58 protein-coding genes, 1 tRNA gene and 1 pseudogene (2 of these 60 only partly in view) are annotated in these 55,908 nt (G+C 65.5%); 25 read left to right on the forward strand and 35 right to left on the reverse strand.

The genetic code is table 11. The annotated features are described in order from the left end of the window. From FDA38_RS12200 to FDA38_RS12220, 5 genes are all read right to left on the reverse strand, one after another. On the reverse strand, positions 1-214 hold the beginning of the coding sequence (locus FDA38_RS12200; RefSeq protein WP_137253940.1) for a hypothetical protein. 449 nt of this gene lie to the left of the window's left edge; only the first 214 of its 663 coding nucleotides appear in the window; it begins with the start codon at positions 212-214; its stop codon lies off the left edge, out of view. A gap of 95 nt (positions 215-309) precedes the next feature. Then, on the reverse strand, positions 310-837 hold the full coding sequence (locus tag FDA38_RS12205) for a DUF4232 domain-containing protein (RefSeq protein ID WP_170989664.1): 528 nt from the start codon (positions 835-837) through the stop codon (positions 310-312). 149 nt (positions 838-986) lie between these two features. Continuing rightward, positions 987-1,059 (reverse strand) — tRNA-Asn (locus FDA38_RS12210). A gap of 93 nt (positions 1,060-1,152) precedes the next feature. Beyond that, the gene (locus FDA38_RS12215; protein WP_137253942.1) at positions 1,153-1,692 is read right to left on the reverse strand and encodes a hypothetical protein; all 540 of its coding nucleotides are present in this window, start codon (positions 1,690-1,692) and stop codon (positions 1,153-1,155) included. 42 nt (positions 1,693-1,734) lie between these two features. Next, positions 1,735-2,388, reverse strand: coding sequence for a sigma-70 family RNA polymerase sigma factor (locus FDA38_RS12220; protein ID WP_233714641.1), 654 nt, complete (start codon positions 2,386-2,388; stop codon positions 1,735-1,737). A 17-nt stretch (positions 2,389-2,405) separates the two neighbouring features. Between FDA38_RS12220 and FDA38_RS12225 the strand changes: the two genes are divergently transcribed. Continuing rightward, positions 2,406-3,902: a recombinase family protein gene (locus tag FDA38_RS12225; protein WP_137253944.1), complete on the forward strand. Its 1,497-nt coding sequence runs from the start codon at positions 2,406-2,408 to the stop codon at positions 3,900-3,902. 87 nt (positions 3,903-3,989) lie between these two features. Here the strand turns inward: FDA38_RS12225 and FDA38_RS12230 are convergent, their stop codons facing one another. The 15 genes from FDA38_RS12230 to FDA38_RS12295 all read right to left on the reverse strand — a co-directional run bounded on the left by FDA38_RS12230 (position 3,990) and on the right by FDA38_RS12295 (position 18,548). Next, on the reverse strand, positions 3,990-4,256 hold the full coding sequence (locus FDA38_RS12230) for a helix-turn-helix domain-containing protein (protein ID WP_170989665.1): 267 nt from the start codon (positions 4,254-4,256) through the stop codon (positions 3,990-3,992). Positions 4,257-4,776: 520 nt separating this feature from the next. After that, positions 4,777-4,950 (reverse strand): hypothetical protein, encoded by a 174-nt coding sequence (locus FDA38_RS42190; protein WP_170989666.1) that lies wholly within the window; start codon positions 4,948-4,950, stop codon positions 4,777-4,779. A gap of 16 nt (positions 4,951-4,966) precedes the next feature. Further along, positions 4,967-5,548: a hypothetical protein gene (locus FDA38_RS12235; RefSeq protein WP_137253946.1), complete on the reverse strand. Its 582-nt coding sequence runs from the start codon at positions 5,546-5,548 to the stop codon at positions 4,967-4,969. 1 nt (position 5,549) lies between these two features. After that, on the reverse strand, positions 5,550-5,822 hold the full coding sequence (locus FDA38_RS12240; RefSeq protein ID WP_137253947.1) for a hypothetical protein: 273 nt from the start codon (positions 5,820-5,822) through the stop codon (positions 5,550-5,552). A 12-nt stretch (positions 5,823-5,834) separates the two neighbouring features. Continuing rightward, positions 5,835-7,682, reverse strand: coding sequence for a hypothetical protein (locus tag FDA38_RS12245; RefSeq protein WP_137253948.1), 1,848 nt, complete (start codon positions 7,680-7,682; stop codon positions 5,835-5,837). After that, positions 7,679-8,827 carry a DUF5047 domain-containing protein gene (locus FDA38_RS12250; RefSeq protein ID WP_137253949.1) on the reverse strand — a complete coding sequence of 383 codons (1,149 nt, stop codon included), beginning with the start codon at positions 8,825-8,827 and terminating at the stop codon, positions 7,679-7,681. The genes FDA38_RS12245 and FDA38_RS12250 overlap by 4 nt, the downstream gene beginning before the upstream one ends. Next, positions 8,824-9,627, reverse strand: coding sequence for a hypothetical protein (locus tag FDA38_RS12255; protein WP_137253950.1), 804 nt, complete (start codon positions 9,625-9,627; stop codon positions 8,824-8,826). The genes FDA38_RS12250 and FDA38_RS12255 overlap by 4 nt, the downstream gene beginning before the upstream one ends. Continuing rightward, a complete protein-coding gene (locus FDA38_RS12260; protein WP_137253951.1) occupies positions 9,624-11,555 on the reverse strand; it encodes a hypothetical protein in 1,932 nt (643 codons plus the stop codon). The genes FDA38_RS12255 and FDA38_RS12260 overlap by 4 nt, the downstream gene beginning before the upstream one ends. Then, on the reverse strand, positions 11,548-12,006 hold the full coding sequence (locus FDA38_RS12265; protein ID WP_137253952.1) for a hypothetical protein: 459 nt from the start codon (positions 12,004-12,006) through the stop codon (positions 11,548-11,550). Before FDA38_RS12265 ends, FDA38_RS12260 begins: the two co-directional genes overlap by 8 nt. A gap of 159 nt (positions 12,007-12,165) precedes the next feature. Then, positions 12,166-12,471, reverse strand: coding sequence for a hypothetical protein (locus FDA38_RS12270; protein WP_137253953.1), 306 nt, complete (start codon positions 12,469-12,471; stop codon positions 12,166-12,168). A gap of 41 nt (positions 12,472-12,512) precedes the next feature. Continuing rightward, a complete protein-coding gene (locus FDA38_RS12275) occupies positions 12,513-12,920 on the reverse strand; it encodes a phage tail protein (protein WP_137253954.1) in 408 nt (135 codons plus the stop codon). After that, a complete protein-coding gene (locus tag FDA38_RS12280; RefSeq protein WP_137253955.1) occupies positions 12,917-13,249 on the reverse strand; it encodes a hypothetical protein in 333 nt (110 codons plus the stop codon). Before FDA38_RS12280 ends, FDA38_RS12275 begins: the two co-directional genes overlap by 4 nt. Beyond that, entirely contained in the window at positions 13,246-13,584 is a 339-nt protein-coding gene (locus tag FDA38_RS12285) for a hypothetical protein (protein WP_137253956.1), read from the reverse strand. Before FDA38_RS12285 ends, FDA38_RS12280 begins: the two co-directional genes overlap by 4 nt. Positions 13,585-13,768: 184 nt before the next feature. Continuing rightward, a complete protein-coding gene (locus tag FDA38_RS12290) occupies positions 13,769-16,567 on the reverse strand; it encodes a phage portal protein (protein WP_170989668.1) in 2,799 nt (932 codons plus the stop codon). A 307-nt stretch (positions 16,568-16,874) separates the two neighbouring features. After that, positions 16,875-18,548 carry an HNH endonuclease gene (locus FDA38_RS12295; protein WP_233714642.1) on the reverse strand — a complete coding sequence of 558 codons (1,674 nt, stop codon included), beginning with the start codon at positions 18,546-18,548 and terminating at the stop codon, positions 16,875-16,877. A 376-nt stretch (positions 18,549-18,924) separates the two neighbouring features. Between FDA38_RS12295 and FDA38_RS12300 the strand changes: the two genes are divergently transcribed. The 3 genes from FDA38_RS12300 (at position 18,925) to FDA38_RS12310 (ending at position 20,420) form a co-directional block, all read left to right on the forward strand. Continuing rightward, a complete protein-coding gene (locus tag FDA38_RS12300) occupies positions 18,925-19,185 on the forward strand; it encodes a CopG family ribbon-helix-helix protein (protein ID WP_137253959.1) in 261 nt (86 codons plus the stop codon). A 69-nt stretch (positions 19,186-19,254) separates the two neighbouring features. After that, positions 19,255-20,049 (forward strand): hypothetical protein, encoded by a 795-nt coding sequence (locus FDA38_RS12305; protein ID WP_137253960.1) that lies wholly within the window; start codon positions 19,255-19,257, stop codon positions 20,047-20,049. Next, positions 20,046-20,420: a hypothetical protein gene (locus FDA38_RS12310; protein ID WP_137253961.1), complete on the forward strand. Its 375-nt coding sequence runs from the start codon at positions 20,046-20,048 to the stop codon at positions 20,418-20,420. The genes FDA38_RS12305 and FDA38_RS12310 overlap by 4 nt, the downstream gene beginning before the upstream one ends. Before the next feature lie 145 nt (positions 20,421-20,565). On the opposite strand, the gene FDA38_RS12315 is transcribed toward FDA38_RS12310, so the two are convergent. Both FDA38_RS12315 and FDA38_RS12320 read right to left on the reverse strand, forming a co-directional pair. Further along, entirely contained in the window at positions 20,566-20,841 is a 276-nt protein-coding gene (locus FDA38_RS12315; RefSeq protein WP_137253962.1) for a hypothetical protein, read from the reverse strand. Between the two features lie 85 nt (positions 20,842-20,926). Continuing rightward, the gene (locus tag FDA38_RS12320; protein ID WP_233714675.1) at positions 20,927-22,435 is read right to left on the reverse strand and encodes an amidohydrolase family protein; all 1,509 of its coding nucleotides are present in this window, start codon (positions 22,433-22,435) and stop codon (positions 20,927-20,929) included. A gap of 112 nt (positions 22,436-22,547) precedes the next feature. Between FDA38_RS12320 and FDA38_RS12325 the strand changes: the two genes are divergently transcribed. The 3 genes from FDA38_RS12325 to FDA38_RS12335 are packed head-to-tail and all read left to right on the forward strand — an operon-like array spanning position 22,548 to position 25,341. Further along, the gene (locus FDA38_RS12325; RefSeq protein ID WP_170989670.1) at positions 22,548-23,324 is read left to right on the forward strand and encodes a uracil-DNA glycosylase family protein; all 777 of its coding nucleotides are present in this window, start codon (positions 22,548-22,550) and stop codon (positions 23,322-23,324) included. Positions 23,325-23,356: 32 nt separating this feature from the next. Then, positions 23,357-24,226 carry an exodeoxyribonuclease III gene (locus tag FDA38_RS12330; RefSeq protein ID WP_137253965.1) on the forward strand — a complete coding sequence of 290 codons (870 nt, stop codon included), beginning with the start codon at positions 23,357-23,359 and terminating at the stop codon, positions 24,224-24,226. After that, on the forward strand, positions 24,226-25,341 hold the full coding sequence (locus tag FDA38_RS12335; protein WP_137253966.1) for a hypothetical protein: 1,116 nt from the start codon (positions 24,226-24,228) through the stop codon (positions 25,339-25,341). Before FDA38_RS12330 ends, FDA38_RS12335 begins: the two co-directional genes overlap by 1 nt. Here the strand turns inward: FDA38_RS12335 and FDA38_RS12340 are convergent. Continuing rightward, positions 25,334-25,834: a mycothiol transferase gene (locus tag FDA38_RS12340; RefSeq protein WP_137253967.1), complete on the reverse strand. Its 501-nt coding sequence runs from the start codon at positions 25,832-25,834 to the stop codon at positions 25,334-25,336. The two genes, FDA38_RS12335 and FDA38_RS12340, sit on opposite strands and share 8 nt — an antisense overlap. Positions 25,835-25,884: 50 nt before the next feature. Here FDA38_RS12340 and FDA38_RS12345 point away from each other — a divergent pair, with 50 nt between their 5' ends. Then, complete coding sequence (locus FDA38_RS12345) at positions 25,885-26,916, forward strand: aldo/keto reductase (RefSeq protein ID WP_137253968.1); 1,032 nt, start codon at positions 25,885-25,887, stop codon at positions 26,914-26,916. On the opposite strand, the gene FDA38_RS12350 is transcribed toward FDA38_RS12345, so the two are convergent. Continuing rightward, positions 26,913-27,500 (reverse strand): hypothetical protein, encoded by a 588-nt coding sequence (locus tag FDA38_RS12350; protein WP_137253969.1) that lies wholly within the window; start codon positions 27,498-27,500, stop codon positions 26,913-26,915. The genes FDA38_RS12345 and FDA38_RS12350 overlap by 4 nt on opposite strands. A 24-nt stretch (positions 27,501-27,524) precedes the next feature. On the opposite strand from FDA38_RS12350, the gene FDA38_RS12355 reads away from it, so the two are divergent. Next, positions 27,525-28,250: a DUF5995 family protein gene (locus tag FDA38_RS12355; protein WP_137253970.1), complete on the forward strand. Its 726-nt coding sequence runs from the start codon at positions 27,525-27,527 to the stop codon at positions 28,248-28,250. Here FDA38_RS12355 and FDA38_RS12360 read toward each other — a convergent pair. Next, positions 28,247-28,951 (reverse strand): M50 family metallopeptidase, encoded by a 705-nt coding sequence (locus FDA38_RS12360; protein ID WP_137253971.1) that lies wholly within the window; start codon positions 28,949-28,951, stop codon positions 28,247-28,249. The two genes, FDA38_RS12355 and FDA38_RS12360, sit on opposite strands and share 4 nt — an antisense overlap. 129 nt (positions 28,952-29,080) lie before the next feature. On the opposite strand from FDA38_RS12360, the gene FDA38_RS12365 reads away from it, so the two are divergent. The 3 genes from FDA38_RS12365 to FDA38_RS12375 are packed head-to-tail and all read left to right on the forward strand — an operon-like array spanning position 29,081 to position 32,673. Continuing rightward, complete coding sequence (locus tag FDA38_RS12365; protein WP_233714643.1) at positions 29,081-31,048, forward strand: S41 family peptidase; 1,968 nt, start codon at positions 29,081-29,083, stop codon at positions 31,046-31,048. Positions 31,049-31,051: 3 nt separating this feature from the next. Continuing rightward, positions 31,052-32,266 (forward strand): aconitase X, encoded by a 1,215-nt coding sequence (locus FDA38_RS12370; RefSeq protein ID WP_137253973.1) that lies wholly within the window; start codon positions 31,052-31,054, stop codon positions 32,264-32,266. After that, positions 32,263-32,673, forward strand: coding sequence for an aconitase X swivel domain-containing protein (locus tag FDA38_RS12375; RefSeq protein ID WP_137253974.1), 411 nt, complete (start codon positions 32,263-32,265; stop codon positions 32,671-32,673). The genes FDA38_RS12370 and FDA38_RS12375 overlap by 4 nt, the downstream gene beginning before the upstream one ends. On the opposite strand, the gene FDA38_RS12380 is transcribed toward FDA38_RS12375, so the two are convergent. Further along, complete coding sequence (locus tag FDA38_RS12380) at positions 32,654-33,814, reverse strand: MFS transporter (protein WP_137253975.1); 1,161 nt, start codon at positions 33,812-33,814, stop codon at positions 32,654-32,656. The genes FDA38_RS12375 and FDA38_RS12380 overlap by 20 nt on opposite strands. Before the next feature lie 166 nt (positions 33,815-33,980). Here FDA38_RS12380 and FDA38_RS12385 point away from each other — a divergent pair, with 166 nt between their 5' ends. After that, positions 33,981-34,811, forward strand: a complete 831-nt coding sequence (locus FDA38_RS12385; RefSeq protein ID WP_233714644.1) for a phosphatase PAP2 family protein — start codon at positions 33,981-33,983, stop codon at positions 34,809-34,811. Positions 34,812-34,825: 14 nt separating this feature from the next. On the opposite strand, the pseudogene FDA38_RS12390 reads toward FDA38_RS12385, so the two are convergent. Both FDA38_RS12390 and FDA38_RS12395 read right to left on the reverse strand, forming a co-directional pair. Further along, positions 34,826-36,784 (reverse strand): annotated as a pseudogene (locus FDA38_RS12390) (bifunctional SulP family inorganic anion transporter/carbonic anhydrase); the annotation flags it as partial. 120 nt (positions 36,785-36,904) lie between these two features. Then, positions 36,905-38,218 (reverse strand): nuclear transport factor 2 family protein, encoded by a 1,314-nt coding sequence (locus tag FDA38_RS12395; RefSeq protein WP_137253977.1) that lies wholly within the window; start codon positions 38,216-38,218, stop codon positions 36,905-36,907. A 93-nt stretch (positions 38,219-38,311) separates the two neighbouring features. Here FDA38_RS12395 and FDA38_RS12400 point away from each other — a divergent pair, with 93 nt between their 5' ends. Both FDA38_RS12400 and FDA38_RS12405 read left to right on the forward strand, forming a co-directional pair. Beyond that, positions 38,312-38,692 (forward strand): winged helix-turn-helix transcriptional regulator, encoded by a 381-nt coding sequence (locus FDA38_RS12400; protein WP_137253978.1) that lies wholly within the window; start codon positions 38,312-38,314, stop codon positions 38,690-38,692. An 8-nt stretch (positions 38,693-38,700) separates the two neighbouring features. Further along, positions 38,701-39,468, forward strand: coding sequence for an SDR family NAD(P)-dependent oxidoreductase (locus FDA38_RS12405; protein ID WP_137253979.1), 768 nt, complete (start codon positions 38,701-38,703; stop codon positions 39,466-39,468). Here FDA38_RS12405 and FDA38_RS12410 read toward each other — a convergent pair whose 3' ends face one another. Next, positions 39,469-40,230 (reverse strand): DUF427 domain-containing protein, encoded by a 762-nt coding sequence (locus FDA38_RS12410; protein WP_137253980.1) that lies wholly within the window; start codon positions 40,228-40,230, stop codon positions 39,469-39,471. A gap of 61 nt (positions 40,231-40,291) precedes the next feature. Then, positions 40,292-42,310: a fibronectin type III domain-containing protein gene (locus FDA38_RS12415; RefSeq protein WP_137253981.1), complete on the reverse strand. Its 2,019-nt coding sequence runs from the start codon at positions 42,308-42,310 to the stop codon at positions 40,292-40,294. Between the two features lie 207 nt (positions 42,311-42,517). Here FDA38_RS12415 and FDA38_RS43040 point away from each other — a divergent pair, with 207 nt between their 5' ends. After that, on the forward strand, positions 42,518-43,159 hold the full coding sequence (locus tag FDA38_RS43040) for a hypothetical protein (RefSeq protein WP_233714645.1): 642 nt from the start codon (positions 42,518-42,520) through the stop codon (positions 43,157-43,159). Continuing rightward, a complete protein-coding gene (locus tag FDA38_RS43045) occupies positions 43,156-43,974 on the forward strand; it encodes a lysyl oxidase family protein (RefSeq protein ID WP_233714646.1) in 819 nt (272 codons plus the stop codon). The genes FDA38_RS43040 and FDA38_RS43045 overlap by 4 nt, the downstream gene beginning before the upstream one ends. 57 nt (positions 43,975-44,031) lie before the next feature. On the opposite strand, the gene FDA38_RS12425 is transcribed toward FDA38_RS43045, so the two are convergent. Beyond that, positions 44,032-45,561 (reverse strand): MFS transporter, encoded by a 1,530-nt coding sequence (locus FDA38_RS12425; protein ID WP_137253982.1) that lies wholly within the window; start codon positions 45,559-45,561, stop codon positions 44,032-44,034. A gap of 109 nt (positions 45,562-45,670) precedes the next feature. Here FDA38_RS12425 and FDA38_RS12430 point away from each other — a divergent pair, with 109 nt between their 5' ends. Then, the gene (locus FDA38_RS12430) at positions 45,671-46,609 is read left to right on the forward strand and encodes a LysR substrate-binding domain-containing protein (protein ID WP_233714647.1); all 939 of its coding nucleotides are present in this window, start codon (positions 45,671-45,673) and stop codon (positions 46,607-46,609) included. On the opposite strand, the gene FDA38_RS12435 is transcribed toward FDA38_RS12430, so the two are convergent. Further along, entirely contained in the window at positions 46,575-47,378 is an 804-nt protein-coding gene (locus tag FDA38_RS12435; protein WP_233714648.1) for a UbiA family prenyltransferase, read from the reverse strand. The genes FDA38_RS12430 and FDA38_RS12435 overlap by 35 nt on opposite strands. A gap of 18 nt (positions 47,379-47,396) precedes the next feature. Here FDA38_RS12435 and FDA38_RS12440 point away from each other — a divergent pair, with 18 nt between their 5' ends. The 3 genes from FDA38_RS12440 to FDA38_RS12450 are packed head-to-tail and all read left to right on the forward strand — an operon-like array spanning position 47,397 to position 50,031. Continuing rightward, positions 47,397-48,449 (forward strand): type III polyketide synthase, encoded by a 1,053-nt coding sequence (locus FDA38_RS12440; protein WP_137253983.1) that lies wholly within the window; start codon positions 47,397-47,399, stop codon positions 48,447-48,449. Next, positions 48,449-48,961 (forward strand): isoprenylcysteine carboxyl methyltransferase family protein, encoded by a 513-nt coding sequence (locus FDA38_RS12445; RefSeq protein WP_137253984.1) that lies wholly within the window; start codon positions 48,449-48,451, stop codon positions 48,959-48,961. The genes FDA38_RS12440 and FDA38_RS12445 overlap by 1 nt, the downstream gene beginning before the upstream one ends. Next, positions 48,958-50,031, forward strand: a complete 1,074-nt coding sequence (locus FDA38_RS12450; RefSeq protein WP_137253985.1) for an NAD(P)/FAD-dependent oxidoreductase — start codon at positions 48,958-48,960, stop codon at positions 50,029-50,031. Before FDA38_RS12445 ends, FDA38_RS12450 begins: the two co-directional genes overlap by 4 nt. Positions 50,032-50,251: 220 nt before the next feature. On the opposite strand, the gene FDA38_RS12455 is transcribed toward FDA38_RS12450, so the two are convergent. Continuing rightward, positions 50,252-51,790 (reverse strand): helix-turn-helix domain-containing protein, encoded by a 1,539-nt coding sequence (locus tag FDA38_RS12455; protein WP_137253986.1) that lies wholly within the window; start codon positions 51,788-51,790, stop codon positions 50,252-50,254. A gap of 102 nt (positions 51,791-51,892) precedes the next feature. On the opposite strand from FDA38_RS12455, the gene FDA38_RS12460 reads away from it, so the two are divergent. The 4 genes from FDA38_RS12460 (at position 51,893) to FDA38_RS12475 (ending at position 55,151) form a co-directional block, all read left to right on the forward strand. Then, positions 51,893-53,164 carry an NAD(P)/FAD-dependent oxidoreductase gene (locus tag FDA38_RS12460; RefSeq protein ID WP_137253987.1) on the forward strand — a complete coding sequence of 424 codons (1,272 nt, stop codon included), beginning with the start codon at positions 51,893-51,895 and terminating at the stop codon, positions 53,162-53,164. Positions 53,165-53,387: 223 nt separating this feature from the next. Continuing rightward, positions 53,388-53,789 (forward strand): VOC family protein, encoded by a 402-nt coding sequence (locus FDA38_RS12465; RefSeq protein ID WP_137253988.1) that lies wholly within the window; start codon positions 53,388-53,390, stop codon positions 53,787-53,789. Then, the gene (locus FDA38_RS12470; RefSeq protein WP_137253989.1) at positions 53,790-54,221 is read left to right on the forward strand and encodes a GNAT family N-acetyltransferase; all 432 of its coding nucleotides are present in this window, start codon (positions 53,790-53,792) and stop codon (positions 54,219-54,221) included. A 60-nt stretch (positions 54,222-54,281) separates the two neighbouring features. Beyond that, a complete protein-coding gene (locus tag FDA38_RS12475; RefSeq protein WP_137253990.1) occupies positions 54,282-55,151 on the forward strand; it encodes a hypothetical protein in 870 nt (289 codons plus the stop codon). A gap of 18 nt (positions 55,152-55,169) precedes the next feature. Here FDA38_RS12475 and trxA read toward each other — a convergent pair whose 3' ends face one another. Then, on the reverse strand, positions 55,170-55,559 hold the full coding sequence (gene trxA, locus FDA38_RS12480) for a thioredoxin (protein ID WP_137253991.1): 390 nt from the start codon (positions 55,557-55,559) through the stop codon (positions 55,170-55,172). Positions 55,560-55,714: 155 nt separating this feature from the next. Then, a protein-coding gene (locus tag FDA38_RS12485) for an aldo/keto reductase (RefSeq protein ID WP_137253992.1) crosses the window boundary here: on the reverse strand, positions 55,715-55,908 show its end. It continues 679 nt past the right edge of the window; only the last 194 of its 873 coding nucleotides appear in the window; the start codon falls outside the window, past its right edge — the gene reads right to left on this strand; its stop codon occupies positions 55,715-55,717.

A 55,908-nucleotide genomic window follows, 5' to 3' on the forward strand; every position in this document is an offset into this window, starting at 1 on the left:
GGTCGGCCGGCACGATCTTGCTCGCGGGCAGGCTGTTGTCCACGACCTGCGTAGCGGCGACCGAGCGCGGGCAGAGCGGGTACGAGAGGCTCTTGCAGTCCGGCTTCACGGCGCCGTTCGCAGCAACCGTGACACCGACCAGCACACCGGCCCCGAGCACGGCCGCGACCAGCAGCCGTCCGCTCTTGGTGTTCAGGAACTTCTTGACGTTCACAGGGTTTCCTTCCCCTCCATCCCCGAGGCCCCCTCGGGATCTGCAGAGGAACGTACCGGCAAAGTGTTGGTCTAGGCCACTATCAAACCCTTGTTTCAGGTGGGGAAGTTTCGGCACCACGCGGTGAGCGTGATTTTCGCGGTCGTGCCCAGGTCGGTGTCCACCGGCCAGACGACCGCGTGCTCGCCCTTGCCTCGGGCAACGGCGAGGTAGGTGCCGGATGCCTTGTCCGCACCGGCTTCGACCGTGCTGGACCAGGAGATCGCGGCCAGTGCCGTTTCACCCTTGCGAAGGACGAGTTTCTTCGGGCCTGGGTCGATCGCCATGTACGACGTGCCGTGGGTCGCGGTCACGTTCATCGCTCGGCGATCGGCGTCGAGCACCGCGATGTCGGGGTAGCCGTCGACGGTGATCGGTGTGGAGCGGCAGTTGGTCAGCTTGACCACCACGGCTCGGTGGCCGAGGGCGGCGTCGACCGGTCCGACGGTGATCGAGGCGCCGGAGTCCGGGCAGGTCGGCCGCGGCGGTGCGGGCGTCGGATCGGGGTGAACGGTGGTGAAGGGAGTGGGGCCGAGCGGCCGGGGCGTCAACTGCGTGAAGGACGGCTTGCTGTCAGTCGTCACAGCTGCGCTTTCGGTGCCGCAAGCGGTGAGGAGTAGCAGTCCGGCAAGAAGCCCCACCTGGGCGCGACGGTGCATTCGTCGAACCTACCTGCGGTCGCGGGCCACGAAAAAGCCGGGCTCCTGTGAAGAGGAGACCGGCTGGTTTGTTGCTCCCGCGACTGGACTCGAACCAGTAACCTGCCGGTTAACAGCCGGCTGCTCTGCCAATTGAGCTACGCGGGATCGTGGTAGTGCGTGACCCCGAAACCCTGAGGACCTGAGTAGGTTAGCAGGCGGGCAGCGAACTACAAAAACGGGATTCGGCTGCCTGCGGGGTCAGATTCCGAACTCGTCGCGGACCTGCCGGAGTGCTGCCTCCGCGGCATCCACGACGCCCGGCTGGTCGGGCTCCAATCCCTTGTCCAGAACGAGGTTCCAGCTGACCGGGGCGTCCGTGACGGACGGATTCCGGCGGCCAACGATGCGTACGCCGCGTTTGCCCGCCAGCGGCACGTGCCGCTGGACGATGATGCTCGCGTCGACGCGTTCGCGGAGCAGTTGGCCGAAGCGTCCGGGGTCCTCGACCTTGAGCTCGGTCGCACGCAGCGGAGTACCGAAGTCGGTGGTCTCGTAGATGTGCAGCACAGATGCTTCGGAGTCCCAGCCGGCGCGCTCGATCTGCTCCCAGCCGACCCGGCGGTCGGCGTCGGTAGAGTCCGACGGCAGGTAGACGGCTGTCCGCGTGCCGGCGGCCCAGCGGCCGTTGGTCAGCTGTACGGCGGCCAGGATGTCTTCCTTGCTCCCGGTCGACTCGCGGGCGGCTGCCGAGACGGCGTCAGCCAGCTCACGCGGCCAGGAGGTGCGGAGAAGTCTCACATGGTCATCATCCCAGTCGGCTCCAAGTCGGTGGGTCGAGGGTCAGGCGACATAGTCGCGGAGCTGGGGGAGGGCTCGACGGCGAAGGTGGCGGAGTGCTTCGCGTTCCAGGGTGCGAACTCGTTCGGTGGTCAGGTCCAGGCGGGTGGCCGTTTCTTCAGGAGTGCAAGGGATCCGGCCCTGCAGGCCGTACCGGTGCAGCAGGACGGATTGATGTAGGTCGTCGAGGAACTGCAGATGGTGAGCCAGGTCACGGCGAAGGGCGGCGCGCAGGACGATCGGGTCGTCGTCGATCACCGAATCGGAGTCGTCGAGGTCCAGCGTCTCGGGTTGCATCCGCCACGCCTGGGCGCGCTCGACCCGCGCGACGGTAAGGCCGGTCGCGTGGGCCAGCTCGGGGTTGGTCGGCTCCCGCCCCAGCTGCTGCGTCAGGTCGTTGCGGCTCGTCGCCACCCGGGAGGCGTCGGCGTACGCCTGGGCCGGCATCCGGACCAGCCGCGAGCGGTCCGAGATCGCGCGCCCGATCGACTGGCGGATCCACCAGATCGCGTACGTCGAGAACCGGTGCCCCAGCCGATGATCGAACCGCTCCACCGCCCGCATCAGCCCGATATTGCCCTCCTGGATCAGATCCAGCAGCGAGATGCCCTTCCCGGCGTACCTCCGGGCCAACGACACGACGAGTTCCAAGTTCACGGATACGCTATACAGCCATGAGGGACTCTCACGTCAGCAGCAGCAAGCTCCGCGCAGCCATCTACGTCCGCATCTCGAAGGACCGTGAGCTAGGCAAGGCAGGGGAAGGGCTAGGCGTACAACGCCAGCAGCAGGACTGCCAGGAGCTGGCAGACCGGATGGGGTGGCAGGTCGTAGAGGTCTTCCGGGACAACGACAGGTCAGCCAGCAACGGGAAGCTCCGAGAGGACTACCAACGGCTCCTGGACTGGATCAGGGAAGGCCAGATTGACGTGGTGGTGGTGTGGCACACCGACCGCCTCCACCGCAGCACCACAGAGCTTGAGGAATACGCCAAGGTCTGCAATGCGATGAATGTCCCGACCCACACTGTGAAGTCGGGGCACATTGATCTGAAGACACCAACGGGCCGGATGGTTGCAGGCATCTTGGGTCTTACAGCTCGATTCGAAGTCGAACACAAAGCAGAGCGATTGGCTGCCAAGTACAGGCAGATGGCGATTGACGGGAAGTCTCGCCGGGTATCAGCTCGCCCCTTCGGTTTCGAGAGGGACGGAATCACCATCAAGCCCGATGAAGCTGCTGAGCTGCTGAAGGCAACCAGAGCTGTGAACGCTGGTGAGGGCCTGAAGGCAATCTGCCGGGATCTGAATTCACGTGGGATCAAAACCACCATGGACAAGGAGTGGAGCTACACATCTCTCCGGAAGATGCTGCTTCGTCCCCGGAACATCGGGCAGTCGGTTTACCGGGGTCAGGTTGTAGGTGAAGCCGAATGGGATGCCGTCGTTCCCATTGGCGAGTTCCTGACTTGCCAGCGGATTCTTACTGATCCCTCACGGAGGACAACCCCCGGCAGTGGGCGGAAACATCTGCTCACCAACATTGCCAAGTGCGGGAAGTGCGGGAAGGGGCTGCTACCCGGCATGCGACCCAACCGGGACGGCACACCGTTCCGTATGTACCGGTGTTGCGTGTATCGGGACATCGAAGAGCTTGAGCACCTGGTCTCCCGTGCTGTGGTGCTGATCCTGACCAAGCACGACGCACGGAAGCTACTCACTCCCGCACAGCCGGCCAGCAAAGACCTGGAGCAGGAACGATCTGCAATCGAAGCGCAGATGAACGAAGCTGCTGATGCATTCACGGCCAAGCTGATCACCATGGCTCAGCTCACTCGAATCACTTCTGATCTTCAGGATCGGATGGAAAAGATTGATGCCGGACTGATCGACAGGGACCGTGCTCGAATCTTCGATGGCCTGATCTCGGTTCCGGATGTGATGAAGGCTTGGAAGAGTTTGTCTCTGGCTCGAAAGCGGACGGTCGTGAACACGCTCTTCACGATCACGGTTCAGCCAGTTGGCCGGGGCAAGGTTGCAACCGCGGAACACACCACAATTCGTCTCAAGAACGAAGTGGCACATGTCCTGGATATGAGTGACCTGAGCACCATGATCGGGGCATTCCCGGATGAATCCCAGATGGCGGAAGTTGTCCGGGCCTTCTCCTGAGCCACGGAACGGGGCCTCTGAGGCGATTTCAGCCCCTTTTAGGCACTGGGAGCTACCCCCGGACCCTTCAAGCCGTTAAAACGGCTCCTACGGCTTCTTGCGCCTGTCCAGTCCCAGAGCCTTGAACACTTCTGCCGGTGCACCGTCGAGCAGCTCAGCCAATGGCATCTTGAGTGCTTGGCAAAGTAGGACCAGATCTCCGGTCCTGATGTGACGGGACTTTGATTCCAGGCTGGATACCATCGTCCTGGTCCAACCCATGTCGTCAGCAAGGTCTTGCTGGCTGATCCGCAGGCGGGCGCGGGCAGCTCTCACGTTGCCTGCAATCAGCTCGTCCAGTGCCTCCGCCTCCACATCTCGAATCGTGCCTGTTCAGGCTTCACCCGTCATGCCGCAACATCCCTCACTCTGAGCCCATCAGTTTCATCATGAGTCAAACTGACTCAGAGTGTGGAAGACTCGCTCACATTGAGTCGGAATTGAGCGGAAGGAACTTCGATGGGTGTCGAGTGGGGTGGTTACGGTCCGCAGAGGACCTACGCAGGCCAGTGCATGTCTACATATCGAAGTGTTCCGGGACGTGACTGGTTCCAGTACTGCTCACTGCCGAAGTACCCCGAGCACACCCACCATCAGGCGAATGATGCGGGCGGCCACTACCTCATGGGCTGGAGTGATGAGTCCGCAACAGAGGCAGAGCTGAAACACCAAGAGCACATCAACAAGCCAGCCAGGGGGCGAGTAAGGCGTGCGTAGCCCGCATCGTCACCCTGGCTGATCCAACGGAAGACCCCCGGTTCGCTCCATGGCCGGGGGTCTTCCTCATGATGTTCTTATTCAGTTGCATCAGGCATCGAAGTTGGCCGGCTGGCTACTACCTGACCAACTCATCGCGGATGAAGGTCACTGTCAGGTTGCCAGCTCGCGTGTCGTAGCGAACGTCTTGTGCCGAGCTGATCAACAGCTCCGCTACTCGCTTCGCTTCGTCCAGGTCTTCGAGCACACCGGACAGGACGGTTGTCATCGCAGTGACTGCCAGATCTTCCACGCCGTCAGCCTAGGTCTCACAGCATGGGCTGCACCACGACCTGCCTGTAGAAGACCGTGATGTTGCCGCTGGCTTCGGTGAAGTGCATCAGCCGGACGTGGTAGCTGTTGCCCGGTGTCAGGCCAGTGATCAGCCGGAAGGTCCCAGCACCAAGCCGGGCCTCTACGCCACTGGTCACCGTGCCACTGACCTTGAGTGCGTCGTTGCTGTTCGACGCGACAACCTGCGAGCCGCTACCGGCACCAGCGGTGACCGTTGCTCCGGTTCGAACTTCCATCGAAACGAACGACACCTTGTCGGTCTGCGAAGACCAGAAATCAGCCTTCCAGTGAACCAGCACGGCACCGGAGGCCGGAGCAGTGAAGGCCACACCGCAGACGTTGGTGCCTGACGTGGCGGTGGTGTTGGAGTACGGACCTTCGGTGTTGGTGTCAGAAGCAACCACAGTCGAGAGTCCGTTGACCTTGGCAACGTCTGCATCAATCCGGATCAGCTCCGTCTCAACAGCAGTGGCCAGGTCTTCGAGCCCGGATGCGATGTCCGGTGCGTCTCCCAGCTCCAGGAACGGGAGGTCATAGGTCGGTGTGGTGTCAGCCATGTCAGTTGCCTCCGTTCAGGGCCTGGACCGCAGAGAGGATGTCTGCGTCAGAGATCACGTCTGTGCGAATGCCGAAGTCGGGGTTGGCGTTGACCTGCCAGTTGTCCTTGGCATAGGCCCACTTGTCACCCCAGCCAGGCTGTGCAGCGAACTGCCACATGCGGGAGGCAACCCAGGATTCCGGGTTGTCGATGCTCTCGGAAGCAGCAGCCGCAGTGATCCGGCCCATCAGGCTTCCATCAGTGGCGATGTCTCGAATGCTGCTGTAGCTCATATTCGTTGCCTTTCAGAGAACTGGTTCGACCAGGACGGACCGGTAGAAGACGTCAAGGGTTCCTGTGGTGACTAGGTGCACCGTTTGGACGTTGTAGGAGCTGCCCGGCGTGAGACCGGTGAGCAGGTAGCGGTTACCGGCGCAGCTTCGGGTGACACCAGAGGCAGCAGAACCGGCCATGATGCCTTCGTCAGTGTTGGCGGCATGGAAGACCGATCCCGAACCAACGCTGCTTCCAGCACGCACCTCGAACGCCAGGTAGCCGAAGTTGCTTGCAGCGTTCGATTCCAGATGACCGGAAACGGTGATGTAGACGGAACCGCTAGGTGGCGCAGTGAATGCAGTGCCGACCACAGGAGAGCCCGGCACGAAGGATGTTGAGCTGATGCCAAGAATGTCCGTCGCACTGAGGCTGCGTGCGGGCTGGGGAAAGGTGAAGGTGTTGTTGGCGTAGGCAACGGTCTTGTTCGTCAGGGTCTGTGTGTCGTCATCAGTGACTACATCCGAACCGTTAAAGATGAAGTCGTTCCCGGCCATGCTGATGGTCTGCGGGAAGCCGCTGGTGGCATCGACATTGAAGCCGCCGAACACTTGCACGATGTCAGCGTTCAGGTTGACTTCGGTGTCGCCCGTCATCGAGTCGTTCGTGATCGCGACCCAACCGTCTGCGGTGCCGAGCAACTCTGGTACCACCAGGCGAACCTCAGAGAAGGTGGTGAACCCCGGAAGGACGCGCGAGAAGAGCACACCAGGTGCGGTCTCATTGGCGTTGCCAGAGGCAAACCTGATCTGGTTGGCAGCAGTCGAGTCGATCTCAATGCGGTTGCCACTCGTCGCCGTCCTGAACAGCCCGCCAGTGATCGTCTTGCCCGTGATCGCAGCGGCATCGAGCTTGGCTGCGGTGATGGCACCAGCAGCAATCTCCGTGGCAGTGATGGTCCCTGCTGCGATCTTGGCTGCGGTAACAGCACCAGCAGCAAGCTCAGTCGTCGTGACAGCTCCAGCAGCGATCTTCGCCGTGGTGATCGCACCAGCCGCAATCTCGGTCGCGGTAATGGTGCCTGCGGCAATCTTTGAAGCAGTGACAGCACCAGCAGCCAGTAGAGCAGTAGTGACGGCAAGGGCTGCGATCTTCGGTGTCGTGATCGCATCGTCAGCAATCTTCGTCTCAGTGATCGGGAGGATCGCATCAACGTCTGCTTGTGCAGTGGCGACATCAGCAGCAACGTCCGCGATGTCAGACGACAACCCGGGGATGGTCGTACCGGTGAGAGTCGCGATGTCAGCCTGTGCAGCCGCCACGTCAGCTTCTGCCGCGTCCAGATCGGTCTGGAGGGCATCTACCCCGGCTTGAGCTGTTGCAGCCGCAGAGGCCGCAGCAGAGGCCGTAGAAGCGGCACCATCAGCCGTGCTCTGTGCAGTGGCTGCATTCGTGACTGCGGTGTCTGCGGTGGACTGTGCAGTGGACACATCGGTGCCCAGATCAACAACATCTCCCTGCACCACCGTCACGTCACTCTGAATCGCGGGGATGGTCACGGTGCTGATGGTCTGAACGGTGTCACCCAACGCGCTGATGTCTGCTGCCCAGGTCGGAACTGTTCCGGGGTCTCCCGGGTTGGTGACCTTGCCCAGGACGCACACACGATCCCCGGCAGTCAGTAGCGCAACCACATCACCCACCTGGAGAGCCATGGACTCACCACTGAGAGACGGAAGGTTGACCAGGGTGCCACCGGCAACAGTGATCGTGTTCGATCCCGTATCGGAGTCCCAGGACTGCACGACTCCCTGACGTAGTTGAACACCGGTTCCATTAGCCGGCCTACTCAGCAGACCGGCCAAATCATCAGAGATCATTCGGTCACATCTCCGATCTGCTCGCCGTACTGCTTGCGCGTACGAAGGCTGACGGGGGTTTCCTCATCGAGCGGGATCGTCACCGTGTCGATGATGTGAGCTTCGGTCTTCAGCGACAGAGAACGCGTCCCGGACGGGTAGCGCACCTTCAGCACGTCGTCTGGTTCCAGGGCCGGGTTGGCAATGGACTGAAGAGCGACCTGGTACGGCAGACCAAGGCTCTTTCGCAGCAGCACGGAAGCAGCACTGCGGGCCTGATCAGTGGTGGTGATGAAGGGCGAGCTGTAGAACCGCGGAACAGGTCCGAACCGGCCTCCGTACCGGGTAGGGCTGGAAGGGCTCAGATCGGCCACAGCAGCCCAAACAGGAGGGGTTGTGTCCGTAGCCTCACCACTGGCCACCACGACGTTGTAGATGCCCTCACGGGTGATTGCCCTGGACATCTTCACCAGGACTCCGTTGGCTCCCGCGTCGATGGTCCAAGCAGGCGCACCCGACACATCCGGGGGAGTCCTCACCACGAACACACCACGGTGATCGAAGTAGCCAACCTTCCCGAGAGAGGTGACCAGATCCCGCAAGGTGTCGAAGCGCTCTCGGTCGGCCAGCACAGTCCGGCCAACTGCTGCGTCCCGCACTCCCGTGTCATCCCACTCGATCACCGCAGAGGGGTAGACCTCAGTGATGAGAGTGCTCACGAGCTGTCCACGGGTGAGCGAGCTGGCGAACTGGCGAGGAGTCAGGAACCGTGCATCCTTGATCCCGGCCATTCGATCAGCACCCGAAATCTCTACGGGTCCGTTTGGTGTCTCCTCCTGCTCGGGCGCGTTGATCCGGAAGTACCCCAGGCCAACAAACTCCGTCTGTCCGTTGCCGTACGACAGCCCACGTTCGACGTAGATCTCATTGCCGTACGGGGCCAGCAGGTCACCAGCTCGACGGGGCCAGCTCGCACTAGTGGTCAGGTTCAGCGTGGCCCTGATGTCCGCTGTCGAAGCACACTGCACGTCCGATCCCGGCAGGATCGGAATCTCAGTCCCAGTCGGGTTCGTACCGGTCTGGAAGCTCGTGCATACTCGAGCGCGGAACACTGCGCTGTGACTCCCACGCAATGTTTTCAAGAACCGATCACTTACGCCTCTCATGGCACGATCACTTCTGAAGGCGTGCCGGTGCGAGCCAGCAGATCAGCGATGGTGGCGTTGTCCGCCATCATGTCCGTGATCGTGGCGTATTCAGCCAGGACCGACTGGATGGTGTACGCGCTTCCAATGACATCAGAGCCCGGTGCAGCAACAGTTGCCAGCGGCAAACTCCACACCCGCCGGCTAGAGGTCCGCATGGTTGGTTCCCGCGTCACATCACCAACGGAGAAATACCCTCCGGGGATCAGGTCCACGTTCGATGGCAGATGAATGAAGATCACGTCACCGGTCGAAAGCGTGTACTCCATGTCCCGCTCCTCAGCAGCCGTGAGGGTGAGGAGCTGGAGTGTGTAGCTCAGCGAGCTGCGCACGCCACCGATCTGCACAGGGTTCGTCCGGCCGACCACATCCATCAATGCGGACCTGGACTTGTTGGTGATGGTGCTCTTGTCCGCGACGATCACCGTGCGGTTGAGGAACGGTGCGGCAGGCACCTTCAGCCAGACATCATCGAAGGTGACAGCAGAGACGCTGAACTCAGTGGTGGCCGTGTGAGTACCGGATGCGTTGTACTCCAACACCCGGTACTTGTAGGCCACACCTTCCGGAAATTCATAGTCGTAGTACGTGACCGCGCTGCTGGCGATGGCCTGCGTGCTCCAGCCGCGTACGTCTTCCCACTGCACGTACGGGCTGACAGCTCGCTGAACCTCCACGTGATCGGTGGTGCCAGCAAGCGAGGTGACCTGGAGAACGCGACGGCACAACGTGGTGTCGAAGCTGACAGTCAGAGCAGTCACGACCCAACCCCCTGGAGTACAACGCGCTTGGTCTGTCGCTTGTCCGCCTTGATCTCCTGACGAACAACCTTGGTGACCTCGCCGCCAACCTCGATGTGGACCTCAAGCACCTGCGGTGCCTGGTTGCCAGGAGCACCCTTCTCCGCGGACGTGATGAAGCCGGGCTGAGAGCCCATGGTCAGCCACTCAGGTCCCCGCTCACCCACCTTGTAGGTCTGGAACGGCTGAGTAGGACCACCAGACGCACGACCAGCAGAACCGATGATGTTCGAGGGAGTCGATCGGGGAATGCCAGCCACGGTGTACTTGACCGTTACGACCTTCGTGCTCGGAAGGTTCTTGATCGAGCGACCCAAGGCATCAACAGATCCCTTTGCAGCAGTGGCTCCGTTGACCTGGACGTTGCTGGTCTTGTTCGGCGGGATGCCGATCAACGAAGTGGCGAGGCGATCAGCTTCCTTCTTCGACAGCCCCATCTGCGTTGCGATCCGAACGAAGCTGGAACGTGCGTTCTCTGCGGACCTACCCGCAGCAGCAGTACCCGCACCGGACTCGATCATGGATTGCGTCTGCTGGTTGGCTGCCTGAGCAAGAGCGATCAGAGCTGACTTGTTGTTCCGGCCCTTCTCGCTGTTGATGTCCAGGTTCTTCCCGTTGTCCTTAACCGAAGCGGACGCAGCATCAAGGGACGCCTGGAAGTTGACCTCAGCCCCGGCCAATCCAAGTGCAAGGTTCTGAAGCCGGAACGTGGACTGGATCAGGGCATCAGTTGCCTTCGTCTGCCTATCGAACTTGGCAGCAGCACTCTCAGCCTGAGTACCCGCACCAGCAACCGCGTTGCCAGCAAGGATCGCAGCAACCTGGCTGTCGCTCAGACCCTGCGTGAAGTACTTGGCCGCGTCACCCGTGAGACCAACCGCAGTCGATGCCTTGTCGGCTGATCCAGCCAGTTGATCAAGCCCGGTCCTCGCCAAGCCAAGTCCAGGAACAAGGTTGTTCACTGTGGTGTTCGCAAGGCCGCCGATCGACAGTCCGGTCTTGTCCAGGAAGGCACTCACCTTCGGGTTGTTCTCGAACCGCTTGATCGCACCATCAGCGTTGTTCAGCGCAGTGATGAGGTTGAGGGTTCCCTCCGTCAGGTTTCCAACCAGACGGGTCATGTCGGCAAGCCCTTCCGGGTTCGCCTTCACGGACTCAGACAGAGTCTGCAATCCCTTTGATACCTTGCCGATCGCACTCTGAGTCGCTGGACCAAGAGCCCCCAGCACTGCATTGAATGCCTCTGCCAACGGACGCACGGCAGGCTGTAGTTGCTCAAGGCCCTTCGATACCTGATCAACGAAGGTGGTTACGACTGGAGCCATCTCCTTGAAGACAGCCTCTAGCGAAGGCTTGAACTTCTGGAAGGTGCGATCTGCGAATCCGGCAATAGAGATCAGGGTTGACTCGAAGGGCTTGGACAGCCGCGTCATGTCGGCACCCATGGAATCGAGCGTCTTCGACCACGCGTCCTTCACCGGCTGCGACTTGGCCGCAAAGATCAGGCCCAGGCCCGCAATCCCAGCACCGAACGCCAGTGCGATCCCGGACGCAGCCACAGCACCCACCGCAGGGGCTGCAACGGCCACCGCAGCCACCAGGGCTCCAGCGATCGCAGGACCAAGCACCGGGGTCTTCAACGCCCCCAGGAAGCCGCTGCCAAAGACGGTGCCACCCGCGTTGCCTGCTTCACCCAACGCTGACGGAGAGAACCACTTCTTCAGCCCGGTGAAGAAGCTCTTGCCGGACTTGTCACCGGAGTCACGGAACTTCTTGTCAACGTTCCTGGTGAGTCGATCAATGTCCCGCTCACCTTCGTTGGCAGCTCGCCCCAATCCCTTCGAGTCACCATCGAACTTGACGTTGACAGTGCGAGTCGGACTACCCATTGCCCCACTCCTCCAACACCTTGTCCACGGCCCCCAACCACTGCCGTTCAATCGCGGGTTCGTTGTCCTCGACCGTGCTGAAGAACCAGTGGTCAGGCTTGGTCGTAGCAGGGAACTGCTTCAGGACGTTGGCCCCGAAGTTGGAGCCGTAGATCAGGTCTGAAGCGGTGGTGGGTGCTTGCCCCTTGCTACGACGTGACTGCTTGCCTGCACGCCTGCGACCACCGGCCTGGACGGACGGCACCCGATCACGCTTGGCCTTGACTGTGGGAGCCACCAGAGCGCCCTGTCCGTTGGACGAAGTAGCCGCACTACGGATCTTCCCCGCCAGGTCGGTGCTGATCTGCTGGTTCGCATTCCGGAGTTCCGTGGATGCGTCCTTGGGCAGCTTCCTGAACGCAGCCAGGGTTTCCTTCGCCCCGGTGATGCGGACCCGTACGACGATTCCCATGCTCTGGTGCCTCCCTTCACTTCGTGTCGTTGCTGAGGTCGATTGCGTCTGGTGGGAGTTGGCCGGCGTGGTTGTCTTCGGCAAGAAGTTGAACTGCTGTCGCTATGGCTCGCTCTCCTTCTTCGGCCCACGCAGTAGGTGAGATCCCTGTCTGTATGGCTAGTTCGATGAGTGATCGGGAGAGGGACCCGACTGGGTAGGGTCCGGCTCTTCGTCCGCCGCTTCGTCATCGAACGAAAGGTCAAGTTCGTGCTGGTCTTCCCAGTCCTTCAGAGACCCCGTGAACAGCCCTTGTCGCTTCGCAGCGATGTGCGAGAGCTTGTAGTAATCCGTCAGGTTCGGATCACGCAGAAGCTGCGCGTACGACTTGCCCTTGTTGGTCTTCTCCCAGACCAGCACGTCTCGCGTACCGGCCTTGATTACGAACTCATCCCCGTTGTCGGGAACCACCTTGAACGTGAACACGTCACCCCTCCTCTTACCGCGGGCTTAGTTGCTTCGGGCACTTACTCGGGATCGGTGAAGACCGGCTGACCCTCACCCGGAAGGTCAACGGAGAAGGTTGCCCACGCACCCTGTTCGCCACCGAAGGCAACGTTCTTGAGGGTGACCGTGATCTCTCCAGAGACCCCACCGGCGACGGGCTCGAAGGTCACAACGACCTTGTCTCCCGCGTTGTCGTTCAGGTAGCGGGCAAGACCAACCGCGTCCTGGTGATCCTGAGGACCGTTGATCGAGAGAGTCCAGGTCGCAGAGTCCACGTCGTTGTAGATGCCAGCAGGCTTCAAGGTCTTGATGGTCTGCGTGGCCTGGTCCGGGGTCAGTACGACGCTGGTGACCTGGAGCGTGTAATCCGTAGCTCCGAACTTCACCAGCGAATCCCGCATGACATACGGCGCGAAAGGCATGGTCATTCACTCCTACACGTGATCGAAATGGCGAACAGGTCGCCGTCTGTTTTGGTCAGGTCCGCGCGGTCCACGAAGGCCACCGGATTGATTGCTGCGAACAACGGATCTGTCAGCTCATCGAGCTGCTCGATCGCCGTGTCTTCGTTGCCGCTGAGGATCACCAGGACTCGCCACGTGACCTGAAATGCGTAAGCGGGGCCACGTTCGATCGAACCGATGAGGGGCCACGCATCACCGGGTGACACCGTGTTGGGCTTGGTCGTGTAGCCCTTCACACCAGGAACGGTGCTCGCCGCATCAGCCAGGGCCTGACGTGTTGCAAGAAAGCTCATCCGACTACCAGCCTTCTGAACGGGGCCTCCAGACGACGCACTTCCGGATCACGTCCAGGGAGTACGACGGTGGAGCTGCCGAACTCGTCGTTGTCCTGGAGCACGGCCAGGGGCTGAGACCTCATCTCGATGGCCCGCTGGCATCTCCGGAGCAGTGCCGCCGCCAGATCGTCCGGGTAGTCCTCCGGATCAGCCGGGAGACGGCATACACGGCCCTGTGCGGCTGTTTCCGCGTCCAGGACGGACTGGAGGGCAGGATCAGTCCAGCGAGCCTCAGAGAAGCCCGTAGCCCCGCCCAGGTACGCCTTCAGCTCAGCGAGCGTCGGGAGCGCCATGGTCATCACCTGCCCTTCAGTCAGTTGGTGCGGTACCGCTTGCGTCGATCACCGATCGGTTCGCCTCTGTGCTGCTGGCGACGATCGGTGCCTTTGGCCACTGGCGTGGCCTCGACTTCTGCGGGGTCCGTCACCGCAGCCGGTTCAGCGACTGCGGGACGGCCCTTCTTGCGTCGGCTGGTCATTACGCGGTGGTGTCGTAGATGACCTGACGAACGCCGCCCAGATCGGAATTGGCGAACGCCTTGTAGCCCCAGATGGCCAAATCGACCATCGCCACCGGCGCGTAGTTGCCGGAAGCATCCGTACCCGGGAACTCCAGACGCTGCGGAGCGCTCGCCCATCCGTGGACGGTCGAGGGGTCGAAGAGCCAGGAGTTGTTCGGGCTGCCAGGTGTGGACGGAAGAGCCCACGACGGAACACCCGTCACACCAGCAAGATCGAGCTGCGTGAACCGGCGCGAGCTGGTGCCGTTCGCGTTGGTCGGGTTGATCTGCGGGAAGAGCTTGCGACCCGTGCTGTCCACCGCAGCCACGAAGGTCTTGTAGAGCGCCTTCTCCACAGCGAACGCCTCGAAGTCGTAGCCACGGATGAACTGAAGATCAGCAACCGCCGCGTCCCACGCAGCCGCCAGGTCGTCATCGACGGCACCGGCAGTGAGGGTGATGTCCGTTGCCGCAGTCAACGTGTTCAGGAACGTGGCCGTAGCGGTCTCCAGACCTTCCTTCCAGCCCCGGACCATCTGGTTGAAGATGAGGCCGGACACAGCCGGGTTGCCGCCCATGTCCCACACCTCACGGGTGATGGAAGCCTTGCCAGAGGTCGGCGTCGGAGTGATGGTCTGGTTGGTCGTCACGAACGTGCCCGAGGTGGGTTCGGTCCCCTGCGTGTGATCACCGACGAGACCGGACGAGCTGGAGAACTTCGGGAACGCGAAGGGCTGCACTCCGTTCGGCGGAGCACCCTTGGTGATGAAGTTCCACAGCGGAGTCCGGTAGTCCCGCTGATCCACGTACATGTCCGGACGCTGAATGGTCGGGTTGACCGTGGCAACATCCGTGGTGTCCACATCGAACGTGGCCTTGATCAGCGCCATGACCCGCTTGCCCGCTTCGGTCCGGTCACCGAACTCGTCACGAGCGCGAGCCATCTCGTGCAGGTCAGCAGAGAACACGTGCTCAGTCGGGAGGAAGTTGCCTCCCCGATCGAACTTGTAGGGCAGCTCTTCCTTCACGTCGAACTGCGGGGTGACGACACCAACCGTCTCCCGTGGCGGAAGGTCACCTTCCTTTGGCTTGCTCCACTCATCGAAGAGAGCCTTGATCTGCTCCTTGGCCTGGTCGGCAGTCAGTGCCGCCACGACCTTCGAGCTCAGATCGAAGGTGGCCGGCGGGGTGGTGCACTCGACAACACCAGCGGCGTGAACGTGGCCGCACTTGTCGCATTCCATTGCGATTTCCTTTCCAGTGAAAGCCGAAGACGCAGCCACGGCCTGGACCCGTGCGTCATCGAACGCAGGGCATGGGGTGAGGGAGATTTCGGCGAGAGGGGCCGCGATGGCATGCATCACGCCGTTCTTCTCGCTGTAGATGCCGCCTTGTGCGACACCAACGGAGAGGCCGTCCCACACGCCGTCTTCCGCCAGGGTCAGGGCTCGATCACCTTCGGGGCCGCGAGCAACGGAGAACTTGGCCATCAGGCCCGCGTCCGTCTCCTCCAGGGAGGTTGCCTTCCCAACGGCCTGCTTCCAGTCGTGGCCAGCAAGGAGCTTCACCCGGGACACATCGCTGAAGACCAGCGTTCCCTTGGAGAACTGCCAGAGCTTGCCGCCTGACCGGGCTGTCTTCCCGTACGGCACCGCAAGACCGGTGATGGTGCGGGACTCTCGATCGACAGAGAACGTGCTGCCGGTTGCCTGAGCTTCTAGCTTCAGCTCAATCATGGGTGAACTGAAGGTGTTCACTTCGATGTCCTCCTGAGCAGTAGGTGCCGCAGGCAACGCAGGCGTCTCACGAAGCTGCGTGAGCTGTTCCGCGGACAGGGGTGGGCGGTCCTCAAGCTCGCGAATCTCTTCGTGCGTGATGGCCCCGACCTCAAGGCCGATCTGATACGCCTGGTAGCGCGTGAGGGTGTCGGAGCGGAGATAGGCATCCAGGTTGAAGCGCGTGTAGTAGCCCCGTGGGGTTACGTCGTTCATCCCAAGGCGGTCTTCGATCGCGTGTAGATACGGACCAAGAACGTCATCCAGGAACGCCTTCTTGCGGTCCTCGCTGTTCTGGTACGTGCGAGACGTGGTGCTCACGCCCAGGTCCTCAGGGTCAACACCAACCAGGCGAGCAATCTCAAGGACTGCGTGTTGCCGGGCCTCAGCGAGCTGGAGGTCCTTCGGGTTCCACGACAACGCGTTGTACTTCAGGGCTGCGGGCACGTAGGCGTCCGCGTTCTTCTGCCGTGCTGACTTCCACGCGGCCATCAGCTCAACCACGTCATCGTCTTCAGCCGGGTCCGCACCCTCAGCCGGGGTGAAGATCCCCTGAGGCATGGGAGATGCAGCAGATCGAGCAGCAGCAGCATCGAGCTGGAGACACGTACGGATCGCACGAGCACCGGCAACCAACAGCGGGTCATTGGGGCTGTGGAAGATGATCAGCTCTGCTTCGGGAAGCTCTTCCTCAGCCATGCCCTGTGTCGAACCATCACGGCGTAGGTACGCCTTCTGGTTCTTCCGGATGGTGACGCTGCGGGGATCGAGACGACGGATCTTCGTGGGGTAGCCGTGCCACCCGAACTGGATCACACGCCAGTAGGCGATCCCTTCGAACAGAAGGTCTTCAACAGTGCGGATCATCGTGACGGAACGCGGGAGATCCGACTCCGGCTGAATGAACAGCGGCCAGTCCCCAACGCTCTGCTGCGTCGGTCCGTACATCGCGACGGGAAGAGTGCCCAGGCTTCCGGACACGAGATCCCGCACACGCTTCACAGCCGGGACCTGAATGGCCTCCGTACGCGAGACACGAGAAGCGGGAGCAACGAAGTCGTCATAGGAGCTGTACCCGAAGAACTCAGGCGGGATGGACTCCCTATCCACAACGAAAGTCGGGCCGCCCTGACCCTCCAGGGCAGCCTGTACGACCGGTGACCGGCCAAACAGCGCGCCAATAAACCCCATAAGCGGAGGTTTACATAAGCCGCCGCTTATTCGCTCAGGAACTCATTTGCTTGCCTCGGGTCACTCTTCCGCGGCTACTTCGATCAACAGTGGAAACTCAATGAAATAAGGGCTTTCATCACGCGGCCACGATGATTCGGGGCTTTCCCAGGCTCTTCTTCCGGCAGTCCGTCACAGCCCACACAGCAGTCTTGATGGCATCTGCACGCCCGTGAGAGACCATCCGTGGCCCATCTGCACCAGGCACCGTTCTGGCTCCCACGACCTGTCCAGTCAGGTGTTCCCCGCCGTCATGCAGGACCACGTACTCAGACAGCAGACGGCCCAGCTCCTGGACAGATGCACCCACGCGTCCCGATCCCTTCTTGACCTGCACACCCTTCAGTGCGGGATCTTCGAGCAGAGACGCGCCCACAGTGGCGGTACGACGGAACTTGGTTGCCTTCAGTGCATCCACTGCGTTCGTCAGATCATCGAAGTCCTTGACTGAGACAACAACCTCTTCTTCGAGCCTCCAGGCGAGTGCGAGAGACACACCCTGTCCGAACCAGTCCTCTATAGCTGCCGCATCCGGAACCCGCTTCGGTGTGTCCTCCACCAGGGATGCCCACTCGTTCGGCTTCACGATGGGTTCTCCCCGGCCCGCAGATGCACCAGTGAGCTGCCAGATGTTCAGGTACTGAGCAAGGAACCCCTGCATGGGATCAGGGTCATCTGCTGCCGGATCAGCCTCACCAGCAAGAGCCTTGGAGTATTTGTCCGCAATCATCTTGCGTCGGTCCTCTGACCAGTGCGGAGAGGCAGCCTTCCACGTTTCGATTGCAGATGGATCTTGGCCGGCGGTTGCTCCCCACAGCAGCAGAAGGGTTTCTGTGTCCTCAGAAGTGATCGCATCTCGAAGATGTGTCTTCATCAGCGAGGTGGCTTTGCGGTGTGCCGTGCTGGTCAGGTGGAGCTGGGGTGACAGCCTCTCCAGGGTTGCCGGTTCCAAGCCCTCAGACACCGCATCAGGCTTCACGTTCCATGCCTCATCGACAATGCCGAAGGTGACATCAAAGCTGTACCCCGCAGCCTCCTGCGCACTGACGATCCACCGGTCTCCATCAGGTGTTTCGATCTGCTCCTTACCGTTGCCACGAGCCACAGTCCATCCAGCAACCTTCTCGGCCCAGGGCCATGCACCACGCTGAATCTCCCGGCACACCTTCAGGTCACTGCCGATGTGAATCACGGTCTGCACTTCACCGAAGAGAGTTGGGTGCGCCATCCGCCACAGTGCGAGTCCACGAAGACGAACGCTCTTCCCGGCTCGTCGGGGGCAGCTCTCCAGTACGACGCGATGACACAGGCTCCCGTCCTCCCGGTGTTCGAGCTGACGGGTGATCCCCAGCTTTTGCCACCACCGGAGCTTGATGTGCCGTCCAGTGGGGTCTGTCTGCGTGCTCTCAATCCAGTCGATGGCCTGTTGCCCGTACGACCCAACAGCGTCGTCGGGAGGCAACGACATGTACAGCGGAGGGGATGCGTCTTCGGGGACCTCCAGAAGCCCTCTGAGCCACGAATAGCCCTCTAGACGCCCTGGACTCCACAGCAGCTCCGCACGGGCCTCTACGGGCTTCTCAGTGCCGGGGAGAGAACGGACACTCAGGGCGGGATGTCCTGGAGCTGATCCAGGGGAAAACTGACCCTGGTTCTTGGTGATTCTCTTTGATCTGGGATCACCAATTTTGTTGTTGCATGGCTTGCACGCTGATTGCAGACGATCAGGCGGGACTATGAGTCCGCGCTTCACACCATCAATGTGGTGGACCTGTGTCGCTTGCTCAGTGCACACACCAGTGATCTTGAGCTGGCATTGGTAGTTGTCTCGGGCCAGCACGGAAGCACGCAGCTTGCGCCATGCCCTGGTGCTGCCACCACTCCATGCCTTGCTCATTGCCCTGCTTCCCCTTCCTGCTCCCGGTTAGCTCACCCCCTGCCCACGGGAGCGCAAGCAGGGGGTGAGTTGGAGGGGTGACTCCAATACCAAGGCTAGGTGTGTTCCTGCATTCCCTTGTGTGCTTGGGCTTTTCGATACCAGATCATTCGGGAGTTCTGTTTGACGTGCACCAGGTGAATCTAGCTAGGTTCTGGCAAGAGTTAGCAAGACAACCGAAGGAGCCCACCTGATGACTGATAAGCGGCATACGTCCGTTGTTCTTCCATCCGAGCTGGCTGATGGGCTTGATGCTCTTCAGTCCCGGGATGACCGCTCGAAGAACTACCTGATCAACCGTGCGGTGAAGGAGCTGCTGGAGCGTGAGGGTGTTCTCGCCCGGCCCAAGCGCAAGCGACCCAAGAAGCTGAACTCCGTTGAGCAGGCGTATCTGCTTCACCCGGAACGCTTCCCCAAGGTCGAAGACGTGATGACCGGAGGCGACCCCAAATGAAGAACGGGCCAGGGTTGCTGACCCCTGACCCGTCCAATACCCGCTATGGCTATCTAGGAGCGTATCTCAATGGCTAGGAACAGGATGGTTCAGCAAGAGCTGTTCCGCTCTCCTGCGTTCTGCGGGCTGAAGTTCCCAGCCCGGACTCTCCTCATCGGTCTGATGGTCTACGCCGACGACTACGGAGGCTTTGAGGCCAACCCCATGCTTGTCCGCTCTGGTGTCTTCCCGATGGATGAGCACGCACCCGACGACATTGATTCATGGCTTGACGAACTCGAAGAGGCTTCTTTCATCTCCCGCTATGGCGATGGGCAGTACGCCGACATCACCGGATGGACTGTCAAGGGATCGAACACCTACCAGTCGATCGACAAGCGTTGGGCTAAGAAGCGTGTCCCTTCTCGGCGAGAACTCGGCGAGGTCTCTGAGAGTCCTCCGCGAGACCACAGCGAGAACTCAATGAGCACTCAGCGAGGACTCAATGAGGCCACTGCGAGACCTCTGCGCATAAGTAGAAGAGGAACTAGAACATCAACTGGAAGTCCAAAGAGAAGTTCAATCGGAAGCGGAAGTGCAACGGGAAGTCGCGCGCACGGAAGTGGAAGCGGAACTAGAACCAAGAAGCTGATCCCGAAGAGGAAGCCTGTCTCTCGGAGGGTCACTCCCGTTGAGCTTGATCCCGACATGGCTAAGCCAAGGCTTGGTGAGGCTGTCGCCTTCCACATCCTTTGGTGCCTCAATCACTTCGGTCCGACATTGACTGTCGATCAGATCTCTAAGCACCTGAACGACATGGATGTTCAGGAAGTGCTTCACCAGATCACCACCAAGCCACAGTTGTTCCGAGCGGAGGAAGCATGAATCACCAGATCACCATTTCGATCAGCGATGACATGTTGGAAGCACTGGCTGAACTGCTAGGTGATTCCCTCGTCATCCCGTCGAGGAAGCGCGTGATGGGTTTGACCCAAAGGGAACGTGAGCTGTGGGTCTTGCTGAAGAAGCACGCTGATCCTTCGGGACTCGTCTCGGGTCTCACGACGAATCAGATGGGGCATGCGATGGATCAGCACCCGGGACCGATCTGGAATCGCTTGAAGTCGATGGAAGCGAAGGGCTTCCTCCAGGTCATGCAGCACACCGGAGGAAAGCGGGTGAACAGCTACCAGCTCGATATGACCAAGCTGCGTAAGCCCAAGCCTCTGAAGAAGCGTCACCTCAAGGCCATCTGACTTACATCCGCTATCAAATAGAATGAAAGGGGTGATTCCAATGGTGAGGCTGATCAACAAGCACTACCCGCGTCTTGTGCTTGCGCTGTCCGGCATCACGTCAGCCTGCTGGCTGTCGCTCTTCCTTCGGTAGGTCCCCGGTCCCTCATGGCTGTTGCACTTCGATGAACTTACGAAGCCGCAAGTTGCCCTCGATCATCCGGTGCCACGAGTCCCGCCCGAGCGTGACGATCCGCCGCAGGTCGCCCGCGTCCGGGCGCCCCGGATCGCCGCTCAGCTGCTCCGCCGCCAGCAGGCCGGCCTCGATCCAGTACGAGTGCTCGCTCACCTCCTCCAAAGTCAGTAGCTCGTGCTGCCCGATGTCGCGCAGGTACGCCACCAGCGCGGTCACGTCCGCCGGCTCACAGTCGAGATCTGCCATCCGTTCCCCTCTCGTCATCAAGAGAATGCCGCGATTCAGCAGGCCGGAGACCGGTGACTTTGAGTATGTGGATAACTACGGGAAGTCAGGCGTACGCGCGGAGTCCGCTCAGCAGCCCCTGATGGAAGGGGTTGGCATCCACTGCGTCGAACCAGGCGGAACCGGTGACCAGTGGCTCCGGCGGTGGCACCGTGACCGCTGGCGGGGTGGCGCCGACCGGGCCGCGGCGGCGGAACTGGTCGTCGAGCTCGGGTGCGGGCATGTCTGGTAGGAGGACGAAGCTGTCGGCGGGGAGGGAAGAGGTCGCGTTGGGGGAGAAGGCGCCAGGGGCCGCGGCGGCGAGCGCGGTGAAGGTGGCTTCGGCGCGGACAGAAGCGCCGACCGGGTCCTGGCGAACCTTCTCGAGGTCAGCGAGAACCGTCGCGAAGGTGACCGACGAGTCTCCGTAGTCGATGAAGCGTGAGAGCTTGCCGGTCCTGATGCGGGTCGCCGCAGGCGCGAGCGTATTCATGAGCGACGGCACGCCGTAGCGAGCACGCCCACCCACGACGGCAAGGCGGATGTCTACTTCGCGAGCGACGATCAGCGAGCGGTAGAAGTCCGGATCGGTGCGCCGGACGACGATCAGGTCGGCCAATGCGCCGCGCTCCAACCGACCCAACGGCGTAGGCCAGACCCCGGACAGCGCGTCGCCCGGGTTCGACGTGAGCATCCGGACCAGTTCCTCGTCCGTGAAGACCGACTGGGTCTTGTTCCACAGGTCCGCGACCTTCAACTCCCACAAGACACTCCGCGTCCCCGACGGACCCCAGTCCGATCCGAGGCACAACCGCACCCCGGCGGCATGCGCCGCCCGCACATCCGCCGTCGCCCCGTACAGCCACAGGTTCGAGAACGGTGACCACACCAGCGTGGAATTCCCGGCCTTCATCGCGGCGAAATCATCGGCGTTCAACGCACCACCATGAATCGCCACCAACTGCGGTTTCACCACGTCGACCGCTTCCAGCAACTGGAACTCGGACCGCAGTTTCGGATCCGACCCCTCCGCCGAATGCGCGATGAATCCCCGCCCGGCCGCCACCGCCGCGGCGTACGGCGCGAGCGCTTCCTTGCTGTCGGCAACAAGGGTGCTGACCCGGATGAAATCGTCGTGGGTGCCGAGTTTCTCCGAGTCGACGTTCCGGATCAGGTCGTTGTCGGGCGGTACGGCGCCGCGCGGATTCCCCTGGATCGACGTCGTACCGCCCACGATCGCCCGCGTCTCGACGTACCTGAGCAGGGCTCGTCCCGCGGCCGCGCCGAGCAGCCGGGCCGGCTGGCTGATCTGCGAGCTGTACGTCGGCGCGCTGCCCCACTGGTTGTGAGAGGTCCACGGCTTCTTCCGCGCGGGCTCGGTCCACAACGGCAGGCTGTTGTACATCAAGTGATTGTGTAGATCGATCAGCCCGGGATAGATCAGCCCACCGGCGGCGAGTTGTACGGCGTTCTCGAAACCGGCCGGTATTGCGTCGATGGGAGTGACCGCCGCGATCAGTCCGTCATCGCCGACATACACCGCGCCACCGGGAAGCACCTGTCCGTCCGGTCGCATTGTCACCACGGTTCCACGCAGTACAAACATCGCTCGCCCTCCCGTAGAATTCCCCGTGCCGCCCCTGATCTTTGAGCCTAAGGTCATGGATCGTCGAGGGGGAGGTATGGCGATGGCTGATTTCGATGCGGGCCCGCCGGTCACGGTGGCGCGGCACTTCGCAAAAGTCCCGAGTTATGCGGACTTCCAGGAATTGTTCTGGTACGACTGGGGCCCGGTCTTCTACCGCGGCCGCCTCAACCGCACGGCCCGGCTGCTGGCAATAGCGTCCGATCCGGGGCCGACCGAGCGCGTCGCCGGGCGCACGCTGGTGGGGGACGCGGGCCAACGCGTTCAAGGCTTCCTGACCAAACTCGGCCTGACCCGCAGCTACACGCTCGTCAACGCCTACGCGTACGCGCTCAGGCCGTCGCGGGCGCAGAAGGCCGCGCCGCTGCTGGCCCGACCCGATCAGCTCACCTGGCGCAACACCCTGCTCGAGTTGATCACCGGCCCACAACTGCAGGCGATCGTCGCGTTCGGCGTCCAGGCTCGCGCGGCGCTGCAGATGTGGGACGGAAGGCCGGACGTCCCGGTGTTCGAGGTGCCGCATCCGTCGAGCCGCAACCCGTCGGCGCTCGTCGACAGTTGGCGTCAGGCAGTCACCGACCTGCGCGCGATCGTGACTCCGGATCCTGACGGCGACAACGCGGTATCGAACTACGGGCCGAAGTTCCTCGAGTCGGATTACGCGTCGATCCCGGCGCGGGACCTGCCGTTCGGCGTACCGCCGTGGCTCGGCAACGACGCCTGGGGACGTCAGGACAAACCCCGCCACAACAACAGCGTCGAACGTCCCTCGACCGACCTTCTCAACACTCTCGTCTGGCGTGCACCCAAGCTCGGCTGAAAGTTGTCCCCTGCTGCCGCTACCTTGGTCGGATGCGAGTGGCGACGTGGAATGTGAACTCGGTCAAGCAGCGGATGCCGCGGTTGCTCGACTGGCTCGACGAGCGGCAGCCGGACGTCGTGTGCCTGCAGGAGACCAAGCTCGCGGACGACGCCTTCAACACCCTGCTCGGCGCCGAGCTGACCGACCGCGGCTACGAGATCGGCCTGTACGGCGAACCGCAGTGGAACGGCGTCGCCCTGCTGTCCAAGGTCGGGCTCGAGGATGTCGTCACCGGTGTCGCCGGAGCGCCCGGCTTCCCGAATCCTGAGGCCCGCGCGGTCGCCGCGACCTGCGGCGGCATCCGGATCCACTCGCTCTACGTGCCGAACGGGCGCGTCCCGGACTCCGATCACTACCACTACAAGCTGGCCTGGCTGGCGGCCCTGACCGAGGTCATCGCGAGCGGTCCGGCCGACCAGATCGTCTGCGGTGACATGAACATCGCCCCGACCGACGCCGACGTCTTCGACCCCGCCGCGTACGTCGGTCAGACGCACGTGACGCCACCCGAGCGGCAGGCGCTCGCGGAGCTGATGGCCGCGAAGGACCTGCATGACGTCGTCCGCGACCGCTGGCCGAGCAACCGCATCTTCAGCTACTGGGACTACCGCGCCGGTATGTTCCACCAGGACCTCGGCATGCGGATCGACCTGATGCTCGCGACCGATGCGGTGGAGGAGCGGGTCAAGGCCGCGTGGATCGATCGCAAGGCCCGCAAGGGCACCGGGCCGAGCGACCACGCCCCGGTGATCATCGACCTCGACACCGCACCGGACGGCGATATCGGTCCGGTCGTGCCACCACCGTCCGCGCCGCGGACCGGCCGGAAGAAGACCACCAAGCTCCCGCAGAGCCGCTGATGCGCCGCCTTGCTGCAGTCGCGATCCTCGTGCTCGCGACCCTCACCGCCTGCAGTGACGAGAAGTTGCCGGCACCGAGCCCTGTCGCGTGGACGAAGGTCGACACCCCGGCCGAGCCCGTCACCTTGACCGCACACGACGATCAGCTGCTCATCGGCCTGCGCCATCGCGGCGCCAAGGTCGTCCCGGAGCTCCTCCTCCAGGACAGCACCGGCAAACCCACGCCGATCACCGTCAAGCCCAACCCGGCCAGCCCGTACGCGTTCGAAGCCATCTGGTACTCGATCGCGTACGACGGCAAGCAGATCCTCGCCCTCGGCGGCGCAGCGGGCGGCGCGCACTCCAACACCCGCTGGACGGTCTGGTCGGGCACGCCGCAAACCGGACTGATCGAGCAGCCACAGGACTTCTTCACATTCGGCGGCCAGACCGCGGGCGACCTCTACAGCGCAGTCATCACGCCGAGCGGCCGCGCACTGCTCGGTTCGTGGGGCGGCGTGGTGACCGGCAACGACGCCATGGTCTGGCTGCCCCAAGGCAACAAATGGACCCGGCAGGATCCGACCAAAACAGCCCTGCAGAGTACGCCGAACCTCCTCGTCGGCCCAGGATTCGGCACGACGCTCGGCGAGAGCATCCTGCTCTTCGGCTCGCAGGTCCGGCTCGCGCCCAACGTCGTCGCCCAGGAAGCAGCCGTCTGGCGTTCGACCAAGCTCAACCAGGGCTGGTCCCGGATCGTCCTGCCCGACCCCGGCAACCGCAGCCAGGCGAACACGGCCACCTGCGCCAAGGACTGCGTGATCTCCGGGTACGTCGACGGTCAGCTCGCCCTCTGGCAGCTCGACGCATCCGGTACGGCAAAGCGGCTCCAAGGCGTCCCGTCCGTCCCCGTCGGCGACAAGGACAAGCTGCCGCCGCCGGTCGTCGACGGCAGCAAGATCATCCAGATCGTTGCCCAGGACAACAAGGTGAAGGTGCTCACGGACCAGGACGGCCACTGGACCGTCCAGGACTCACAGGGCCCGGACGGCCAGGTGACCGACGCCGTACTGATGCCGGATCACAAGCTCTACCTGATCGCCGGCACCTCACTCTGGCAGACCACGCTCAGCTGAGCAGGCCCTTCACATACGCCGCCTGGCCCGCGTGCTGCGCGCAGTCGTCGATCACGCTGACGAGCCGGACCCCGAGCGAGACCGGCGGGTTCCACCGCTTGTCGACGATCCGGTCCAGACCTTCGTCGGTGACCGTCTCGAGGAACTGCGCAGTGCGCGCGTGCACGGCGTCGTAGTACCCGAGCAGCTGGTCCGCCGACAGCTGGACCAGCGCCACCTGGTCCGACGTGTGTGCGTACCCGGTGTCGGCTGCGTCGAGCGGCAGACCGAGCCGCTCGTGCCAGCCGTCTGCCGTGTACACCTGGTCGTAGCCGCCCGCGTCCGCGAGGTGGTCGTCCTGGACCCGGGTCAGGTGCCACACGAGCCAAGCGATCGAGTTGGCCGAATCACCCGGTCGTGCCGCGAGAGTCTTGTCGTCGAGCCCCGTCACGACATCGTGCAGGACCTCCTGAACCCGGCTATGTGCATCCAGCAGCAGCTCACTTGTCTTCATACCGGTCACCGTAGTCTTCGACTGGGACAGTTCTGAGAGAGGGAGCAATCGTGGAATATCGCACGCTGGGCGCGAGCGGCGCTGTGGTCTCGACCTACACGCTCGGCACCATGACCTTCGGCAGCGAGACCGACGAGGCCGGTTCGCACGGACAGCTTGATCGATACATCGAGGCCGGCGGCACTTTCATCGACACCGCGGACGTGTACTCCGGCGGCGTGTCCGAGCAGATCGTCGGACGCTGGCTCGCGAAAAGTTCCGCCCGCGACAACGTCGTACTGGCGACCAAGGGCCGGTTCCCGACCGGTGACGGGCCGAACGACGTGGGCACGTCGCGCATCCATCTCCGCAAGGCGCTGGACGCGTCGCTGGACCGGCTCGGTGTCGACCACATCGACCTGTACCAGTTGCACGCGTGGGACCCGGTCACGCCGCTCGAGGAGACGCTGAGCTTCCTCGAGGACGCCGTACGGGCCGGCAAGATTGCGTACGGCGGTCTGTCGAACTTCACCGGGTGGCAGCTGCAGAAGGCGTGCGACCTGATCGGGTACCGCGGCTGGTCGAAGCTCGTGACGCTGCAACCGCAGTACAACCTGCTCGTCCGTGAGATCGAGTGGGAGATCGTTCCGGCTGCGCAGGAGAACGGGCTGGGCCTGCTGCCGTGGTCTCCGCTCGGCGGCGGCTGGCTGACCGGGAAGTACTCGTTCGACGAGGAGCCGACCGGGGCGACTCGCCTCGGTGAGAACCCGGACCGCGGCGTCGAGTCCTGGTACCGGCGTAGTCGTAACCAGCGGGTCCGTGACGTGGTCGACGCCGTCCGCGAGATCGCCAAGGCGCGTGGGATCTCGATGGCGCAGGTCGCGCTCGCCTGGCTGGTGGATCGGCCGACGATCACCTCGGTGATCCTCGGCGCCCGTACGCTCGAGCAGCTCGACGACAACCTCGCGGCGGCGGATCTGCATCTCACCGCGGAAGAGACGGCCAAGCTCGACGAGGCCAGCGACCCGGGCGCGGCGGACTACCCGTACGGCGGTCCCGGCGTGGCGCAGCGCGGTCGACCGATCGCGGGTGGGCGCTCCTAGGCGTCGACAGCAACGCGGAGGGCGGCGTACGACGCAACCAGTGCGCGCCGCTCCGCCGCCAGCAGCGGGTCGTCGCGATCGCATCCTGCTCGGACCCAGCGGTCCGAGAGGTTCATCGCCTCGACCCGCTTGCGCGCTGCCTGGTGTACGGCGTCGCGGTCGGCGTCGTACACGTAGGAGTAGAGGTCGATCAGCGCGGTCTCGAGCTGCTCTTCGGTGACGTCCTCGGAGTGCTGGTGCTCGCGGTGGACGCGCCACCACTCCACCTCGAAGGCGGCGGCGTGCGCTGGTTCGAAGAGTAGGCCGCTCGAGGCGGCGACCAGTTCGTAGAAGCGGCGCATGTAGGCGCGCGCCACGTCCGGTTGGTTGTCGGGGTACGGCGCCCAGACCTGGTTGGCGCGGAGTACGTACCAGGCTCCGGTGAGTGTTCGGTGCGGTGCCATGCCGAAGCCGGCGGCGACCATGCCGACTGCGGCTACGAGGAACTCGCGCCACTCGTGCCGGTAGTAGGCGGCCCAGGCATCCGTCTCGCGGTTGCCGACGACCACTGGGTCGAAGGACAGTGGTCCTGTTCTGGTACGCATGATCCCTCCCCCCTGGGAGATCCGATGAACGATGGTAGTCCGATTGCGGATGTGGTCGCTCGGATGCAGCAGCGTCTCGACGAGCTGCCGGAGGAGGTTGCGCATCGGCGGTTCTTCCTCAGTACGTATCTGCGGACGACGCAGGCGGTTGGGAAAGCCATCGATGACGCCCGCTTCGAGGATCCGGCGTGGGTCGAGGTGTGGGATGTGGAGTTCGCGGAGCTGTACCTCCGAGCCCACGACGCAGATCTCCCGCCCAGGCCCTGGCGGTTGGCGTTTGAGGCTTCGGCTCAGTTGCCTGCGTTGGGGCATGTGTTGTTGGGGATCAATGCGCATGTGAACTACGACCTGCCGCAGGCGTTGCTTGCGGTGATCAGTGATGAGGACTTCCTGGATCGGTCTCTGATGGATCGGCGGCGGCGGGATCACGAGCGGATCGACGGTGTGTTGTCGGCCAGAGTGGCGGCGGAGGACGAGGAGTTGGCGGCGACCGGAGTACGCAGTCTGTTGGACCACGTGCTGACGCCGCTCAACCGGCTGGCCTCGCAGCGGTTCCTGCGTGAGTCCCGCCAGAAGGTCTGGCACAACACGTTCGAGCTGCAGCGAGCGCGCGTAGCCGGCACCTACGAGCAGCGACTGGCTGAGCTAGAGGTCCTGAGCGCGGCCAAGGTCGCCGACCTCCTGCGACCCGGTCAGGTGTTGCTCCGACTGGCAGTCACCGGGTTCGGTGTCACGCTGCCACCGGTCTAGCTCGGTAGTACTCCGGACCACAGGAAACCGACCGCCAGGCAGAAGAGCGTCACCAGCCCGAACACACCGACCCACAGCAACGCCGGCACACCAGTCAGCCGACGCAGCTGATCAGCGTCCGAGCTACGCCCCTGCCCGCCACGCCGTGACCGCTGCAACTCCAGCACCGCCCGCGGTGCCGCCAACAGCAGGAACCACGTAAGCAAGTGAGCAAACGCGGTCTGCACCTCAGCCGACCCCCACCACGACACCCCGAACACCACAGCGCCGAACACCAGCACCGACCACAGTCCGAACAAGTTGCGGATCTGCAGCAGCAGAATCACCAGTGCCAGCAACAGTCCCCACAACAGCGCAACGGCGTACCCGCGACTCAGCACGAACGCTGCAGCCAAGCCGAACAGGGCAGGGCCGGGATAGCCGGCGAGTAGTACTGCGATCATGCCCGCGCCGTTCGGCTTGCCGCGCGACACCGTGACGCCAGACGTGTCCGAGTGCAGTCTGATGCCGGCCAGCTTCCGTCCGACCAGTGCGGCGATCAGACCGTGCGCGCCCTCGTGAGCGATCGTCACGACCTGCCGCGTGTACTGCCACAACGGTCGCCAGGCGATCAGCAGCAGCGCGACCACACCGGTCCCGATCACCAACCGCAGGGACGGCTCGGGCTGGACCGACGTGATGCTGTTCCAGAACTCACTCACCCGCACATCCTGACAGGCAGGTGGTCAACCGCCCGCCGTTGACATCGTCTGGTGCGCGAACGACCGTGGAGAGATCGCGGGGGAGGGGCCGCTTTTGCTTTGGGGGAAGACATGTCTCAACCACGCACGATGACACGCACGGGGAAGAAGACCGCAGCAGCCGCGAAGAAGACCGCCGCGAGACGGCGGACCTCGGCAACCGTCAAAGAAGCGCCGGCAGTACCGCTGGCCGACTTCCTCGACTCTGCGGGAACGCTGACACTCGACCAGCGCAGACTCCTGGTGGATCAAGCGCTTCTGCTGCTCGGCGAGAACTACGTGCACCTGCCGCTCAAAGTCGCGATGCACGCCGTCAATCCGCTGCAGCGTCTGCGGGTGCTGCGCGCCCGGATGGAGCGCCAGACGGACGACACGATGCAGGAAGAGTGGATGTTCCACCGCGAGATGTCCAGCATCTTCCACTCGGTCCGCGACCTGCACACCAACTACCTGTTGCCGGTGCCGTTCGCCGGGAAGATCGCGTTCCTGCCGTTCATGATCGAGAAGTGCTACGACCCCGACGGCACCGAGCACTACCTGATCACCCGCACGATCACCGGCTACCAGGCCCCGCAGTTCGGCGCGGGCGCCGAGGTGACGCACTGGAACGGTACGCCGATCGCCCGCGCCGTCGCCCTCAACGGAGCCCTGTTCGCAGGCAGCAACGACGCCGCGAACCTCGCCCGCGGCCTCGAATCTCTCACGCTCCGCCCGCTCGTGATCCAGTCCCCGCCCGACGAGGACTGGGTGACGCTGACGTACGTCGGTCTCGACGGCTCGAACCAGGAGCTGCGCGAGCAGTGGAAGGTCGCCACCAACCTCCCGCCGATGACGGACCTGGACGCGGTCAGCGAAGCGTCGGCGCTGATGGGTCTCGATCTCGACTCCGACGAGAAGTCCCGCGCGAAGAAGGCGCTGTACGTGCGCGATGTCGTCGAACTCGAACGCGGTCAGAGTTCCGCCGAGCTGGCCACACCGGCCGCCGTCGCGGGCGCGGACCTGCCGACCACGATGCCCGGCGTCTTCCGGGCCCGCGAGGTCGTCACCTCGTCCGGCAACTTCGGCCACCTGCGGATCTTCACGTTCAGCGTGCAGGACCCGGTCGCGTTCCGGGACGAGTTCGTCCGCCTCGCCGCGATCCTGCCGCAGACCGGCCTGATCGTCGACGTACGCGACAACGGCGGCGGGCACATCTACGCCAGCGAGTTCACCCTGCAGACGATGACACCGCGACGGATCTCGCCGGAGCCGGTCCAGTTCATCAGTACGCCGCTCAACCTGAAGATCTGCCGCCGGCACAAGGACAACCCCGCCGGGATCGATCTCGGCCCGTGGTTCGACTCGCTCGACCTGGCGATCGAGACCGGTGCGCAGTACTCCGCGGCGAAGCCGATCACGCCGGAGGACGGGGCGAACGACGTCGGGCAGACGTACCACGGCCCGGTGGTGCTGATCACCGATGCGCGGGTCTACTCGGCCACCGACATCTTCACGGCCGGGTTCGCCGACCACGAGATCGGCACGATCCTCGGCGTCGACGACAACACCGGCGCGGGCGGCGCTAACGTCTGGACCCACGGCCTGCTCGCATCCCTCCTCAACGAACCGCCGCCACCCGACGAGACCTCGCCGTACATTGCCTTGCCGAACGGCGCGAACCTGCGCGTCGCGATCCGCCGTACGTTGCGCGTCGGCAAGCTGGCCGGTACGCCGGTCGAGGACCTCGGCGTGAAGCCGCACGAGACGCACCGGATGACCAAGGCCGATCTGCTCGACGGCAACGTCGACCTGCTGAACAAGGCCGGCGCGCTGCTCGCGGCGCTACCGGTCCGCCGGCTCGAGCTGAAGACGTCGATCAGCGGTACGACGCTGACGGTCGCGATAGATGCCCAGAGCATCGATCGGGTCGACATCTATCTCGACGAGCGCCCGATCAGCTCCGAGGACCTGACCGGACCACTCAGCATCGACATCCTCGAATCGAACCCCGGCGCGCTGCTGCGGGCCGACGGGTACGCGTCGGGAACCCTCGTCGCGAGTCGGCGGGTTACCGTCTGAGGTATGCAGACCCTTCACCTGACCGCCGAGGAAGAGGCAATGCTCGGCGGTCGGGACGGGGAGGGCGTCGCGCTCGCGATGCGGGTGATCGTCGGGCAGGCGCGGATCTCGGATGCGCCGCGGCTCGTCGAGATCACGTCCGCGCACGTCGACTCGTGCCTGTACCACGGTCAGGTCAGCCTCGACTTCGCCCACCGCCTCGGCGACCTGGGCGCCCGCGTACGCGTCCCGACCACGCTGAACGTCGGCTCGATGGACCTCATCCATCCGGCCCTCGTCCGCGATCAGGAGCTCGCCACCGCGGGGCGTGAGCTCATGACGGCGTACGTCGACCTCGGATGTACGCCGACGTTCACCTGCGCGCCGTACCAGCTGCCGAACCGGCCCGCGCTCGGCGAGCACATCGCCTGGGCGGAGTCGAACGCGATCGTGTTCGCGAACTCGGTCCTCGGCGCCCGGACGGATCGGTACGGCGACTTCCTCGACGTCTGCGCCGCGATCACCGGACGAGCGCCGTACGCCGGACTGCAGACGACCGAGGCGCGGCAGGGGACCGTGGTGTTCGACTGCCGGCCGCTGGGTGACTTCCTCCACACCGAGCTGGCGTATCCGTTGCTCGGGCACCACATCGGCTCGGTCGTAGGTGCCGGAATCCCTGTGCTGGTAGGGATTCCAGCGGATGTGACCGAGGACGACCTGAAGGCACTCGGCGCAGCGGCGGCATCCGCTGGGGGAGTCGCGCTGTTCCACGCGGTCGACATCACGCCCGAGGCGCCGCGTGAATTCGCCGACCTGCCGACAAGCGAGGTCGATCTCGCCACCTTGCAGCGCGTCAGGCGGGAGCTGTCGACGACCGGCGAGCTCGATGCGGTGAGCGTCGGTACGCCGCACGCGTCGTACGCCGAATGCCTGCGACTTGCCGAGCTGGTCGCGGACGGGCCGCCGTTCAAGGTGCCGTTCTACCTGTCGACCGGCCGCGCGACGCGGGGACGCCTCGGCCCGACGCTCGAGGTGTTGGAGAACGCAGGCGTGACTGTTGTCGTCGACACCTGCACGTACGTCACGGCGATCCTGTCGCCCGACTGGAAGAACGTGATGACGAACTCCGGCAAGTGGGCGCACTACGCACCCGGAAACATCAACGTCAACGCGGTCCTCGGCTCGCTCGCCGAATGTGTCGCCTCGGCCCGCGCCGGTCAGGTCGTGCTCGACTCATGATCCAAGGCCGCACTCTCCACCCCGGCACCGCGACCGGCGAGCCCATCCGCCTCACGGCGCCGCTCTCGTTCTGGGGCGGCACCGACGAACACGGCCGCATCGTCGACGCCCATCACCCCCAGCGCGGCGCCGTCCTCACCGGCCGCATCCTGCTGATGGAATCCGGCCGCGGCTCGAGCTCAGCGAGCAGCGTCCTCGCCGAACAGATCCGCGCCCGCACCGCTCCCGCCGCGATCATTCTGACCCGCCCCGACCCGATCATCCCGCTCGGCGCCCTCGTCGCCGCCGAGCTCTACAACCTCAACCTCCCGGTCGTCGTCGCGCCGTACGACGACATCCCGGACCACGCACTCGTCCACATCGACGCGACACCGGCCCGCGCGACCATCACCTGGACGACCGCATGAGTACGGCGGTTGCGCCGAACAGGACCGCGCAACCGGTGAGGGCAAGCGGCAGGGTGGTGAGGCCGGCAAGGGTGGAGATCGTGACGCCGCAGACGATCTCGCCGAGGTACTCGAGTTGGGCCAGGAACGAGTGGGTTGTCGCGCGGATGTCCGCGGTCGTGCGGCTGTTGATCCAGATCGTGCTGATGACCCGGGTCAGCGGGTTGACGATTCCGTTCAGGAGCACGACGGCGATCGCGCCGAGGACCGGATCGCGGGCGAATGCGAGCAGCAGCATGCTGAGTACGCCGACGAGGGCGGCCAGCGCGTAGTCGGTCGCGGCGTGGCTGCTGTTGATGCGGTTGGTGACGAGCCGGAGTACGAGCGCGCCGACGACCAGCCCGACCACGCCGAGCGCGGTGAACCACAGGATCGAGGGCGGCAGACCGAGGTCGATCAATTGCTTCTGGGTGAGTCGACCGGCGGCATCCGAAGCGCCGTTGACGAGGAACGTCGCGGCGAAGATCAGCAGGATCGCGCGGCTCCGTCGTACGAGCGTGACGCCGCGGACGAACGTGGTCCAGGACGTGGACCAGCGGGCCGTGCGGGTCGGGACGAAGTTGTGCTCGGTGAAGCGGAACCCGACGTACAGCGCGAGCGACATCATCGCGGCGCCGGCGACGACGATCGTGACGTCGCGCCGGGTCGCCCAGGCGAGCAGGCCGAGTGTGATGAGCCCGGTCGCGGCACCGGTCAGCTGGGCGCGGGCGGCGCGGGTGAGGACGAAGTTGATCCGGTCGGGTCGATCGAGCTCGTCGGTGATCAGCGCGACGTCCGATCCGCTCGCGAACGTCCACGAGATACCCCAGAGCACCTGGGTCGCGAGGAGCGCCGGGAACGACTCGAACAGCCCGGTCGCGAGCATCGCCGTACCCATCAGCACCTGTGAGATGACCAGCGACCACTTGCGGCTGATCGTGTCCGCGATGACACCGGCCGGTACTTCGAACACGAGCGCGAACGCACTCTGCACCGACCCGATCAGCACGAGCTGGGCCGGGGAGAGGCCGGCGTCAACGACCAGGTAGACGCTCGTGACCAGCCACCACCCGTTGTGCAGGACCGCGCGCACCCAGGTCCAGCGGATGAAGACCGTCTCCATGCCGGCCGATCCTTCCGGGCGCAACGCTGCGGCGCCAGCCAATATCCCAGCGCTGTGAGGTGAGGATCACAGTGCAAAACGAATGACCGTTCTTGATATCGGCCGGGCGTCAGGCGCAGGGTGGAATTACAGAGAACGAGCGTTCGGTTTGAGGCTGGGGGTCGGCATGGCGCAGATGACTCTGGACCGGGTGGGGCAACCCGCGCTTCCGGAGCTGGGGCGGAATCGTCGGGGTGGGGTGTGGCGGATCGTCCGCGAGGTGGGGCTGCTGGCGGTGCTGTTCGGGGTCTACAACCTCGGCCGGTTCCTGTCGGCGGAACACTCCGGGTCAGCGATCAAGCACGCCCACGAGCTGATCCGGTGGGAGGCCTGGCTCGGGCTGCCGAGCGAGGCGACGTTCCAGCAGCACGCGCTCCAGGTCGACGGACTCGCCCGCATCGCCAACCTCTTCTACGCGACAGTGCACTTCCCGCTGACCGCGATGGTCCTGCTGTGGTTGATGATTCGTCGCCCGGCCGAGTACGGGAAGGCGCGCTGGGCGCTCGCGTCACTGACCGGGCTGGCGTTGATCGGGCACATGCTCTTCCCGCTCGCGCCGCCGCGGATGATGCCGGGTTGGGTGGACACCGGAGTGCTGCTCGGCCAGTCGGTCTACGGGCCGAGCACGCACTCCGGGGTTGCGAATCAGTTCGCTGCGATGCCGAGTCTGCACGTCGGCTGGGCGCTGATGGTGGCGGTGTTCCTGATCCGCGCGACGCGATCGCGGTGGCGCTGGCTGTGGATCGCACACCCGTTGCTCACCTTCACGGTCGTTGTGGTCACGGCGAACCACTACTGGCTGGACGGTCTGGTCGCGATCGCGCTCGCAGTACCGCTGCTTCTGATCTTCGACAGCTCGTCGCCGGCACGGACCAGGAACGGCTCGCGCTCCAGCACCAGCCTGGCCGCGGCCGCGCCGATGTCGAACCAGAGCCCGATCAGTTCGAGCCGGCCCTGAGCCTCGGCCTCGCGGACACAGGCGAAGCTCCGCAGGTTCTCGAGTTGTACGGCGACATTCGCGACTGACAGCTTGTCCGCGGGCGAGAGCTTCACGCCGGTTGCCGGATCGATGATGTCCGGCAGCGCGACCGCACGCCGTAGCGACGGCTCGAGGTGCCGCAGCCAGCTCTCCAGGCCTGAACCCTCCGGTACGTCGGCCGCGAGCGCGGCCGCGGCGGCGCCGCAGGAGGAATGACCGCAGACCACGATCGACTTCACGCCGAGTACTTCGACGGCGTACTCGATCGCGGCGTCGACCGAGCTGCTGTTCGAGCCCTTCGGCGGCACGAGATTGCCGATGTTCCGCACGCAGAACTGGTCGCCCGGCCCGCTGGTGGTGATCATCGTCGGCACGATCCGCGAGTCCGCGCAGGTGATGAACAGATGCTCCGGTCGTTGCCCCTCGGCCGCGAGTCGCGCCAGCAGCGGCCGGATCTCGTCGGCCGACGCCTCGAACTCGCGGACCCCGTCCAGCATCGATACCTGCCGGCCGGACTGAGCGGGATTCACCTCGACCGTGCCGCCGCGGGCGATGTGTCCACGGCGCCAGTCCTCGATCGCCTCGTACGCCGCGTGGTCGAGATGGTCCACGGTGAGCTCGACCCGGACCGTGGCGCCGGCAGGGATGGACCGCAGCGTCCGCACGAGCGACGCGACCCCCAGGAATACGAGCGTGCCGCGGATCCGCACGGTCCACACGCCGTCGGACTCGGTCGCGGTGACGGTCGCGCGAGCAAGTCGGTACAGCACGCGGATGACGGCAAGGATCAGTCCGAGCAATACACCTTCGGCGAGTCCGAGTACGGCGACGCCGACCGCGGTCACGACGTACACGAGCAACTCGTCGTGCCTGCGCAACGTGCGGATGTGAGCGAGCTGCACCAATCGCAATCCGGTGACGAGCAGTACGCCGGCCAGCGCGGCCATCGGGATCAGCTCGAGCATCGCACCGGCGGCGAGCACGAACGCGGCGATCCACAGGCCGTGCATGATCGCTGACGCCCGGGTCCGCGCGCCGGCCGCGACGTTGGTCGACGAGCGGACGATCACGCCGGTGACCGGCATACCGCCGAGGGCACCGGACAAGGCGTTCGCGGCGCCCTGCCCGATCAGCTCGCGATCGAGGTTGCTCCGGTTGCCGCGATGAAGCTTGTCCACGGCAACAGCCGACAGCAACGACTCGACACTGGCGACCAGGGCAACGGTCAGTACTGCGGTGACGATCTCGATCGGCGTGCCTTCGGGCATCGTCGGCAGGATCAGACTCTGCAACGGATGGTCCGGCAGGTCGACCCGCGTCACGTCGGGCATCCAGACCGCGGCCAGCGCAGTCACGGCGACGACAGCAACAAGTGGCGCCGGAATCACCTTTATTCTGGGGATTCTTGGCCAGGCGAGCACGACGGCGACCGTCAAGATGCCGACGGCAACGGAATGTCCGTGGTGCGTCATCAGTTGCGCGGGGAGCGCGATCACGTTGTCGATCAGCGAGCTCTGGGCCTTGCCGCCGAGCACGACGTGCAGCTGTTGTACGGCGATCGTCACGCCGATCCCGGCGAGCATGCCGTGCACGACGGCGGGTGACAGCGAGAGCGCCAGCCGCCCGATGCGGGTGACGCCGAGCAGGATCTGCACGACACCGGCCGCGCAGGTGATCGCAGCGGTCGCGGCCCAGCCGAACTGGGTGACGAGGCCGGCGACGACCACGGTCAGGCCCGCGGCCGGACCGCTGACCTGCAAGGGGGATCCGCCGAGCGCACCGGCGACGACGCCGCCGACCACAGCGGCCACCAGGCCGGCGATCAGCGGCGCGCCGGATGCGGCGGCGATCCCCAAGGAGAGGGGTATTGCAATGAGGAAGACCACCAGCGATGCAGGGAGATCGTGGTGAAGAATGGTCTTCCAGAGTGCGGGAGTGGGTGAGGTCGGCACGGGTGGTCCTCCGGCGTCGGTGCTCAGGGCAACTGCTCGGGCATCAGGCGTCGAAACAAAGAGTGTCGATCTGGTTACCCACTGTACTTACCCGTTCAAGCCCACACCAGCGGCAATTGCTCAGAACAGCACCTGGCGCGCGTGGTCGGTGTCCAGGTACTCGCGGACCGAGACGATCAGCCCGTCCCGAACAGTGAAGACTCCTCCACATTTGTTGCTGTAGGCACCACCGGCGCGAGCCGTTGCCTGCGCGGTCCATTCGGCGAACACCTGCTCGCCGTCCGCGATCACGTTCACCAGTTCGATCGTCACCGGCGTACCGGGAGCGAAGAGGTTGCCGGCGGCCGCGCCGAGGAACTCGTCCACGACCATGTCCCGGCCCTTCCAGTCGCCGGACAGTGGCAGATCACCCGGGTAGGTCCAGACCACGTCCGGTGCGAAGCTTGCCCGGATCGTCGGCAGATCACCTGCCGCCACAGCCTCGACGTACCGGGTCACAACGGTCTTCGGGTCGTTCATTCGTGGTGCCTCCTTGTGCAGTGTGAGTACGGCGTTGCCGCGGATGCGGCGGTTGCGCAGGTCGTCGAGTACGGCGTCGGTCCGCGACCAGTCCTCGATCCGGCCGAGCTCCGGGTGGAGCCGTCCCGACGACACCAGCCGGACGAGCGTCGCGAGGTCCTGGTCATCGGGTCCGTGGACGTAGTGGAAGTGCTGGATCCGCGCGGCCTCGGGGCCGGTGAAGAAGTCGAAGAAGTCGAGCGTCACCGGCTGCCGACTGGCCTCGCCGAACCAGATCAGGTCACCGCCGGGAGCCAGCTTGGTCAACGCGACCGGCAGGCTCTCGCCGCCGACGGACTCGAGTACGAGGTCGAAGGGCCCGCGCGCGTCGGCGACGTCGTATACCAGGTCCTCGGCGCCGAGCTCGGGCAGTCGGGCGCCGCGGGCCGGGGAGGAGACGACGGCCGTGACCTCAGCGCCGGCCCCGGCGGCGAGTTCGGTGAAGTAATGGCCGACTCCGCCGGACGCGCCGGTCAGCAGGATTCGCCGTCCGATCACGCTGCCCGCCGTACGCAGCAACCGCAGCGCCGTCAGCCCGGCGAGCGGAAGCGCGGCGGCCTGCTCGAACGAGATGTTGTCCGGCAGTACTGCGACCTGCGTGGCCGGCGCGGTCGCGCGCTCGGCCCAGCCGGAGTGTGGCAGATGCGCGACCACGCGACTGCCGACGGGCGGGCCGTCGGGAGCCGCCTCGACCACCCGGCCCGCGATGTCCTTGCCTGGTCGCCAGCCGTCCCGCGGCCGCTCCAACTGGAACGTCTCGCCGCGGTTGATCGAGTACGCCGCGACCTCGATCACCATGTCGTCCGCGCCGGGCCGGACCTCGTCGACCTCGGCCAGCTCGACCGCGCCGGTGTCCACCGGAACCACTGCTCTCATTGCCGTTCCGCTCCTTCAACTAGACTCGGCAACGACGCTACGAGCGGGTCGTGGCGGCCGGAAGACAGCACTTACTACTGCTATAGGCACCAAATGGATACCGACCAGGTCAGAGGCAAGTGGGACGCCACCAAAGGCGCCTGCCCGACACGTCAGGTGCTGGGCCGGATCGGCGACACCTGGACGATGCTGGTGATCAGCACGCTCGAGAAGGGCGGCACGCTGCGGTCCGGGCAACTCAAGTCGATCATCGAGGGCATCACCCAGAAGATGCTCACGCAGACGCTGCGGCACCTCGAGCGCGACGGCGTCGTACGGCGTGAGGTAGTTCCTACTGTTCCGGTGACGGTCAGCTATACGCTGACGCCGCTCGGCCTGAGCCTGGCCGCGGCCGTCGCGACGATGCGCACCTGGGCCTACGACCACATGGACGAGATCGCCGCAGCGCGCACGGAGTACGACGCCAACCTCTGAGGAGTCACGTGGATCTGCAACTGACCGGGAAGACCGCGGTCGTCACCGGGGCCAGCAAGGGCATCGGGCTTGCCTGCGTCGAGGCGCTCGCGCGGGAGGGCGCGACGGTGACCGGGATCTCCCGTGACCCCGCCAATCTGGCCAAGGCGCAGGAGCAGTTCCCGGACCTGACGTTCGCGGTGGAAGCGGTCGACCTGACCGATGCCGACGCGACGAAGGCGGTGTTCGAGCGGATCGGCGTACCGGACATCCTGATCAACTGCGCGGGCGCAGCGCGGCGTACTCCGGTGGACGAGCTGGACAGCAAGGCGTTGCACGCGGCGATGGAGGCGAAGTACTTCACGTACATGCACGCGACCGAGGCCGTCATCCGTGGCATGGCCGAGCGCGGCAGCGGCGCGGTCGTGAACGTCGTCGGCCAGGGCGGTCGCGCGGCGAACCCGCTGCACATCGGCGGCGGCGCGGCCAACGCGGCGCTGATGCTCGCGTCGGTCGGCTATGCGAAGGCGTACGCCGCGCAGGGCGTCCGGGTCAACGTGATCAACCCGGGAACGACCCGCACCAACCGCGTCGACGAGGGCCTCGAGGCCGCGGTCCGCGCGACCGGCAAGTCGAAGGACGAACTGCTCGCCGAGATGGTCCGCGACGTCCCGATGGGCCGCTTCGGCGAACCCGAAGAGGTCGCCAACGTCGCCGTCTTCCTGGCCTCCCCCCAGGCCAGCTACGTCACCGCCTCAATCATCACCATGGACGGCGCCACCACCGCAGGCATCTGATCACCGCACGGCTCCGTCGGTCGGTCGAGCGGCTGGGTTCGAGAACGGGGTGATCGGGCGGTCTTGGGGTACGCCGTCGATGGTGAGGTCGACGTTCTCGTTGAAGAAGGCTACGTGCCCGGTTATCGGTAGCAGGGGTGCTGTGGGGAAGTCGTAGGACCAGGCGACGTCGGGGACCGAGGGGACCGACCAGTACTCCGACGTGCGGCCCTTGTACGGGCAGGCGGTGACGGTCTCCGACGGGGTCAGGTGCTCCAGGTGGACGGATGTCTTCGGGAAGTAGTAGCGCGGTGGTAGCCCGGTCTCGAAGACGATGACGGTCGAGCTCGAGTCGGCCAGCACGATGCCCTCCACCGCTACCTCGACCCGGCGGGTGGAGTTGATCGCGTCGACGCGGGAGTACGGGTTGCGGGGGTGGACGAAGACTTCCTCGTCTTCCTCGAACCACCGGTCGAGTGCGTCCCATTGGAACCGGACGCGGTCCTTTGCGACGCCGTCGTCGTACACCCAGGCGTGGCCCGACCCGGCGGTGTGCACGCGCGCGACCCCGTGCTGGAAGGACTTCGTGTCGCCGGTGTCGGTCAGTACTCCGTCCGCCACGTCCCCGACCGGGATGTAGTACTGCGGGTACGGCGGGAACTCCCACAGGTAGATCGCGTCCGTCGTGTCGAGGACGACGCGGTCGTCGAGCATCGCGCGGATCCGCCGCGGGACCGGTGCGGTACCGCCGGGCGGGATCAGGGGTTCGGGGTAGGCGCTCATTGGTCCAGTAAAGCGCGGGGCCGGCCCTGGTGGTGCCGGCCCCGCGGCTCGATGGACCGGATCAGACGGTGATCCAGTCGATATCGGCGATGTAGCCGTTCGGGTTGCTGACCTTGATCGAGTTCGCCCCGGCGGTCAGCTTCATCGGCAGGTACGTCACCTGCGGCGTACCCCAGTCGTTGTCGCCGAGACCGCTGTAGTTGGCCCAGTAGTTGTCGGTGCCGTTCACCGTGAGCATGCTCTGCCGGCTGGTGTCACCGTCGGTGTAGGCGATCTTGACCAGGTACGTCCCGGTCGTCGGCACGGTGATGTTGTTGAGCGTCACCGTCGACCCGTAGCCGATGTTGCCGATCTTCGAACCGCCCGAGCACAGGGTGCATCCCGAGACGCCCGCGTCACCGGTCAGTGTGCTGCTCGACGCCTCGGCCTCGTACCGCACCGGCCCGCCGTTCTTCGCGGTGAACATCGTCACCGGCGCACTCGACGCACCCTTGGAACCCTGCACGGTGAACGTGTACTGCGTCTGCGGCAACAGCCCGCTGACGACGACGTTCGTACCCGAGCTGGTCGCCACCTGCTTGCCATTGGCAAACACCTTGTACGACGACGCACCTGCGCTCGGCCGCCAGGTCAGCGACACCGTCGTCCGGCTCACGTCGGTCGCGGTCAGATCGGCCGGGATCGCTCCGCTGCCGTTCGGGGTGATCTTGTACAGCTTCGACCCATGCGCCGGAAGCTGGGCGCTGACTGCGCCGGACACGTTGCGCGTGTTCTGGTTCGCCCAGATGTCGCGGACAGTCGCCTTGCCGTCGATCCCGAGCTGAGCGAAGTTGCCGGTCACCGTGGCGGGGGAGTCGGCCAGGTTGAACAGCGCGACCGTCGTACTGCCGTCCTTGTTCTGCGCGTACCAGACCTGCTGCAACTGGTCCTGGTTCAGCGGACGGGCCGGGTTGCCGGACTGGTCGATCGCGATGACCTCGCGGTTCGTCAGCAGCTTCAGGCCGTACGCGTCGAGCTTGGTCAGGTCGTCACCGGCGAACAGCGGCGCCGAGTTGATCGCCCAGAACGTCATGTAGCTCTGCCGTTCGGCGTCGGTCAGGCCGTCCATCGCGCCGACTCCGACGTTGAGCGCGTCCAGGTTGTTCCAGTGCCCCGGACCGGCGTCGTCGATCCACTGCGGAAGGTCCCACCAGCGTGCCTTCACCGAGCTGTCCCACTTGACGATCGTGTCGCAGTAGCACTCGACGTCGGTATCGATCCGCCAGCCGTTCGAGTTCTGCTTCCACACGTCGGCGTACCGATGGCTGAGCGACCAGGACAGCGTGTACTGCATCGGTCGGCCGGCGTTCTGTACTGCGCGCCACCACGCCTCGATGTCCTCGGTGTTGTTGTGGTTCGGGTCGTCCGGCGCGCCCTTCCACGAGCCCGGGCCGACACCGTCCATCTTGATGAAGTCGACACCCCAGGACGCGAACAGCTTCGCGATCGAGTCCGCGTACTTCTGCGCACACGGACTCTCGTAGTTGATCTTGTACGCCGCGTCCCAGCCGTTGGTCTTGCGCAGGTCGGGGTAGACGATGTCGCGCGTGAAGCAGCCGGGCGCGTCGTAGATCGGCGTGTTGCCGTCGCGGTACACGTCCGTGCCGAGGCCGACGGTGGTGTAGATGCCGAACTTCAGCCCGAGCTTGTGGATGTCGTCGCCGACCGCCTTCATCCCGCGCGGGAAGCGCTTCGCCATCGCGACCGGGCGGCCGTACTCGTCACCGCCGTCCTGCCAGCCGGCGTCGACGTTGATGTACTCGTAGCCGTACGGCTTGAGCTTGGTGGCGAGCGCGTTCGCCTGGGTGAGGATGTTCTTCTCGCTGATGAAGCTGCCCGGGCCGTCGGGGTTGACGCCCGGATAGTTGGTCGACTGCAGGCTCCAGCTGCTCCAGCCCATGTACGGCTTGGCGGCGACCTGCGGATAGGTGGCGGGAGTCGGCTTCTTCGCCTCGATCGCATCGGCGGGGGCGGTTGCGGCTGCCGTCGACACCAGGGCGATGGCAGCCAGCACGGTCAGAGTGGGGCGTCTCAAGGACATGCGATGTTCCTCCGGGGGAGGAGTGAGCGGACGCGGCCGAGCCTAGGTCGGCTTAATTTACACAGTCAAGTATTCAGCGCCGGTGACTTCCTGTGACACGACTGCCATGGAACCTTGATCAACTTCGCTCCGCGGCTCGGTCGTCGTAGCAGCAACAGGCCGGCTTCGTGAGGACGCCGGCCGGGTGCAAGAGGGGGTTCCATCATCGTGAAGGCACGAAAACTCGGCCGTACGGCGATCGCCGTGGCCGGTGCGGCCGGACTGGTCGCGCTCGCGGCGGCCGGTGCGTCGGCGAGCACTCAAGTCGCTCGACCGGCCATGAAATTGGTTGCCGGTAGCACCGATGTGACGTTGGAGAACGTCGAGGACTACGGGACCGACCTCGACCTCGGTACGCATGTGGTGGCCGGCAACGCACCGATCGAGGTGCGGGCCACGCGCGCGTCGTACAGCTCGCCGGTGGTCGCGACGCAGTACGTCAACGGTAAGGCGACCCGGCAGTTGCCGAAGGGGCTCGTCACGGATTTCTCCGGCCTGGGGAAGTTCCTGCACATCACGCTCACCGATGCCGCGGGCAAGAAGGTGCTCGACAAGGACCAGGCGCTGTGTCTGAACGGCGAAGGGTCCCGGACCCGGCCGGACGCGCCCGCGACCTCGCCGTACCCGGACGGCTGTACGGCGAACCCGTTCACGCAGGGCGCGGTCTGGGGCGTGCAGACGGGATGGTCATCGCGGACGTACGGCGGCGGCGATCCGGTGAAGCTTGCCAACGGCAAGTACAAGGCCGTTGTCACGGTCAACAAGGCTACCGGGACTTCTTCAAGATCCCGGCGGCGGACGCATCGGTGAAGCTGAACGTCACGATCCAGAAGGGTGACCCGTCCGGCGACCGGAAGGCGGCAGCGAGCTCGGTGGCGCTGAAGCCTCACACGGCCCGTCCGACCGGGAAGGCGTCCGTACCGAAGGGGCCGAAACCTGACCTGCGGGCGGTGCCGGCCTGGGGGATCGTGGCGGCGCCGGGCGACGAGGGTACGCCGGATGCGGCCAAGGACTTCCTGCAGTTCTCGGCGACCGTGTGGAATGCAGGCCCGTCGCCGCTCGTGCTGGACGGGTTCCGCCGGCAGGGTAAGGACCTGATGGACGCGTACCAGTACTTCTATGACACGCACGGCAAGGAGGTTGGGTACCAGAACACCGGGACGCTCGAGTGGGACGGCCGGCCCGGACACAACCACTGGCACTTCACCGACTTCGCCCGCTACAGCCTGCTGAACTCGAAGCAGACCGAGGTGGTCCGCAGCCAGAAGGAGGCATTCTGCCTGGCCGCGACGGATGCCATCGACTACACGGTGAAGAACGCCAACTGGCACCCGTACAACACCGACCTGCACACCGCGTGCGGCGATCATGGCTCGCTGTCGGTGCGTGAGGTCCTTGACGTCGGCAACGGTGACACCTACGAGCAGTCGTTGCCCGGGCAGTCCTTCGACATCACGAACCTTGCCAACGGCACGTACTACGTCCAGGTGAGCGCGAACCCGGAGAACCGCCTGTACGAGTCGAACACGAAGAACAACGTTGCCCTGCGCAAGGTGATTCTGGGCGGCACCAAGCACCACCGCACCGTCCAGGTCCCGCCTGTCGGTGTGATCACCGCTCCGTAAACAGATGCCCAGGGCAGGTCCGAGTTGAAGGCAGCAGCTCGGACCTGCCCCAGGAGCTCAGTGGTGTTGTGGCCGGCGGCGTGCCCGGCTCGGACGCAGATGCGAGTCCATCCGGGCGTGCTGACGGCGACCCAGGATGAACGGGCGCGACGTCCGCGTGATGGGCGTGCTCGACGGGGCAGACAGCATGATCTCGGTCTGCTGGAGGTTGAGCCGGATCGGGACCTGGTGCCACGGGGACCTGGTCCGAACCAGGACGAGCCGGAACTGGCCGTCCCGCCGCAGCCGCAGCCCGATCGCGATCGTCGCGACCGACGGGATCAGCCCGGCGAGGAGCAGCGCCGACCGCGCCCCGAAGTGCTGAGCGAGGAACCCGACCGTCGGCCCGCCGATCGCGCCGCCCCCGATGAAGACAAGGTTGTAGATCCCGGAGACCCGGCCGCGCAGGCCGTCCGGAGTGGTCAACTGGACCATCGACTGGGCCGCGGTCAGGAACATCAGGGTCGCCATCCCCATCGATGCCAGCACCGGGATGAACGTCCACTGCGACGGCTGGATCGCCGCCAGTACTTGGGTGATCGTGAGCAGGCACGCGATCCCGATCAGGTTGCGCAACCGCGTCGGCCGGACCCGCCGGGCCGAGAGCAGCGCCCCGCACAGCGCCCCGACCGCGACGACGGAGTTCAGTACGCCGTACCCCGATGCGCCGGTGTGGAAGACCCGGTCGGCGAACGCGGTCAGCGTCACCGGCAGGCTGATCGTGAACATGCCGTAGATCCCGACCAGCGCGATCGCCCACCGGACGGCCGGCTCGTGGAACGCGTACCGCACGCCGTCACGCAGTCCGTCGCGGATCCGCATCCCGGCGTTCGCCTTGCGGGCCGCGTGGCCGCCGTGCATCTCGCTCTCGCGCATCCGCAGCAGCGCGCTGATCGAGGCGAAGAATGTGCACGCGTTGATAGCGAACGCCCACGGGGTGCCGAGTACGCCGAGCAGCACGCCGCCGAGCGCCGGCCCGGCCATGCTGCCGAGCTGGAACGTCGACGAGACCATGCTGATCGCGTTCCGCACGGTGTCGCGCGGGACGAGCTCGGTGACGAACGACTGCCGGGTCGGGTTGTCGACCGCGGTGGACAGGCCGAGCACGAACGCCATCGTGTAGACGTGCCACACCTGGACGTGGCCGGTGAAGCCGACGACCGCCAGCACGGCGGCGCACGATCCGAACGTCGTCTGCGTCGCGAGCAGGACCTTCCGCTTCGGGAAGCGGTCCGCGATGACGCCGCCGTACAGACCGAGCAGGAGCGTGGGGGTGAACTGCAGCGCGGTGGTGATGCCGACCGCGGTGGCGCTGCCGGTGAGTGTCAGCACCAGCCAGTCCTGCGCGATGCGCTGGATCCAGCCGCCGGTCGAGACGACCAGCAGCCCGCTGACCAGGAGGCGGAAGTTGCGGACCCGCAGCGCGCTGAAGGTGTCCTTGAAACCGGGACGGCGCGCCTGCGTGTCCCGGAGTCGGGTCGAGTCGGTGGTGCGGTGGAGATGGAAGTCGGTGGACGGGACAGAACCGGAAGTGGCCCGGGTGGTCAAGAGCGATCCCTACGCGTGTGGACTGGTCAGGGGAGGACACGTCCATCCTCACGGTTCGGTACTGGATTCCCCCAGCGAATTACTCCTATTAGTCTTATAGCGTCACGTAATGAAGGGGGAATCGATGTACGACCCGGACCAGCTGCGGACGTTCCTGGCCGTGGCGCAGTCGCTGAGCTTCACCCAGGCGGCCGAGCGGCTCGGTATCCGGCAGCCCACGGTGAGCCAACATGTCCGCAAACTCGAGATGGCCGTCGGGCGACCACTCTTCGTCCGGGACACCCGCACCGTCACGCTGACCGCGGACGGCGAGGCGATGGCCGGCTTCGCCCGGACCATCCTCGCCGCGCACGAAGAGGCTGCCGGGTATTTCACCGGCTCCGAGCTGCGCGGCCGGTTGCGGTTCGGCGTGACCGACGATCTCGCGCTCACGCCGCTGCCCAAGATCCTGCGTGACTTCCGCCAGCTGTACCCGCGGATCGACCTCGAGCTGACCGTTGCCCAGAGCCCGAACCTGCTCCGCCGGGTCGAGTCCGGCCACCTCGACCTCGCGTACGTGAAGCACGGCGTCGGCGGCGGCTACGAACCGAACGGCCGGCTGGTACGCCGTGACCCGCTGGTCTGGGCCGGCATCTCGGGGACCAGGATCGCGCCGGACGGCCCGGTGCCGCTGGTCGCGTACCAGGCGCCGTCGCTGAGCCGGTCGCTCGGTGTGCAGTCGCTCGAGCAGGCCGGTCGTACCTGCCGGATCACCTGCATCGTGCGCGGCGTCAACGGCGTACTCGCGGCTGTCCGGGCCGGTCTCGGGATCGCGATCTTCGCGCGATCGCTGATGCCCGCGGACCTGGTCGAGCCGCCGCCGAGCGCGGGGCTGCCGGAGCTGCCGCCGATCGACCTGGTGCTGATCACCAACCCGCGCGCCGCGAAGGAGCCGGCCGAGGCGCTGACGGCCGCGATCCTCGGCAGCAACGCGCCGCTGAAGCCGGACGCCGTACTCGATCCGCAGGCGCCGCCTAGATCAGTGCGTCACCGCGCAACACCAGCGTGATGACGCTGACCGCGGCGATGGCGATCGTGACGAGGAAGGGCGCGTTGCGCCAGAGCAGGATCGTGACGAGCAGCGCGGCGACGACGGCGAGCGCGATCCAGCCGACGATGCCGATCGCTCCGGCGGGTGCGATCACCAGCAGCCCGGTCGCGAGTGCCAGCGGGAGCGGGGCGAGCAGCCGGGCGTAGGACCCGAGCCGCTGCGGCCAGCCTCGTACGCCGGTCGCGAGGTCGTCGTCCAGATCGGGTACGACGTTTGCCAAATGGGCACCGATCCCCAGGAGGGCGCCCGCCGCGGTGGCCCACCAGGGCGCCCAGACGTCTGCGGTGCCGAGCGTGACGAACGACGGCAGTGCACCGAAGGCGACGGCGTACGGGAGCCAGGAGATCGCGGTCGACTTCAGGCCCAGGTTGTACGCCCAGGCGCAGGCGACGAACAGCAGGTGAACCAGGCCGGCCGCGAGTCCGTTGGCAAGGGAGACCGGGATCGTGACCACCAGCATGATGCCGGCACCGATCGTGAGCGTCCGGCGACTCACCAGTCCGAGCACCACGGGCTTGTCCCGGCGGTTCACAATGGTGTCGCGGGCGGCATCTATCGCGTCATTGCTCCAGCCGATCGAGAGGTGGCCGGTGAGGATCGTTGCTGCGACGAGGAGACACCCGGCCGGACTTCGCCCGGCCGACCATGCGACAGCCGTGACGAGCGCGGTCACGGCGACAGTCGGCCCGGGGTGGCAGGCAAGAGCCAGACCTTTCACGGTCTTCACCGACGTAACGATGCCACGATGACGCGGATCGCAGCGGTCCGGCCCGCGCTCCCGCCGTACCGCTATCCGCAGTCGGAGCTGACCGAGGCGTTCGCGTCGATCTGTCTGCCGGACGGGCGGAGCTCGGCGCTGCTCCGGCGGCTGCATGCGAACGCGGGGGTGTCGTACCGGCATCTCGCGTTGCCGCTGGAGCGGTACGCCGTACTCAAGGACTTCGGCGAGGCGAACGACGAGTGGATCGCGACGGCCGTGGATCTCGGCGCGGAGGCGGTCGCGGGCGCGGTGAAGGATGCCGGGCTGACGTTGGACGACGTCGACGTACTGATGTTCACGACGGTGACCGGGGTGGCGGCGCCGTCGATCGACGCGCGGGTGGCGATGCGGCTGGGGCTGCGGGAGGACGTGAAGCGGCTGCCGTTGTTCGGGCTCGGGTGTGTCGGGGGAGCGGCGGGGATCGCGCGGCTGCACGACTACCTGACGGCGTGGCCGACGCATGTCGCCGTACTGCTGTCGGTGGAGTTGTGCTCGTTGACGTTGCAGCGGGACGACGCATCCCTGCCGAATCTGGTGGGTGGGGCGTTGTTCGGGGACGGGGCGGCCGCGGTTGTGCTGACGGGGTCGGAGCATCCGCTCGCGTCGGGGCCTTCGGTGGTGGCGACGCGGTCGCGGCTGTATCCGGACTCGGAGCGGGTGATGGGGTGGGACATCGGGTCGGGCGGGTTCCGGATCGTGCTCGGGGCGGATGTGCCGGAGGTGGTGCGTCAGTACTTGGGTGGTGATGTCCGGGGGTTCCTGGAGGATCACGGGTTGACCGTGCCGGATATTGGCACGTGGGTGAGTCATCCGGGTGGGCCGAAGGTGCTGGACGCGGTCTCGGAGACGCTGGGGCTGCGGCCGGGAGCGCTGGATCTGACCTGGACGTCGCTGGATGCGGTCGGCAACTTGTCGTCGTCCTCGGTGCTGCATGTGCTCGGTGACACGCTCAAGCTGGATCCTTCTCCTGAGGGTCCGGGCGTGCTGCTGGCGATGGGACCTGGTTTCTGTTCCGAGCTCGTGCTGATGGAGTGGTGATGTACGGCTGGTATCTGGGCCTGGTGATCCTGGTCGCGTGCGAGCGCGTGGCCGAGCTGGTCGTGTCGCTGCGGAACGCGAAATGGAGCTTCGCGCAGGGCGGGGTGGAGTCCGGGCGCGGCCACTATCCGTTCATGGTCGTGCTGCACACCGGGCTGCTGGCCGCGTGCCTGGTGGAGGCGTGGTACCGGCCGTTCATCCCCTGGCTGGGATGGACGATGCTGGCGGTGGTGCTGCTCGCGCAGGGGCTGCGGTGGTGGTGCATCTCGGTCCTCGGACACCAGTGGAACACGCGCGTGATCGTCGTACCGGGTCTGCGGTTGGTTGCCGGCGGCCCGTACCGGTGGATCCGGCACCCTAACTATGTGGCTGTGGTCGCGGAGGGGATCGCACTGCCGCTGGTGCACACCGCGTGGATCACGGCGCTGGTCTTCACCCTGCTGAACATCCCGCTGCTCGCCGTCCGCATCCGCACCGAGGAAACCGCACTCAACTCCGCCCTGGCGAAGTGAGCCATCCAGACGCCGCACCTCGGCCTGGCGACGTCCGGCGAGCCGGTACGCCGGAGGTCGACCTGCTCGTCGCCGGGGCCGGACCGGCCGGTTGTGCCACCGCGATCCGGGCTGCACTCGCCGGGCTGTCGGTCGTCGTTGTGGAGCCGCGGTCGGGGCCCATCGACAAAGCATGCGGCGAGGGCATCGCCCACAGCGCGGTCGAGTACCTCACCCGCCTGGGCGTGGAACTTTCCGGCCGCCCGTTCCACGGAATCCGCTACGTCGACGCCACCCACCAGGTAGACGCCCGCTTCACCGCCGGCCCCGGCCTCGGCGTACGCCGAACCACCCTCCAAGCCGCGTTGCTGAAGCGCCTGTCCGACCTCAACATCCCCGTCATCCAGGCCCGAGTCGGCCCCATCACCCAGAACACCTCATCAGTCACCGCCGCCAACTTCACCGCCCACTACCTAGCCGCCGCCGACGGCCTCCACTCACCCATCCGCCGCCAACTGAATCTTTCTGGTGAGAAGTCTGGGGAGGTCCGGCGCGGACTTCGGCAGCACTTCCGCGTGTCACCCTGGACCGACCTTGTGGAGGTCTACTGGTCTCGGCTCGGCGAGGCGTACGTGACTCCGGTCGCCGACGATCTGGTCGGCGTCGCCGTGCTCACCTCCGCGCGTGGCACGTTCGACTCGCATCTCGACGCCTTCCCCGCGCTGAAGCGCCGCCTGCAAGGCGCCCAGCCCGCCAGCGCAGTGATGGGTGCCGGCCCGCTCCGCCAACGCGTCCACGCCCGCACCGCCGGCCGCGTCCTCCTGGTCGGCGACGCCGCCGGCTACGTAGACGCACTCACCGGTGAAGGCATCGCCGTCGCCCTCCGCACCTCCGCCGAGCTCGTCGACTGCATCCGCGCCGACCGCCCACAGGACTACGAAGCGGCCTGGCGTCGCGTCTCCTGGGAGTGCCGCCTGCTCACCGCATCGTTGCTCTGGGCCCGCAACCGCCCACTCCTCGCGCCCCGCATCGTGCCGGCCGCGGCCGCCCTCCCCGCCGTCTACCGCACCATCGTCAACCGGTTGTCCTAGGCAACCGTAAGCCCGGAAAAATACCGCAGGCCCGGCGATCGCTCAGACAATCGCCGGGCCCACGGGTGGCCCGAGCTTCCTGGTGAAAAGCTCGGACCCGAGCCGTTCCGGCCTCCTGGTGAAAGGCCGGACCGGCTGACAAGGAAGACTCTGTCAGCCGGATGTTGCCCAACAGTTGCCGGAATGTGAAGCCTTGTTACATGGGGCTGTGGCGTACATCTCAGTGCTCCGTACGCACCGCGGCAATCTGCAACTGCAAAGCCAGCCGCTGCTGCGGATCCGAGAGGTCCAACTCCGCAATCTCCCCGATCCGCTTCATCCGATGCCGCAACGTGTTCGTGTGCAGATGCAACTCCCGCGCAGCCCGCTGCGGCTGACCCGGATAATCCAGCCACGCCTGTAACGTTTCCACATATCCGGTGTCGTGCTCGATGTCGTGCCGCAGCAGCGTCGCGAGCGGACCATCCAGCTTGGTGGTATCAAGCGACGTGACCGCTCGATGAACGGTCAGCACATGCCACGCCTCTTCCACCCGCAGCACCGGCCCCGGCGCGACACCCCGCCGTACCAGACCGAGTAACTCGACCGCCTCCGCCCGTGAGCTCGGCAGATCAGCCGGACCACGCGCCGGACCACCAGCAGCCGCGTACGTCCCCGGCGCCTGCTCCTGCACCAGCTTCTGCAACCAGTTCCACGATCCTGGCCCGTCCGTGTCGGTCACCACGGCCAGTACGGTCCCGTCGAGGTCAGCCAGCTGCGGCTCGCTCCACCCGTGCCGACGCCCGGTCGACTCCCACAGGTCCAGTTGCTGCGGTACGTCGTACCCGTCCGGCGACCCGAGCGCCACCACCCGCCACGGCTGCCGCGGGAGCCGTACGTCGACCGGGTTGTCCGGCGAGAACTGCCGCAGGATCGTCCGCAGCCGATCGATCGCACTCCGCCGCGCTACGTCGGCCTGCGCCCGCAGCCGCAACAGGTGCAGCGCGAGCACGGATGCGGCGTTGCTGAGCTCCGCAGTGACCGCATCACTCACCGGACCGTCGACAACAGCCCAGATAGACCCCAGCCACTCACCACCAGCCCTGACCGGTACGACGAGACGTGGGCGGATCCCATTCGGTCCGTCCGGCACCAGGAACGGCTCGCTGGACCGCGCCAACCGCCGGAAGATGCCACGGGCGCGGAAATGCGCGATCACCTCGGCCGGCACCCGACGGCCGACGATGGTGGACACACGGGTCGGGTCAGTGAAGTCCTGACCAGAGGAGTACGCCAGAACACGCGACTGGTTGTCCTCGATGGTCACTGGCGCGTCGACGATCGCCGCGGCCGCATCCGCCAGCGCGAACAGCTCTTGGTGTACGCCGGCGTCTCCAGCGGCAGGGGAGTCCGGTGCGGCGGCACGGTCGATGACGCCGCGCATCAGCCACACCACATGCGCCCACGTGACACTCGGCTGCAGTGCGACCAGCGTCAGGGCGGACTTGTCCGCTGCCGTGACCACAGTCGGCTCGTGGGCGAGCGCCGTACGCAGAACCGCTGCGGACGCGCCGCTGGCCGCACAGCGCTCCACGAGCTCTACAGCGTCCTCTGCGTCGCGCAGACCGAGTCCGAGGACCAGATCGCCCGGCTGACCGGTCGCAGCCTCCTGAGGGTCGGCCAGGAACACATCGCGCACCTCAGTGTCGCCCTTGCCGGTCACCACCATCTCGAAGAGGGCAGGTCCGACGGCGGCAATCAGGTCAGGCGCGGTGATCACCAGGCCATTGTGCAGGTTATTGTGCGATGAGCACAGTCATTGATCCCGTCAATGGTGTGATCGCACCATGACAGCCGCTCGCGGTGGCCGCACCATCGATACATGACCACAGCTGGTTCCGCAGTACCGCACATCGTTCCTGACCGCGTTGCCGTCGTCGGCGCGGGCATGGTCGGGCTGGCCACCGCCTGGTTCCTCCAGGAGGCCGGCGTCGAGGTGACCGTGCTCGACCGTGAAGGTGTCGCCGCGGGCGCGTCCTGGGGCAACGCCGGCTGGCTGACGCCCGGCCTGGCCACCCCACTGCCGGAACCAGCGGTCCTCAAGTACGGCGTCCGTGCGGTGCTGAGCCCTGCCTCACCGGTGTATGTCCCGCCGACCGCGAGCCCGCGGCTCCTCAAGTTCCTCACCCGCTTCGCTCGCAACAGCACCGCCGGACGCTGGAAGACCGCGATGGAGTCGCTGGTCCCGATCAACCGTCAGGCGCTGGACGCGTTCGACTTCCTGGCCAAGGCCGGTGTCGAGGCCCAGACATACGAGGCGAAGTCGTTCCTGGCCGCGTACCGGACGGTCGAGGAGCGCAGCGTGCTGCTCGAGGAGATCGAGCACATCCACGCTGCCGGCCAGGGCATCGAGTTCGAGGCGATCAGCGGTGACGACGCCCGCGCGATCGAGCCCTCGCTGTCCGACGAGATCGGCGCCGCGATCCGGCTGCACGGCCAGCGGTTCATCAACCCGGGTGCTTATGTCCAGCTGCTCGCGGACTCGGTGATCGCTCGCGGCGGGCAGATCATCAACGGCGTGGTCGTGAAGGACATCGTCGACGAGATCCGCGGCGTCCGGCTGATCACCGGCGACGGCGAGACCGACCCGTTCGATGCGGTCGTGATGGCGACCGGTGCGTGGCTGGGCGATCTGGCACGGCAGTACGGCGTGAAGACCGTCGTACAGGCGGGTCGTGGGTACAGCTTCAGCGTGCCGATGGCGCATGTGCCGGCCGGTCCGGTGTACTTCCCGGCGCAGCGGATCGCCTGCACGCCGCTCGGTGACCGGCTCCGTGTCGCGGGGATGATGGAGTTCCGCAAGCCTGAGGCCAAGCTCGACCCGCGCCGGATCAATGCGATCGTCGAGGCCGCCCGGCCGCTGCTGCGGGATGCCGACCTGGACGCCCGGACGTTCGAGTGGGTCGGTCCGCGGCCTTGTACTCCGGACGGTCTGCCGCTGATCGGCGCGACCGCGTCGCCGCGAGTCTTCGCCGCCGGCGGTCACGGCATGTGGGGTATCACGCTCGGCCCGATCACCGGACAGCTGCTGGCCGAGACCATCACCACCGGTCGCGCGCCGGAGGAACTGCGGCCGTTCAACCCACTCCGCTGACGAACCGGCGGGACCCCGACGACGTGGTCCCGCCGTCCCCGCTGACCGTCTCCTCGAGCAGCCCCTTCGGTGACCCTCCTCGGGCAGCACCTCATCTGCCCGCACGACCTCGGCCACCATGTCGCTGCTCCGGTCAGCCCCGAGAGCGGGCCCTGGCGTCTTTCTCCTGCCCAGGGCCCGCTCTTTCTGTTTTCTGTCGGTGGGCTGTGCGAAGGTTCCTGCCATGGTGCTCAGGTGGTACACGGTTGTGATCGACTGCCACGACGTCCGGAAGCAGGCGGCCTGGTGGGCCGAGGCCTTCGGCTGGAAGACGATCATCGAAACCGACGACGAATGTGTGAACGTCCCCGGCTGGGTCGAGCCGGACACCGTCAAGGACATCCCGTGGGAGCGGATCGGTCCCGGCATGGTGTTCGTCCCGGTGCCCGAGGGCAAGACGCTGAAGAACCGGCTGCATCTGGATTTCGCGCCGAACACGAGCCAGGACCGCGACGCCGAGATCGCCCGCCTGGAGGCCCTCGGTGCCAAGCGTGTCGACGTCGGCCAGCCCGAAGGGCCGAGCTGGACCGTCCTGGCCGACCCGGAAGGCAACGAGTTCTGCGTCCTGAGCTCCCGCGACTTCTAGATGCTGACGATCCGGTCCGAAGTGCCGCCGTCCCGCATCCCGGAGCTGACAGACCTGATGTGTACGGCGTGGTGGATGTCGGACCGTACTCCCGATGAGGTCGCCCGGTTGGTCGAGCACTCGGACGTGATTGTCGCCCTGATCCACGGCCCGACGGACCGCCTGGTCGGCTTCGCTCGCGTAATCACCGACTACACGCACGTCGCGCTCGTGCTGGACGTGATCGTTGACGAGTCGCGCCGCGGCTCCGGTCTCGGCGCAGCGCTCCTGGACGCGGTGATCAACCACTCCGAGCTCGCCGGCGTCCGCAGCCTCGAGCTCGTCTGCCAGCCCGAGCTCGTCCCGTTCTACCGACGCTGGGGCTTCACGGATCAGGTCGGCGCCTCCACGCTGATGCGCCGGACCACGGATACCCGCCTGATCTCTTGCTGATAGCTGACGACGCAGGCACGATCACCAGGACGCGCCAACGACGTACGGAGGCCCTGCCCGATGTCGGACGTGAACCCAACCCCACCCGCCCGCCACACCCAGTCCGGGCCGCCGTCGCCGTCCGGTCCGACTGGTGGGCCGATGCCCTACGGGCCGCCGGTGCGGCCCGCTCGCTCCGCGCCGGATGCCCCGCCAGCCTGGACAGTCAGGGCCCGCCCGGTGGTGGACCTGTCGTCGAGGATCCTCTGCCTGGTGACCGGCGGAGCGTTGCTCGTCGCCGGGCTCGTCGGCCTGTTCACCGGCGTCAGCGAGGGCGCGCTCATCACCGTCCTCGCGGCCGGGCTGCTGCTGGTGATCATGCCGTCGATCGTCGACCGGATCAGGCGCATGAAGCTCGGCGAGTTCGAAGTACACCTGGTCCGTCAGATTGCCGCGACCGCGCGCAAGAGCGCCGACACCCTGCGGGCTCTGGGCATGGAGAAGCAGCTCGACGCCTACGCGACCATCTACACCGAGCTGCGCGGGCCCGAGCTGAAGGCGGTCCGCGGCGAGATTCTCGACCGGATCGTCCAACGTGTCGCCAACGCGTCGGCCGTGGAGAAGTTCGACAAGGATGAGGTCAGGGACCTGTTCTTCACCGGTTCACCGATCGTCCGCGTCCTCGCCCTCGGCCTGATGGAAGGCGACCCCTCCCTGCTCGACAGCCAGGTCCTGCTGACGGCGATCAACACCTCGCTCACCGGCAACGAGCAGTACCACGCGCTCAGAGTGATCCGGAACGGCTGGGGTCAGTTGTCGGAGACCCACCGGGGCGAGCTACTCGCCGCCATCAATTCGAATCCTCAGATCGCGAACGGACCGGCCCGGCGTGAGGTGGCAAACGAAATCCAGGAACTCCACCGGAGTCCCTGGATTCCGTCAACCAATTGATTCAGTGCGTGTGTTGGATCAGTGCGTGTGCGGCTCGCTGCCGTGCTCCGCCTCATGGGCGGCGATCTGCGCCTTGACCTCTTCCATGTCCACCGCGCGCAGCTGACCGATCAGGTCCTCCAGGCTCGCTGCCGGCAGCGCACCGGCCTGCGAGTACAGGACGACGCCGTCACGGACCGCCATCAGCGTGGGGATCGACGAGATCTGGAACGCCTGCGCCAGCTCGCCCTGAGCCTCGGTGTCGACCTTGCCGAAGGTGATGTCACCGTGCTGCTCGGACGACTTCTCGAAAACCGGCCCGAACATCTTGCACGGGCCACACCACTCGGCCCAGAAATCCACCAGCACGAGACCGTCGCCACCGACCACCTCGTTGAAGTTGTCCTGGGTCAGCTCGACCGTTGCCACTACGACCTCCGAAAGTAGATGAGTACGCCTAGCTCAACATCGATCGGCCCCGGACTTGTTCCCGGCCCCCGGACGGAGCACGCCGGCCAATGTCGTACGGCGTACGACATTGACCGGAATGCGGAGTCTCGTATGTGACCTGGGCCACGTCGCCGTCAGATGGAGTCCACGAACGGTGACGCGTAGTCCTGCACCTCGCCGAGGATCGACGCGGCTGCCTCGGGGGTGAGGTCGGCGCGCTCTCGCTCTGCAACGATCATTTGCTTGAGCAGCCGGGTCTCACCCGCCGTAGCGAGACCGGTGATCTCGGGATGACCGTTCAGCAGCCAGGCGGTCGCGGCGGTGATGT

It is taken from the genome of Kribbella jiaozuonensis (assembly GCF_005233875.1).
Taxonomy (GTDB): domain Bacteria; phylum Actinomycetota; class Actinomycetes; order Propionibacteriales; family Kribbellaceae; genus Kribbella; species Kribbella jiaozuonensis.

Bases quoted from the DNA above. Each gene is read 5' to 3' on its own strand.
- FDA38_RS12240 (WP_137253947.1), bottom strand. From the start codon at position 5,822: ATGAGCTACAGCAGCATTCGAGACATCGCCACTGATGGAAGCCTGATG.
- FDA38_RS12350 (WP_137253969.1), bottom strand. From the start codon at position 27,500: ATGCGTACCAGAACAGGACCACTGTCCTTCGACCCAGTGGTCGTCGGC.
- FDA38_RS12285 (WP_137253956.1), bottom strand. From the start codon at position 13,584: ATGGCGCTCCCGACGCTCGCTGAGCTGAAGGCGTACCTGGGCGGGGCT.
- FDA38_RS12380 (WP_137253975.1), bottom strand. From the start codon at position 33,814: ATGGAGACGGTCTTCATCCGCTGGACCTGGGTGCGCGCGGTCCTGCAC.
- FDA38_RS12440 (WP_137253983.1), top strand. From the start codon at position 47,397: ATGACGCGGATCGCAGCGGTCCGGCCCGCGCTCCCGCCGTACCGCTAT.
- FDA38_RS12325 (WP_170989670.1), top strand. From the start codon at position 22,548: ATGGCTGATTTCGATGCGGGCCCGCCGGTCACGGTGGCGCGGCACTTC.
- FDA38_RS12385 (WP_233714644.1), top strand. From the start codon at position 33,981: ATGGCGCAGATGACTCTGGACCGGGTGGGGCAACCCGCGCTTCCGGAG.
- FDA38_RS12355 (WP_137253970.1), top strand. From the start codon at position 27,525: ATGAACGATGGTAGTCCGATTGCGGATGTGGTCGCTCGGATGCAGCAG.
- FDA38_RS12410 (WP_137253980.1), bottom strand. From the start codon at position 40,230: ATGAGCGCCTACCCCGAACCCCTGATCCCGCCCGGCGGTACCGCACCG.
- FDA38_RS12470 (WP_137253989.1), top strand. From the start codon at position 53,790: ATGCTGACGATCCGGTCCGAAGTGCCGCCGTCCCGCATCCCGGAGCTG.
- FDA38_RS12245 (WP_137253948.1), bottom strand. From the start codon at position 7,682: ATGATCTCTGATGATTTGGCCGGTCTGCTGAGTAGGCCGGCTAATGGA.
- FDA38_RS12400 (WP_137253978.1), top strand. From the start codon at position 38,312: ATGGATACCGACCAGGTCAGAGGCAAGTGGGACGCCACCAAAGGCGCC.
- FDA38_RS12370 (WP_137253973.1), top strand. From the start codon at position 31,052: ATGCAGACCCTTCACCTGACCGCCGAGGAAGAGGCAATGCTCGGCGGT.
- FDA38_RS12305 (WP_137253960.1), top strand. From the start codon at position 19,255: ATGGCTAGGAACAGGATGGTTCAGCAAGAGCTGTTCCGCTCTCCTGCG.
- FDA38_RS12235 (WP_137253946.1), bottom strand. From the start codon at position 5,548: ATGGCTGACACCACACCGACCTATGACCTCCCGTTCCTGGAGCTGGGA.
- FDA38_RS12460 (WP_137253987.1), top strand. From the start codon at position 51,893: ATGACCACAGCTGGTTCCGCAGTACCGCACATCGTTCCTGACCGCGTT.
- FDA38_RS12225 (WP_137253944.1), top strand. From the start codon at position 2,406: ATGAGGGACTCTCACGTCAGCAGCAGCAAGCTCCGCGCAGCCATCTAC.
- FDA38_RS12315 (WP_137253962.1), bottom strand. From the start codon at position 20,841: ATGGCAGATCTCGACTGTGAGCCGGCGGACGTGACCGCGCTGGTGGCG.
- FDA38_RS12335 (WP_137253966.1), top strand. From the start codon at position 24,226: ATGCGCCGCCTTGCTGCAGTCGCGATCCTCGTGCTCGCGACCCTCACC.
- FDA38_RS12365 (WP_233714643.1), top strand. From the start codon at position 29,081: ATGACACGCACGGGGAAGAAGACCGCAGCAGCCGCGAAGAAGACCGCC.
- FDA38_RS12340 (WP_137253967.1), bottom strand. From the start codon at position 25,834: ATGAAGACAAGTGAGCTGCTGCTGGATGCACATAGCCGGGTTCAGGAG.
- FDA38_RS12250 (WP_137253949.1), bottom strand. From the start codon at position 8,827: ATGAGAGGCGTAAGTGATCGGTTCTTGAAAACATTGCGTGGGAGTCAC.
- FDA38_RS12300 (WP_137253959.1), top strand. From the start codon at position 18,925: ATGACTGATAAGCGGCATACGTCCGTTGTTCTTCCATCCGAGCTGGCT.
- FDA38_RS12280 (WP_137253955.1), bottom strand. From the start codon at position 13,249: ATGAGCTTTCTTGCAACACGTCAGGCCCTGGCTGATGCGGCGAGCACC.
- FDA38_RS12415 (WP_137253981.1), bottom strand. From the start codon at position 42,310: ATGTCCTTGAGACGCCCCACTCTGACCGTGCTGGCTGCCATCGCCCTG.
- FDA38_RS12445 (WP_137253984.1), top strand. From the start codon at position 48,449: ATGTACGGCTGGTATCTGGGCCTGGTGATCCTGGTCGCGTGCGAGCGC.
- FDA38_RS12260 (WP_137253951.1), bottom strand. From the start codon at position 11,555: ATGGGTAGTCCGACTCGCACTGTCAACGTCAAGTTCGATGGTGACTCG.
- FDA38_RS12475 (WP_137253990.1), top strand. From the start codon at position 54,282: ATGTCGGACGTGAACCCAACCCCACCCGCCCGCCACACCCAGTCCGGG.
- FDA38_RS12375 (WP_137253974.1), top strand. From the start codon at position 32,263: ATGATCCAAGGCCGCACTCTCCACCCCGGCACCGCGACCGGCGAGCCC.
- FDA38_RS12265 (WP_137253952.1), bottom strand. From the start codon at position 12,006: ATGGGAATCGTCGTACGGGTCCGCATCACCGGGGCGAAGGAAACCCTG.
- FDA38_RS12430 (WP_233714647.1), top strand. From the start codon at position 45,671: ATGAAGGGGGAATCGATGTACGACCCGGACCAGCTGCGGACGTTCCTG.
- FDA38_RS12395 (WP_137253977.1), bottom strand. From the start codon at position 38,218: ATGAGAGCAGTGGTTCCGGTGGACACCGGCGCGGTCGAGCTGGCCGAG.
- FDA38_RS12320 (WP_233714675.1), bottom strand. From the start codon at position 22,435: ATGCGACCGGACGGACAGGTGCTTCCCGGTGGCGCGGTGTATGTCGGC.
- FDA38_RS12275 (WP_137253954.1), bottom strand. From the start codon at position 12,920: ATGACCATGCCTTTCGCGCCGTATGTCATGCGGGATTCGCTGGTGAAG.
- FDA38_RS12310 (WP_137253961.1), top strand. From the start codon at position 20,046: ATGAATCACCAGATCACCATTTCGATCAGCGATGACATGTTGGAAGCA.
- FDA38_RS12465 (WP_137253988.1), top strand. From the start codon at position 53,388: ATGGTGCTCAGGTGGTACACGGTTGTGATCGACTGCCACGACGTCCGG.
- FDA38_RS12330 (WP_137253965.1), top strand. From the start codon at position 23,357: ATGCGAGTGGCGACGTGGAATGTGAACTCGGTCAAGCAGCGGATGCCG.